Source organism: Streptococcus sp. 2021WUSS126 (assembly GCF_044427255.1).
Classification (GTDB): Bacteria; Bacillota; Bacilli; order Lactobacillales; family Streptococcaceae; genus Streptococcus; species Streptococcus hashimotonensis.
On sequence record NZ_JAOTGI010000016.1, the window covers coordinates 1 to 43,008 of the forward strand.

Annotated in this window: 43 protein-coding genes and 1 tRNA gene; 35 read left to right on the forward strand and 9 right to left on the reverse strand. The window is 40.3% G+C overall.

Annotated elements, in window-relative coordinates; all coding sequences use genetic code 11:
* The first annotated feature begins 448 nt into the window (after positions 1-448).
* The 5 genes from ODU39_RS07115 to ODU39_RS07135 all read left to right on the forward strand — a co-directional run bounded on the left by ODU39_RS07115 (position 449) and on the right by ODU39_RS07135 (position 4,291).
* Entirely contained in the window at positions 449-2,029 is a 1,581-nt protein-coding gene (locus ODU39_RS07115) for a DEAD/DEAH box helicase (protein WP_398580148.1), read from the forward strand.
* Between the two features lie 143 nt (positions 2,030-2,172).
* Positions 2,173-2,451 carry an autorepressor SdpR family transcription factor gene (locus ODU39_RS07120; RefSeq protein WP_398580149.1) on the forward strand — a complete coding sequence of 93 codons (279 nt, stop codon included), beginning with the start codon at positions 2,173-2,175 and terminating at the stop codon, positions 2,449-2,451.
* Complete coding sequence (locus ODU39_RS07125; RefSeq protein WP_398580150.1) at positions 2,438-3,040, forward strand: DUF1648 domain-containing protein; 603 nt, start codon at positions 2,438-2,440, stop codon at positions 3,038-3,040. The genes ODU39_RS07120 and ODU39_RS07125 overlap by 14 nt, the downstream gene beginning before the upstream one ends.
* Before the next feature lie 110 nt (positions 3,041-3,150).
* Entirely contained in the window at positions 3,151-3,561 is a 411-nt protein-coding gene (locus ODU39_RS07130) for a GNAT family N-acetyltransferase (RefSeq protein WP_105257473.1), read from the forward strand.
* A 118-nt stretch (positions 3,562-3,679) separates the two neighbouring features.
* Positions 3,680-4,291 (forward strand): FMN-dependent NADH-azoreductase, encoded by a 612-nt coding sequence (locus ODU39_RS07135; protein WP_105135926.1) that lies wholly within the window; start codon positions 3,680-3,682, stop codon positions 4,289-4,291.
* Between the two features lie 14 nt (positions 4,292-4,305).
* Here the strand turns inward: ODU39_RS07135 and ODU39_RS07140 are convergent, their stop codons facing one another.
* The 4 genes from ODU39_RS07140 to ODU39_RS07155 all read right to left on the reverse strand — a co-directional run bounded on the left by ODU39_RS07140 (position 4,306) and on the right by ODU39_RS07155 (position 5,914).
* Positions 4,306-4,578, reverse strand: a complete 273-nt coding sequence (locus ODU39_RS07140; protein WP_044768123.1) for a GIY-YIG nuclease family protein — start codon at positions 4,576-4,578, stop codon at positions 4,306-4,308.
* Positions 4,568-5,317, reverse strand: a complete 750-nt coding sequence (locus ODU39_RS07145) for a tRNA1(Val) (adenine(37)-N6)-methyltransferase (RefSeq protein ID WP_398580151.1) — start codon at positions 5,315-5,317, stop codon at positions 4,568-4,570. The genes ODU39_RS07140 and ODU39_RS07145 overlap by 11 nt, the downstream gene beginning before the upstream one ends.
* An 80-nt stretch (positions 5,318-5,397) precedes the next feature.
* Complete coding sequence (locus tag ODU39_RS07150) at positions 5,398-5,649, reverse strand: hypothetical protein (RefSeq protein WP_398580152.1); 252 nt, start codon at positions 5,647-5,649, stop codon at positions 5,398-5,400.
* Between the two features lie 40 nt (positions 5,650-5,689).
* Positions 5,690-5,914, reverse strand: coding sequence for a hypothetical protein (locus ODU39_RS07155; protein ID WP_398580153.1), 225 nt, complete (start codon positions 5,912-5,914; stop codon positions 5,690-5,692).
* Positions 5,915-6,388: 474 nt separating this feature from the next.
* Between ODU39_RS07155 and ODU39_RS07160 the strand changes: the two genes are divergently transcribed.
* On the forward strand, positions 6,389-7,480 hold the full coding sequence (locus tag ODU39_RS07160) for a cystathionine gamma-synthase (protein ID WP_398580154.1): 1,092 nt from the start codon (positions 6,389-6,391) through the stop codon (positions 7,478-7,480).
* Positions 7,481-7,483: 3 nt separating this feature from the next.
* On the forward strand, positions 7,484-8,644 hold the full coding sequence (locus ODU39_RS07165) for a MalY/PatB family protein (RefSeq protein ID WP_398580155.1): 1,161 nt from the start codon (positions 7,484-7,486) through the stop codon (positions 8,642-8,644).
* Positions 8,645-8,675: 31 nt separating this feature from the next.
* On the opposite strand, the gene ODU39_RS07170 is transcribed toward ODU39_RS07165, so the two are convergent.
* Positions 8,676-9,515: an AraC family transcriptional regulator gene (locus tag ODU39_RS07170; protein ID WP_002937318.1), complete on the reverse strand. Its 840-nt coding sequence runs from the start codon at positions 9,513-9,515 to the stop codon at positions 8,676-8,678.
* Positions 9,516-9,620: 105 nt separating this feature from the next.
* Here ODU39_RS07170 and ODU39_RS07175 point away from each other — a divergent pair, with 105 nt between their 5' ends.
* The 20 genes from ODU39_RS07175 (at position 9,621) to ODU39_RS07270 (ending at position 31,103) form a co-directional block, all read left to right on the forward strand.
* Positions 9,621-11,795, forward strand: coding sequence for an alpha-galactosidase (locus ODU39_RS07175; RefSeq protein WP_205014755.1), 2,175 nt, complete (start codon positions 9,621-9,623; stop codon positions 11,793-11,795).
* 12 nt (positions 11,796-11,807) lie between these two features.
* A complete protein-coding gene (locus ODU39_RS07180) occupies positions 11,808-13,043 on the forward strand; it encodes an extracellular solute-binding protein (protein ID WP_398580156.1) in 1,236 nt (411 codons plus the stop codon).
* 134 nt (positions 13,044-13,177) lie between these two features.
* Positions 13,178-14,050: a carbohydrate ABC transporter permease gene (locus ODU39_RS07185; RefSeq protein WP_014636472.1), complete on the forward strand. Its 873-nt coding sequence runs from the start codon at positions 13,178-13,180 to the stop codon at positions 14,048-14,050.
* Between the two features lie 10 nt (positions 14,051-14,060).
* Positions 14,061-14,891: a carbohydrate ABC transporter permease gene (locus ODU39_RS07190; RefSeq protein ID WP_002937312.1), complete on the forward strand. Its 831-nt coding sequence runs from the start codon at positions 14,061-14,063 to the stop codon at positions 14,889-14,891.
* 69 nt (positions 14,892-14,960) lie between these two features.
* Entirely contained in the window at positions 14,961-16,409 is a 1,449-nt protein-coding gene (gene gtfA / locus ODU39_RS07195) for a sucrose phosphorylase (protein WP_398580157.1), read from the forward strand.
* A 73-nt stretch (positions 16,410-16,482) separates the two neighbouring features.
* Positions 16,483-18,099 carry an alpha-glucosidase gene (locus tag ODU39_RS07200; RefSeq protein WP_398580158.1) on the forward strand — a complete coding sequence of 539 codons (1,617 nt, stop codon included), beginning with the start codon at positions 16,483-16,485 and terminating at the stop codon, positions 18,097-18,099.
* A gap of 79 nt (positions 18,100-18,178) precedes the next feature.
* The gene (upp, locus tag ODU39_RS07205) at positions 18,179-18,808 is read left to right on the forward strand and encodes a uracil phosphoribosyltransferase (protein ID WP_012027487.1); all 630 of its coding nucleotides are present in this window, start codon (positions 18,179-18,181) and stop codon (positions 18,806-18,808) included.
* A gap of 101 nt (positions 18,809-18,909) precedes the next feature.
* Entirely contained in the window at positions 18,910-19,521 is a 612-nt protein-coding gene (locus ODU39_RS07210; protein ID WP_223375679.1) for an ATP-dependent Clp protease proteolytic subunit, read from the forward strand.
* Positions 19,522-19,647: 126 nt separating this feature from the next.
* Positions 19,648-19,920 (forward strand): YlbG family protein, encoded by a 273-nt coding sequence (locus ODU39_RS07215; protein WP_024381609.1) that lies wholly within the window; start codon positions 19,648-19,650, stop codon positions 19,918-19,920.
* A gap of 131 nt (positions 19,921-20,051) precedes the next feature.
* Positions 20,052-21,221: an ABC transporter substrate-binding protein gene (locus ODU39_RS07220; protein WP_105179311.1), complete on the forward strand. Its 1,170-nt coding sequence runs from the start codon at positions 20,052-20,054 to the stop codon at positions 21,219-21,221.
* A 200-nt stretch (positions 21,222-21,421) separates the two neighbouring features.
* Positions 21,422-22,309, forward strand: coding sequence for a branched-chain amino acid ABC transporter permease (locus tag ODU39_RS07225; RefSeq protein ID WP_012027482.1), 888 nt, complete (start codon positions 21,422-21,424; stop codon positions 22,307-22,309).
* A gap of 2 nt (positions 22,310-22,311) precedes the next feature.
* Positions 22,312-23,259 (forward strand): branched-chain amino acid ABC transporter permease, encoded by a 948-nt coding sequence (locus tag ODU39_RS07230; RefSeq protein WP_002937293.1) that lies wholly within the window; start codon positions 22,312-22,314, stop codon positions 23,257-23,259.
* Positions 23,259-24,023, forward strand: coding sequence for an ABC transporter ATP-binding protein (locus ODU39_RS07235; RefSeq protein ID WP_002937291.1), 765 nt, complete (start codon positions 23,259-23,261; stop codon positions 24,021-24,023). Before ODU39_RS07230 ends, ODU39_RS07235 begins: the two co-directional genes overlap by 1 nt.
* Entirely contained in the window at positions 24,023-24,733 is a 711-nt protein-coding gene (locus tag ODU39_RS07240; protein WP_002937288.1) for an ABC transporter ATP-binding protein, read from the forward strand. Before ODU39_RS07235 ends, ODU39_RS07240 begins: the two co-directional genes overlap by 1 nt.
* A gap of 452 nt (positions 24,734-25,185) precedes the next feature.
* Positions 25,186-25,941 carry an epoxyqueuosine reductase QueH gene (locus ODU39_RS07245; protein WP_024387922.1) on the forward strand — a complete coding sequence of 252 codons (756 nt, stop codon included), beginning with the start codon at positions 25,186-25,188 and terminating at the stop codon, positions 25,939-25,941.
* Between the two features lie 107 nt (positions 25,942-26,048).
* Positions 26,049-26,651: a hypothetical protein gene (locus ODU39_RS07250; protein WP_014638361.1), complete on the forward strand. Its 603-nt coding sequence runs from the start codon at positions 26,049-26,051 to the stop codon at positions 26,649-26,651.
* 149 nt (positions 26,652-26,800) lie between these two features.
* Complete coding sequence (gene holA / locus ODU39_RS07255) at positions 26,801-27,832, forward strand: DNA polymerase III subunit delta (RefSeq protein ID WP_105179308.1); 1,032 nt, start codon at positions 26,801-26,803, stop codon at positions 27,830-27,832.
* A 111-nt stretch (positions 27,833-27,943) separates the two neighbouring features.
* Positions 27,944-28,549 carry a superoxide dismutase SodA gene (gene sodA / locus ODU39_RS07260; RefSeq protein ID WP_029751647.1) on the forward strand — a complete coding sequence of 202 codons (606 nt, stop codon included), beginning with the start codon at positions 27,944-27,946 and terminating at the stop codon, positions 28,547-28,549.
* 261 nt (positions 28,550-28,810) lie between these two features.
* Positions 28,811-30,835 (forward strand): bifunctional UDP-sugar hydrolase/5'-nucleotidase, encoded by a 2,025-nt coding sequence (locus tag ODU39_RS07265; protein WP_136670347.1) that lies wholly within the window; start codon positions 28,811-28,813, stop codon positions 30,833-30,835.
* A 196-nt stretch (positions 30,836-31,031) separates the two neighbouring features.
* Positions 31,032-31,103 (forward strand) — tRNA-Arg (locus ODU39_RS07270).
* 20 nt (positions 31,104-31,123) lie between these two features.
* Here the strand turns inward: ODU39_RS07270 and ODU39_RS07275 are convergent.
* The 4 genes from ODU39_RS07275 to ODU39_RS07290 form a co-directional block, all read right to left on the reverse strand.
* A complete protein-coding gene (locus tag ODU39_RS07275; RefSeq protein ID WP_136670346.1) occupies positions 31,124-32,338 on the reverse strand; it encodes a chloride channel protein in 1,215 nt (404 codons plus the stop codon).
* Entirely contained in the window at positions 32,328-32,606 is a 279-nt protein-coding gene (locus tag ODU39_RS07280) for a chorismate mutase (protein WP_136670345.1), read from the reverse strand. The genes ODU39_RS07275 and ODU39_RS07280 overlap by 11 nt, the downstream gene beginning before the upstream one ends.
* An 81-nt stretch (positions 32,607-32,687) precedes the next feature.
* Positions 32,688-32,957, reverse strand: a complete 270-nt coding sequence (rpsN, locus tag ODU39_RS07285; RefSeq protein ID WP_002940393.1) for a 30S ribosomal protein S14 — start codon at positions 32,955-32,957, stop codon at positions 32,688-32,690.
* A 140-nt stretch (positions 32,958-33,097) separates the two neighbouring features.
* Complete coding sequence (locus ODU39_RS07290) at positions 33,098-33,559, reverse strand: flavodoxin (protein ID WP_012775265.1); 462 nt, start codon at positions 33,557-33,559, stop codon at positions 33,098-33,100.
* Positions 33,560-33,653: 94 nt separating this feature from the next.
* On the opposite strand from ODU39_RS07290, the gene ODU39_RS07295 reads away from it, so the two are divergent.
* The 8 genes from ODU39_RS07295 to serB all read left to right on the forward strand — a co-directional run bounded on the left by ODU39_RS07295 (position 33,654) and on the right by serB (position 42,933).
* The gene (locus tag ODU39_RS07295; RefSeq protein WP_398580159.1) at positions 33,654-34,598 is read left to right on the forward strand and encodes a bifunctional oligoribonuclease/PAP phosphatase NrnA; all 945 of its coding nucleotides are present in this window, start codon (positions 33,654-33,656) and stop codon (positions 34,596-34,598) included.
* Complete coding sequence (locus ODU39_RS07300; RefSeq protein WP_398580160.1) at positions 34,585-35,613, forward strand: FAD:protein FMN transferase; 1,029 nt, start codon at positions 34,585-34,587, stop codon at positions 35,611-35,613. Before ODU39_RS07295 ends, ODU39_RS07300 begins: the two co-directional genes overlap by 14 nt.
* A 118-nt stretch (positions 35,614-35,731) precedes the next feature.
* Entirely contained in the window at positions 35,732-35,974 is a 243-nt protein-coding gene (locus tag ODU39_RS07305; RefSeq protein WP_012027466.1) for a type B 50S ribosomal protein L31, read from the forward strand.
* 502 nt (positions 35,975-36,476) lie between these two features.
* Complete coding sequence (locus ODU39_RS07310) at positions 36,477-37,706, forward strand: FtsW/RodA/SpoVE family cell cycle protein (protein ID WP_044753235.1); 1,230 nt, start codon at positions 36,477-36,479, stop codon at positions 37,704-37,706.
* A 13-nt stretch (positions 37,707-37,719) separates the two neighbouring features.
* A complete protein-coding gene (locus tag ODU39_RS07315; RefSeq protein WP_398580161.1) occupies positions 37,720-38,259 on the forward strand; it encodes a DJ-1 family glyoxalase III in 540 nt (179 codons plus the stop codon).
* 182 nt (positions 38,260-38,441) lie between these two features.
* Positions 38,442-40,394 carry a DNA topoisomerase (ATP-hydrolyzing) subunit B gene (gene gyrB / locus ODU39_RS07320; RefSeq protein ID WP_105122008.1) on the forward strand — a complete coding sequence of 651 codons (1,953 nt, stop codon included), beginning with the start codon at positions 38,442-38,444 and terminating at the stop codon, positions 40,392-40,394.
* An 88-nt stretch (positions 40,395-40,482) separates the two neighbouring features.
* Positions 40,483-42,207 (forward strand): septation ring formation regulator EzrA, encoded by a 1,725-nt coding sequence (ezrA, locus tag ODU39_RS07325; RefSeq protein ID WP_398580162.1) that lies wholly within the window; start codon positions 40,483-40,485, stop codon positions 42,205-42,207.
* Between the two features lie 51 nt (positions 42,208-42,258).
* Complete coding sequence (serB, locus tag ODU39_RS07330) at positions 42,259-42,933, forward strand: phosphoserine phosphatase SerB (RefSeq protein WP_398580163.1); 675 nt, start codon at positions 42,259-42,261, stop codon at positions 42,931-42,933.
* Positions 42,934-43,008 lie beyond the last annotated feature (75 nt).

Genomic DNA, 43,008 nt, shown 5'->3' on the forward strand with positions numbered 1-43,008 from the left:
GTAAAATGAAACATATAAGACCTCCAATTGAGTGTGGTAATTCCTGTTAGAAGTTGATTGTTTTTTTATTCTAGTGTACAGGTAAATCCACGAATTCTCAACTGGGGGTCTTTACATATTGTCTATAAAAATGATGGACTCCTCATGAAAACGTATTATTGAGTTTTTAAAGGTAAATACTAACTATTATTGTTAGATTGTGTTATACTTGGTAAGTTGCAAATCCAATATCAGTGGTTCGACCCTGATATCTTGTTACAAAAAAAGTTAGATAAGGTAGCTTCGCACTGCCTTGTAAAAGAAAGGAAATGCGTTAGGAAACTAGTTCGGGAAGAGCATTCGAACCCGTGCTAAAAACTTCGTGAAAAAGATAGACTTCCTAGTGTGTTGTCACACTGCGTCAGTCTCCTATTTTCACCTTGTTTTCTTAACGCACTTGGTATCATAATTGAAATTTACTGAATTAAATCTGTCAGAAGACATTTTGCTTGCCGTTGAGAAGGCTGGTTTTGAAACGCCGTCACCTATCCAGGAGCAGACAATTCCGCTTGCTCTGGAAGGAAAAGATGTGATTGGTCAAGCCCAAACGGGTACAGGAAAAACTGCAGCCTTTGGTCTGCCAACCCTCAACAAAATTGACACCAACAATCAAGCTGTACAAGCCCTGATTATTGCCCCAACGCGTGAGTTGGCGGTGCAGAGTCAGGAAGAGCTTTTCAAATTTGGTCGTGAAAAGGGTGTGAAAGTCCGCTCTGTTTACGGTGGCTCAAGCATTGAAAAACAAATCAAGGCTCTTCGCTCAGGTGCCCACATTGTTGTTGGTACGCCAGGGCGTTTGTTGGATCTAATCAAACGCAAGGCCCTCAAACTTGACGGCGTTGAAACCCTCATTCTTGACGAGGCTGATGAAATGCTCAACATGGGCTTCTTGGACGATATTGAAGCGATTATTGAGCGTGTTCCTGAAAGTCGCCAGACCCTTCTATTTTCTGCGACCATGCCAGAGCCAATCAAACGTATTGGTGTCAAATTCATGAAAGAGCCTGAGCACGTTAAGATTGCGGCTAAGGAATTGACCAATGTGAACGTGGACCAATACTATGTCCGTGTCAAAGAACATGAAAAATTTGACACCATGACACGCCTCATGGACGTTGACCAGCCTGAATTGTCTATCGTCTTCGGTCGTACTAAGCGCCGTGTCGATGAATTGACTCGTGGTTTGAAACTGCGTGGCTTCCGTGCAGAAGGTATTCACGGAGATTTGGACCAGAACAAACGTCTACGTGTTATTCGTGACTTTAAAAACGATCAGATTGATGTCCTTGTTGCGACGGACGTTGCGGCGCGTGGATTGGATATTTCAGGTGTAACGCATGTCTATAACTACGATATTCCACAGGACCCAGAAAGCTATGTTCACCGTATCGGTCGTACAGGTCGTGCGGGTCAATCAGGTCAGTCCATTACCTTTGTTTCGCCAAACGAAATGGGCTACTTAGCAATCATCGAAGATTTGACCAAGAAACGTATGAAAGGTCTCAAGCCTGCAACTGCTCAGGAAGCATTTGAAGCCAAGAAGAAAGTTGCTTTGAAAAAGATTGAGCGCGAAATGGCGGATGAAACTATCCGTAGCAATTTCGATAAGTTCAAGAAAGATGCTATTCAGTTAGCTGCTGAATTTACCCCTGAAGAGTTAGCGCTTTATGTATTGACCTTGACTGTTCAGGATCCAGAAAGCCTGCCAGAGGTAGAAATTGCACGTGAAAAACCACTGCCATTCAAGTTTGCACCTGGTCAAGCCAAGGGTAAAGGTGGCCGTGGTGGTCGCGACCGTGATCGTGGTGGCCGTCGTGACGGTGACCGCAACCGAGACCGTGGAGGACGCCGTGGCGACCGCAATGACCGCAACCGTCGTGATGACAAGTTCAAGCGTGACAACCGCCGTCAGGACAACAAAAAACCACATCAACGCACATCAAGTGAAAAGAAAACAGGCTTTGTTATCCGCAATAAAGGGGAGAGATAAGCAGTATTTGACAGACCATAAAGAGTGGTCTGTTTTTTTGAAATCTATTTAGAAAATAATCGAAATAGTTCTTGACAAACAATAAAAACAGAGTATAATTCTATTTAGAAATATTTCTAAATAGATGAGCAAGGAGGCTTATTATGGGATTGTCTGAAACATTGAAGGCAATTTCTGCTCCTATTCGTAGGCAAATTCTAGATAGTCTTAAGTTGGGGCCGAAGTCTGCTGGGGAAATTGTAGAACAATTTCATTTAACAGGAGCAACAGTTTCTCATCATTTATCCACTTTGAAAAAAGCTGGATTAATTTTGGAGGAAAAGCAAAAAAATTTTATTTATTATCGTCTAAATTACACGGTTTTTGAAGAAGTCTTGGTTTGGATTGCAAGTTTAGGAGGGCAACAAGATGAAGAAAATTGACATAAAAACCTTATTAGCAACTTCGAGTATATTTCTACTGATTGCTGTATTGATGATTTGTTACTATGGAGCATTGCCAGACACCATGGTGACACATTTTGGCGTAAATGGTAAGCCAAATGGCTCTATGTCCAAGTATATGGTGACAATTTTGACACCGCTACTATTCTTTTGTGTTCACCTATACATTTGTGTACTTTATGATGTGAAAGGGATAGGAAAAACACCAGTCATTCGAGTGGTCAAATGGCTTTTTCCGTTGCTGGCTCTCATCATTCAACTTGCTTTGCTCAGGTTTTACTTGGGAGGAGAACTGGATTATCGGAGGCTTGTCATTGGACTGCTAGCTATCGGCTATATGGTAATAGGGAATTATTTACCGAAGGAAGAATTGGATAGCAAGACCAATGAAATAGAAAGAAGGGGAAGAAAGCAGGCAGGCTATCTCTTCATCATTGGTGGGCTATTGCTACTAGTTAGTCTGTTAGGCTCACCAACCCTATCTATCCTTGTACTGATTTTGTTTGGTATATCTGTCATAACCTTGAGTCTCTATTATTTTTATCGTCGTTACAAAACCGCTTCATAATTGGAGCGGTTTTTGTTATACTAGAAGTAGCAAAACAGAAGGAAAGTCCATGGGTGTTTTAACAATGGATAGAGCCTTTGTATTCTAAAAAACAATACAAAGGAGAAGACATGATTACTTACAAACAAGATCCTCAACTTGATTTTCAAGCTGTCCTTAACCTCTATGATTCAGTTGGTTGGATAAATTATACTGACCGGCCTGCCATGTTACAGAAGGCTTTGGAACATAGCCTGTTTGTTCTTGCGGCCGTTGACGGTGATCGTCTCGTGGGTCTCTTGCGAGCAGTTGGTGACGGCCATTCAATCGTTTTTATTCAGGACATCTTGGTCCTGCCAACCTATCAGCGTCAGGGAATTGGTCGTCAGCTTTTGGAGCAGGCCATTACCCACTTTTCAGGGATTTATCAGCTGCATCTCTTGACGGACAATACTGAGAAAACGCGGTCTTTCTATGAGGCAATTGGCTTTACAGCCGTTGATAGCCTGGACTGTGTCGCCTACACCTATTTAAAAAAATGATAACAGTTTTGAATGCAGAGGCTGGGAGACCAGCCTTTTGCTTCGAGCAAATGATTTGAATTTCAAATCAAAAAGAGTAGAATAGAACTATCAATAATTAGTGATAAGGAGAGAAACAATGGCAACTGTATTAATTGTAAAGGCCCACCCCCTCGACGCACAAAAGTCCTACGCCTTGCGGGCTTTGGAAGAGTTTCAAACTCGGTACGCCAGTTTGCACCCAGAAGATCGGATTGAACTAGTAGATGTTTTTGAAGACCAGATTCCCGCCTTAGACAAGTCCTTGTTAGAGGCTATGGGAGCAGCAAAAAAAGGTATAGAAATCAGTCCTGAACAAGCGGAGCAGTTAGACCGCTACAATGCCTTGACCCAACAATTTCTTGCAGCAGATAAGATTGTCGTGGTCAATCCCCTTTGGAACCTCAATGTGCCAAGCCAGCTGGTATCCTGGATTAACACTATTAACGTTGCAGGTCTGACCTTCAAGTATGGACCAGAAGGCTCTATCGGTCTGGTCAAGGGCAAAAAATTGTTGCATATCCAGTCCAATGGTGGAGTTTACGCAGGTCAAGATCCAGCAGCCCAATACATCAAGTCTATCTTTGAGTTTCTGGGCTTTGAAGACATCCATCAGGTCTTCATCGAAGGGCAATCGGCTGATCCAAGCCAGGCTCAAGCGATATTTGAAGAAGCTATGGGGAAAATTGATACAATTTTGGAAGTCTTTTAAATAAAAGCCTCGTACTATTTTGTACGAGGTTTTTTTGTCATTTCTGCAATATAGTCTAACTTGCTCTGCCGGCTACGTTTCTTAAAGAGTGCCTCAGCGGACATAGCTTCCTGCTTACTAGCAAAGGCTTCTTGATAGAGCAGGCTGACAGGCAAGCGTCCGCGGGTGTACTTGGCCCCTTTCCCAAGATTATGGGTAGCAAGCCGCTTCTCCACATCAGTCGTATAACCAGTATAAAGACTCCCGTCGGCACATTCCAAGACATAAAAGTAGGCCTTATTTTCCATAATAAATCTCACGAATAGCCGGAGTATAGTCGCCGTTTTCCTCATGGACAACCAGAGGTGACAGGATGTGCAGCCCGTCCACCGAGCCGTCCTTGATAGCCTCAATCAGCAACATATTGGCCTCCTTGCTGGCCTTGGGATAGACAAACTGGATACGTTTGGGAGCCAGCTTGTAGGTCCTTAGCGTGTCCAAAATATCTAAAAATCGGTCGGGTCTGTGGACCATGGCCAAGCGACCATTGGATTTGAGCACCTGTTGGGCCACCTGGCAAATGCTGTCTAGGTTGGTTGCAATCTCGTGTCTAGCTAGGAGATAATGCTCGCTTTCATTGAGGTTTGAGTCTTTATCTACCTTGAAGTAGGGAGGATTGCAGAGCATCAAATCAACCTTGGAGCGTAAATCATACTGGGGCAGATTTGCCAAGTCATCATTGATAACCGAGACCTGTTCCTCCAAACCATTGAGGGCAATGGAGCGACGGTTCATATCCGCCAAGCGCTCCTGCAACTCGACCTGAATAATCTGAGCCTTGGTGCGTGTGGAGGCAAAGAGGCCCACCGCCCCATTTCCACTACAAAGGTCAACAATCAGCCCCTTCTGAGCAGGCATTTTTGGAAAACGCGAAAGGAGGACACTGTCGATCGAGTAGCTAAAAACCTCTCGATTTTGAATAATCTGAACATTTGTCGAGAAGAGCTGGTCAATCCGCTCTCCGTCTAATAACTCAATTTTTTGCATGGTTTTATTATACCATCTTTAGCAGAAAATCTCAGTCCATTTTGGAAGAAAAAAGGAGCGCATTCACCGCTCCTTTCAATCTAACTAAAAAATTCAATCCAAGCCCCAACCAGTAAGAAAGCGATACAGAGATAGATTTGCCAATTTGCTTTCAAGGTCCATTCTTTTGACCAAAAGGCACTACGGGCAGTACCGACAGTCGCAAAGAGCAAGAGTGCAAGCCAGAGGGTAGGCCCTTTGTCCAACCATTCTCCAATGCTACCAAGCAACAACAATATCATCAAATAAAAATTCAAACTCCGATAAAATTCTTTATTAAATTCCTTAAACATATAAAATTCTCACAATACAAAGAAGGAAATGATTATCCAACTAGCAATCAATCCAATCGTCAGATAAATCTGCCATGTTTTTTTTAATCCAGCTACGTGACTTAAAGAAAGCTAGATAACCAGCATAAAGTCCGACTCCAAGCTTGAGAAAATGGATAAACCAAAACGGTCCATTTACAGCAGCATAAATCACTTGTAGGATACAAAGAATGGAGAAGTAAAATTCCCAAGTTCGATAAAATGCTGAATTGAAGTTTTTAAACATAGTGGACTCCAATCTACTTACCCAGTACGAATCTAAGATATATAATCAGCACAATCATTCCGATATAGAAGATATAACCTATGCGAGTGAGCTCCTTTTCTTCGTTTAGGAAAAAAGCTCTGAAAATATGAATAGGAATGATTATTAGAATTAGGCTTGTATACCAGAGTGGCCACTGATCAAAGCTATCATTGGCAGTTGGTAGCAGAAAGCAAATCCAAAATACCATAGAATAAAAATTACTGAAACGGTAGAAGTATTTGTTGAATCTGATTTTCATAATGACCACCTCATTGTCATTATATCAAATTAATAATGTATAATCCAGCAAGTATATGTAAGGGGGGAGATGTTGTTATAAAGAAAAACTATAGCAAAGCTTGCTGTTTTTCTATAAGTATTTTTGGATATTTTTCACACCAAATCTCCTATTTCATGCTAGACTAGTTAATAAGTTAGAATGGAGTAGATGTTATGACAGATTATAAGATTGATACGATTTTGGCACATACTGGCATCAATAACGATGAAAAAACTGGGGCATTGATTTCCCCTATTCACCTTTCGACCACCTATCAACACCCTGAGTTTGGTCAATCGACAGGTTATGACTACACGAGAACAAAAAATCCGACACGTGCCAGTCTAGAGACGACTTTGGCAGCTATTGAAAAGGCCGACTATGCCCTAGCAACGAGCTCAGGTATGGCTGCCCTGGTCTTGCTCTTTAACGGTTTTCCTGTTGGAAGCAAGGTAGTTGCGGCGCGTGATTTGTACGGTGGTTCCTTCCGTTGGTTTAATGAGCAGGAGCAGTTGGGGCGTTTTAGCTTCACCTATGCAAACACCGAGGAAGAGCTACTAGCAGCCATCACAGACCAGACAGATTATGTTTTCCTTGAAACACCGACCAATCCACTCATGGTAGAGTTTGACATTGCTAAGGTTTCGGCTGTCGCCCATGCCAAAGGTGCCAAGGTGATTGTCGATAACACCTTTTACAGCCCTATTTATCAAAATCCACTTGTTCTAGGAGCGGACGTTGTCCTACATTCAGCGACCAAGTACCTGTCAGGGCATAATGATGTACTAGCTGGCGCTTTGATGACCAATGATCAAGCCCTATATGATAAGCTCTTTTATGACCAAAATACATCGGGGCCAACCCTATCTCTACTAGATTCTTACTTACTCATGCGTGGACTCAAAACCCTCTCGCTTCGAATGGAGCGAGCGACACAAAATGCTCAGAAAATTGTTGCCTATTTGGAGAAGAGTCCAGCAGTCAAGCAAGTTTACTACACAGGAAAAGGTGGGATGATTTCGGTTAAGGTGGTAGATGAAAGTCGGATTCCCCATATTCTCAACACCCTGAAAGTCTTTACCTTTGCTGAAAGTCTGGGTGGAGTAGAGAGTCTGATTACTTATCCAGCCACTCAGACCCACGCAGACATTCCAGCTGGGACCCGTCATTCTTATGGTTTGACAGATGATTTGCTTCGTTTATCTATTGGTATAGAGGATGCGGAAGACTTGATTGTAGATTTAAAAACAGCCTTGGAGGGATAAGATATGACACAGTATAATTTTATAGATAGTCCGAATCGCCTATCCCAGCATGCGGAAAAATGGAGAAAAGTAGAGACGGATAAAGAACTCTTACCCTTGTGGATAGCAGATATGGACTTTGAGCCTCTACCAGAAATTCGCCAAGTTATCCGTGACTACGCAGATCATCATGTTTTTGGTTATCCTTATGCTAGTGACAGCCTCTATCAGTCTATTATTGACTGGGAAGATAGACAGCATGGCTATAAGATTGAAAGAGAGTCCATCCTACTCATAGAAGGAGTTGTTCCTGCTTTATCTGTGGCTATTCAATCTTTGACAGAAGAAGGGGATGCAATCCTAATTAATACACCTGTCTATCCACCCTTTGCGCGGACTGTAAAATTAAACAATCGTCAGCTAGTCACCAATTCACTAGTTGATGTGGATGGTATTTTTAGGCTTGATCTTGACCGGCTTGAAAGGGACATTGTAGAGAATCAAGTGAAACTCTATATTTTCTGTAATCCACACAATCCAGGTGGTAGGGTTTGGACAAGAGAGGAAGTTTTGGCGATTGGACGTCTTTGTCAGAAACATGGTGTTATCCTTGTCTCAGATGAAATCCATCAAGATTTAACCTTGTATGGTCACAAGCATTATTCCTTTAACACAGTGGATGAAAGTTTTAAAGAGTTTTCAATCATCTTATCATCTGCGACCAAGACCTTCAATATTGCTGGTACAAAAAATAGCTTTGCAATCATTGAAAATCCAAGCATTCGCAAGACTTTCGCTAAGCGTCAATTGATAAATAATCAGCACGGGATTCCAACGATTGGCTTGTTAACCACAGAAGCTGCTTTCACTTATGGAGATGAGTGGTTGAAGGAGTTGAAGGTTATTTTGGAGAGAAATATAGACTTTGTTGAGGAGTATTTGACAACCCATACAAGGATCAAGGTCATGAAGCCCCAGGGAACCTACCTCATCTGGCTTGATTTTTCTGCTTATGAGTTAGAGCATGCGGAGCTCTTTGATATTCTTCATTGTAAAGCGAAGTTGATTTTGAATGATGGTTTGACCTTTGGTAAGGAAGGTAAGCACCATGCACGTCTGAATGTGGCAGCTTCATTTGATGTCATTGAAGAAGCTTGTCAGCGACTTGGTAAGGTTTTTGGATAAAGAAATAAGGACTAGGTGTAAGTATAATCACCTAATCCTTATTTTTTTGTGTTTTTCGAAATTCTGTCGGGCTCATATGGAAATAATTTTTGAAGGCCGCGCTGAAGGTGAGAGGGTCTTGGTAGCCGACAGAATAGGCGATTTCAGTGATACTCCGAGAAGCATCTTCTAATAGTTGACAAGAACGATTCATTTTTACTTGTAAAATATAATCTTTGATAGAATAGCCAGTTTCCTGCTTAAAAATTTTATAGAGATAGCTTCGGCTTAGAGCTAGAAAATCTGCTATTTCAGAAACTTTAATTGGGTGAGCATAGTGGTTATGGATCATCTTGATGGCTTGCTGAACATAATGCTTGGTTTGTGTTTCAGGCTTAATTAATGTTTCACTTGGAAATTCCTCGATGAGTGCTGCTAAGAGTTGATTGAGATAGCCAATTAAGACCAATTCTGTGATAGAGGGGATGGGATGCATCTGAACATGGTTAATCTGATGCATGTAGCCTAGAATTGGTGACTCTAGATTGGAGTGGAGGTAGTAGTTTTCTAGCAGTTGACTTTGATTCAGTAGGTCTTTTGCTCGTGAACCACTAAAACCAACCCATATATAGGTCCAAGGATCTATATCATCAGCTTGATAGAAAATGGAAACATCCTTTGGAAGAATAAATAAATCGCCTGCAGCAAGATAGCTTGTTTTTCCATCAACAAGAATTTTTCCTCGTCCTTTTGTAATAAAATGCAGGACAAAATTATCACGGATAGTAGGACCGAAGGAATAGCCCTTGTCACATTGTTCGGCACCGTAATGGTCTACATTTAGGTCAAAGTTGTGACTATCAAGCTCGTTATAGATGTTCAGAATATTCATCTTACTCCTCCTTAGGAAACATTATAACATGTTTTAAATACAAAAGGCTATTAAATAAAGCGTTTTCATTTTGTAAAATAATAGCATAAAGAAGAGATGGGAGAGATGAATGTGATTGAGATTTATAATGAAAAACAGATTTTTCACCTGAAAACAAGAGAATTCTCTTATATCATCCAAGTGTTGGAAACAGGAGATCTGGTTCATCGTTATTTTGGGAAAAAAATCGAAAAATTTAGCGATGGAAACAAAATAACATATTTAGATCGATCGTTTTCTCCGAGTCCAATTACTGGGGATAGGACATACTCATTGGATGTCCTCCCACTCGAATATTCTAGCAATGGTCTGGGAGATTTTAGAACCTCAGCAATAGATGTTCGGAACGAATTTGGAGTTACTCTTGACCTAAAATACAAAGAGTATCGATTATACAAGGGGAAAAAAGAACTGAGGGGATTACCAGCAAGTTTTGGAAATCAAGAAGAGGTAGAGAGTCTTGAAATTGATCTTTATGATCAGTTGACAGATGTTACCGTAACACTTCAGTATTCTGTTTTTGAAGAAGCTTCTTATCTCGCACGGTCAGCTACAATTCAAACTGGCAAATATCCATGCAAACTAGAGAAGGTCTTGTCTGCAACTCTTGATTTTCCGCATCAAGATTTCATTGTTCACAGCTTGACAGGACGCTATGCTTATGAAAAAGAGTGGACACAGACCCCATTGACAAAAGGTCAGTATTCGATTGGTAGCATTCGAGGTGCTTCAAGTCACTCAAGAACACCCTTCTTAGCACTAGCCTCACCCGATGCAAGTGAGGACAAGGGCGATGTTTATGCGGCCCACCTTGTCTATAGTGGCAACTTTACAGCATTTGTCGAAACGACAGCCATGGAAACCAGTCGATTGGGATTAGGATTGGAAAGTCACTATTTCTCATGGCAATTGGATAAGGATGACCGGTTTCAAACTCCAGAAGTTCTCTTATCATATACTGATAAAGGATTTACTGGCATGACACAAAATAGTCATCACTTTATCACAAAACACCTTATTCGATCATCGTTTGTAAACAAACCAAGGCCCATTTTAATCAACAACTGGGAAGCGACCTATTTTGAATTTACAGAAGAAAAGATTTTACAGTTAGCTCAGGTCGCAAGTCGAGCTGGTATTGAATTATTTGTTCTGGATGATGGTTGGTTTGGTAAACGAAACAATGATGAAAGTTCATTGGGCGATTGGAAAGTCAATTTGGATAAGTTGCCAAATGGTTTGAATGGCTTAGCAGAGCGAATAAATGAGCTTGGCATGAAATTCGGACTATGGTTTGAACCAGAGATGATTTCTATTGATAGCGATCTTTATCGTGAACATCCTGATTGGGCAATTCGCACAGAAGGACGCTTACCAATTTACAGCCGAGAACAATTAGTGTTGGATTTGACCAAGCAGGAAGTCTGTGACTACATCATTGATAGCGTCTCTTCAATATTAGAATCAGCCAATATTTCTTATGTAAAATGGGATATGAACCGTAATATCACCAATATCCCTGAAGGTTTAGCAAATGACCAGCGCTTTGAGTTCCACCATCGTTACATGCTAGGTCTCTACCGTGTATTAGACCACCTTACCAAGCGATTCCCAGATATTCTTTTCGAATCCTGCGCAGGCGGTGGAGGTCGTAATGATTTGGGAATCATGTATTACATGCCGCAAGCTTGGGCAAGTGATGATACAGATGCGATTGAGCGCTTATCTATTCAAGAAGGTACTAGTTTGATTTATCCCCCTTCCTCAATTGGCTCACACGTCTCTGCCGTTCCAAACCATCAGGTTGGTCGTATCACACCTCTTGCTACACGAGGCAATGTGGCTATGATGGGAGGAGCATTTGGTTACGAGCTGGATTTAACGAAACTTTCGGAAAAGGAATTGGATGAAATCAGTCAGCAAATCGAAACCTATCATTCCATTCGTGAAACTATACAATTCGGTCAGCTCTACCGTCTGAAAAAGACGACCAATACCTGGGCTGCCAATTATGTTAGTCAAGATAAGAATCAAGCGGTCTTTACATTTGTAAAAATTCTTGCCAAGCCAGAAGCGCCTTTGCTTCATGTTCGGTTGAAGGGGCTAGACCCAGATGCCTTGTATGGATGCCCACAATTAGGAGAGACATTCTACGGGGATGAATTGATGAACATTGGGCTTACAATGCCACATGTTCAAAAAGATTATTTTAGTGTGCAATATATTTTTAACAAAATCTAGGAGGATTTTATAATGAAAATGAAAACATTTTTAAAATGTGCATCGGTTTGTGCTTTTGCCAGCTTTTTGGTTGCTTGTGGGAATGCAAGTAGTAGCGATAAGGTAGAAATTGAATATTTCTCACAAAAACCTGAAATGCAAGCAACTCTGCAGGAAATTATTGATGATTTTGAAAAAGAAAATCCTACGATTGATGTTAAATTTTCAAATGTACCAGATGCAGGAACTGTTTTGAAAACCCGTATGGCAAATAACGAAGCGCCAGATGTCATCAACATTTATCCACAAAATGCGGACTTCAAAGCATATGCAGCGGATGGTCGTTTCCTAGAAATTGGTGATGATGCAGGTCTTAGTCATCTAAAAGATGGTGCTGTAACGCCTTATCTTGTTAATGAAAAAAATTACACCCTTCCTTTGACAGCTAATGCTTATGGTATTTACTATAATAAAGATAAGTTCAAAGAGTTGGGACTGGAAGTTCCGACTACCTATGCAGAATTTGTAGCTTTGGTAGACAAAATCAAGGCTGATGGCAGTGCAGCACCATTTGCCCTTTCATTGAATGACGCTTGGTCATTGAACGGCTACCATCAGTTAGCTTGGGTAACTGTTGCGGGTGGTTTTGATGGTGCTGAAGATATTCTAATCCGCAGTGCAAAGGGAGCGATTCAAGATGATGCTACAACAAAAGCTGTCTTAGAACGCTTGCAACTACTGACTGATAACGGACAAAAAGGTGCGACAGGCGCGCTCTATGCAGATGCAGTGGCAGCTTTTGCGGCAGGAGATGCTCTCATGCTTCCACAAGGTACATGGGCAGCTACAGCTGTTAACCAACAAGAACCAGAATTTGAATATGGTATGTTTACATTCCCTGGTGATAAAGAAGGGGGCGACTATACCATCGGTGCAGCTGACCTTGCTCTATCTATTTCCGCAGATACAGAGCACCCAGAAGAGTCTAAAAAATTCCTAGAATACCTCTCACGTCCAGAAGTTATCCAGAAATACTATGATGTAGATGGCTCACCAACTTCAGTTGAAGGTGTAAATACAGAAGGTAAGTTTGAAGAAACTGCTGGAGTTACACAATATGCCTTCGCTGACAAACATGTAGTTTGGTTGCAATCTGAATGGGAATCAGAAGAAGAGTTCTGGAATATCACTGTTGAAATGGTTAAAAATCCAAACTCAGCAGAATTAGTGAAAAAACTGAATGCGTTCTTTGACCCAATGAAAAAATAATCCAGGAAAACTATAAGCAGAGGCTAGTTGTAGCCTAGCCTCCTTATAGTTGCCTAGTGTCAGTTTTAGTAACCCTATGGGATTCCTTGAACTGAGACTAAGCAACTATAACTTTATCAAAAAGGAGTACCATGATGAATCAAAAAGGATTTATTGCTAAATATTGGCCCTATCTATTTGTTGCCATACCAATTGGCTTACAGTTAATCTTTTTCTTCTATCCTCTATTTACAGGTATCTATTATAGCTTGACGGATTGGAATGGATTGACATCTGATTTCAAACTAATCGGTATTCAGAATTACTTAGATATTTTAAAAAATCCTGATTTTTATACTTCCATGACTTTTACCATTATCTTCACCATTGGTTTGGTCATCGGAGAAATTGTTATAGGGATTTGGTTGGCTAGTCTCCTCAATCGTAAGATTAAAGCAGTTGGTTTCTTTAGAACCTGGTATTTCTTCCCTGCGGTTCTTTCAACAGTTACTTTGGGTTTGATTTTCGTTCAGCTGTTCAACTACGGTTTTACACAGATTGGTGAGATTCTGCATATCGATTGGTTGATGGAAAACTTATTGGTACAAGAAAATACTGTCATTCCAGCCGTACTTTTTGTGGCTCTCTGGCAAGGGTTGGCGATGCCAGTCATCATCTTTCTGTCTGGTTTACAGAGTATCCCAGAAGATGTGAAAGAAGCAGCTGCAATCGATGGCGCAAGTCGTTCTCAACAGTTCTTCAACATTGAGCTTCCATTCTTATTGCCATCTATCAGTATGGTTTTCATCTTGGCAATGAAGTCAGGTTTGACAGCATTTGACCTTATCTTTGCACTGACAAGTGGTGGCCCAGATGGCAAAACAGAATCCTTGGGTTTACTCGTTTACAACTATGCCTTTGTAGACAACAAATTCTCTTATGCCAATGCTTTGGCTGTAGTACTCTTCATCTTCATTATTGTCATCTCATTGATTCAGATGAGAATTTCGAAGAAATTTGAAATTTAGGAGGACTGTCATGAATACTCAAAAACAGAAAAATTGGTGGGTCTATCTCGTGCTCTTCAGCGGTATTCTCTTCATGTTTATCCCGCTACTCGTGACCATTATCAGCTCATTCAAACCAACCAAGGAAATTACCAGTAATTTCTTTGGTCTTCCTGAAAATTTTACTTTAAACAACTACGAACGCTTGTTTAATGATGGGATTGTACAATATTTTGGCAATTCTGCCTTGATTACGATTGTTGCTGTTGGTTTGATTTTACTTGTTATTCCAATGGCAGCTTTCGCCGTAGCCCGTCAAATGAAACGCCAGACAGTATTTAATTTTATCTACTTTTTCTTGATTATTGGGATTTTTGTACCTTTCCAGGTGATTATGCTCCCAATGACCAAATTGATGTCTAGCCTTGGTTTGAACAATATTGTCGGTTTGATTATTCTATATTTGACCTATGCAGTTCCTCAGGCCCTCTTCCTCTATGTCGGCTATATTAAGACCATCGTTCCTGAAGAAATGGATGAGGCTGCAGCTATTGATGGCTGTGATAAATTTACTATGTATTGGAAAATCATTTTCCCACTCATGAAACCTATGCATGCAACTGTTTTGATTATCAATGCCCTCTGGGTCTGGAACGATTTCCTCTTGCCTTTACTAGTATTGAACCGTGATCAAAGCATGTGGACTTTACCTCTTTTCCAATACAACTATCAAGGCATGTATTTCAGTGATTATGGACCATCATTTGCTTCCTATGTTGTAGGAATTATCCCAATCCTACTTGTCTACCTCATCTTCCAAAAACATATTATTTCAGGTATGACGAGTGGTTCTGTCAAATAAATCTAAAGGTTGACTTGTTCAACCTTTTCTAACAAAGAAAAAAGAAAAGGCTTACAAAGGAGAAAATCTATGAAAATTAAAAATCAAGCGATGTTGATTACTTATTCGGATAGTTTAGGCAAGAATCTTAAGGATTTGAAAAAAGTTCTTGAGGGGCCATTAAAGGATGTTGTGGGAGGTATCCATATTCTGCCGTTTTTCCCATCATCAGGGGACCGTGGGTTTGCACCAATGGATTATACAAGGGTAGATCCTGCATTTGGAGATTGGTCAGATATTGAAGCATTGAGCAAGGACTATTATCTGATGTTTGACTTTATGATCAATCATATTTCTGCAAAATCTCCTTATTTCCTTGATTTTCTTGAAAAGAAAGACGATTCAGCTTATGCGGATTTGTTTATTCGCTATAAAAACTTTTGGCCAAATGGTGAACCAACGCAAGAAGATGTTGATTTGATATACAAACGCAAACCTCGTGCTCCATATAGAATTGCAACATTTGCTGATGGTAGCGAGGAGAAGGTATGGTGTACCTTTGATGAGCAACAGATTGACTTGGATGTGACTACAGAGACAACACGCCGGTTCATCCAAGAAAATCTGGAACAGTTGGCAGAACATGGTGCTTCGATTATTCGTTTGGACGCCTTTGCTTATGCCAATAAAAAAATAGGAACCAACTGTTTCTTTGTGGAGCCTGATATTTGGGAAATGCTCCATTTTCCACGTCAGTTATTGGCACCAAAAGATGTAGAAATCTTACCAGAAATTCATGAACACTATACCATTCAGCAAAAAATTGCGGAACAGGATTATTATGTTTATGACTTTGCCTTGCCAATGCTGGTTCTCCATGCCTTGTATTCTGGTCATGTCAATCGCCTGGTTCACTGGATGGAGATTTGCCCTCGCAAGCAATTTACAACTCTTGATACACATGATGGAATCGGTGTTGTGGACGTTAAGGATTTGCTGACGGATGAAGAGACAGAGGAAACGCGTGAAGCCTTATATGCACAAGGTGCCAATGTAAAGAAAATTTATAGTACAGAAGCCTATAATAATTTGGATATTTATCAGATTAACTGTACATATTATTCTGCCCTTGGCAATAACGATCAAGCTTACCTATTAGCGCGTGTTCTTCAATGTTTTGCACCAGGTATTCCACAGATTTACTATGTTGGTTTACTTGCAGGCGAAAATGATATTGAACTTTTAGAATCAAGTAAGGAAGGCCGCAATATCAATCGCCATTACTATGATTTGGAAGAAATTGAGCACGAAGTACAACGGCCAGTTGTACAATCCTTGTTCAAACTCCTTAAATTCCGCAATACAAGTCCAGCTTTCGACGGAGAGTTCTCTGTTAAGATGCTGGATGAAACAAGTATGGAAATTTTCTGGAATAATCAAGATGCAGGGGTATCTGCCCGCCTAACAGCAAACCTAAAAGAAAAAAAATTTGAAATTGTTGAAATAGAAGAGGGAAAAATTACCACAATTGAGTTATAATATGATTATATAGAAAGAGGGGGGATACCTCTTTTTCTTGACTAAATAAGATTGTGCAGAAAGGATCAATCAAATGTCAGAAATACAAAAGACAGATTGGTGGAAGAAGTCCGTCATTTACCAAATTTATCCTCGTAGTTTTCAAGATTCAAATGGAGATGGAGTAGGAGATATTCGAGGGATTATCAGCCGATTAGATTATCTCCATGAGCTTGGAATTGATGCTATTTGGCTCAGTCCTGTTTATCAGTCCCCCATGGATGACAATGGTTACGACATCAGCGATTACCAAGGAATTGCTCCAGAATTTGGGACCATGGAAGATATGGAAGAGCTGATTGCAGAAGGCCATAAGCGCAATATCAAAATAATCATGGATTTAGTGCTCAATCATACCTCGGATGAACATTTCTGGTTTCAAGAAGCCCTCAAAGGACCAGATAATCCCTATTATGATTATTATGTTTGGGCTGATGAGCCGAATGAATTACGCTCGACCTTCTCAGGCTCTGCTTGGGAATACGTTCCACATCTGAACAAATACTATCTCCACCAATTCTCTGTTAAGCAACCGGATTTGAACTGGAAAAATCCTGCTCTGAAACAAGAAATCTGGGATATGATCAATTTTTGGATTGAAAAAGGTGTCGGTGGTTTCAGGCTAGATGTGATTGATTTGATTGGAAAAGAACCGGAAAAATTAATTACAGCCGATGGACCGACTCTCCATCCTCTTATTCAGGAATTAAATGAGAAAACCTTTGGTGCATACGACTTAGTGACTGTTGGGGAAACCTGGAGTGCCAATCCAGAAAATGCTCAGTTATATTCGCATCCTGATCGAAAAGAATTTTCGATGATTTTCCAATTTGAACATGTAGGACTTGATCAGCAGGAAGGGAAAGAAAAGTGGGATTTGGCACCGCTTGATCCAGCTCGTCTGCATAAGATTCTATCCAAATGGCAGACTGAACTGGTTGGTAAAGGCTGGAACTCGCTTTTCTGGAATAACCACGATTTACCTCGTGCCATTTCTCGCTTCGGTGATGATCGACCTGCATTTCGTGAGCTAAGTGGTAAAATGTTGGCTATTTATCTTCATTTTATGTCAGGGACACCTTATATCTACCAAGGTGAGGAAATCGGTATGATTAATACACCGATTACGGATATTAACCAAGCGGACGATATCGAAACACGTCGCATGTATGCGGAACGGATTGAAAATGGCTTTACCAAGGAGGAATTGATTACTTCTATAAATGCCAAAGGTCGTGATAATGCTCGCCGTCCAATGCAATGGACAGGAGCAGAAGGAGCGGGCTTCAGTACAGGTCAAGCCTGGCTGGCTTTGGGAGATACTGTCAAAGACATCAACGTTGAAAAAGCACTTGCAGACAAACAATCGCTTTTCTATACCTATAAAAAATTAATCGCTCTTCGGAAAGAGTATCCTTGTATGTCTGAAGGAAAATATGAAGTGATTGAGACTGGAAATAGCTCGGTAATGGCCTACCGTAAATATGATGAACAGGATGATTTCATCATATTAGTAAACTTTTCAAGCCAGGAGCAGGCTTATACTATAGCTGTGGAAGAATATTCTATTTTCATGAACAATTATGAAAACGAAGAGGCGATTAATAAAGGGATGTTGAGACCTTTTGAAGCTATCGTTTTCAAAAAATAAATAAATTTGCCATATTCTCAAGCATTTTTTCAATTTTTTTGGTAAAATAGAAAAAACAAAAAAGAGAGGTTTTATCATCATGGGGAAATTCCAAGTCATTTCACACCCACTCATTCAGCATAAGTTGTCTATCCTTCGTCGTACATCTACTTCAACAAAGGATTTTCGTGAGTTGGTTAATGAAATCGCGATGCTGATGGGTTACGAAGTTTTGCGTGACTTGCCACTTGAAGATGTGGAGATTGAAACGCCAATCACTAAAACAGTTCAGAAACAAATTGCAGGTAAAAAATTAGCTATCGTACCAATTCTTCGTGCAGGTGTTGGTATGGTTGATGGTTTGCTAAGCTTGGTACCAGCAGCTAAAGTTGGTCACATCGGTATGTACCGCGATGAAGAAACCCTTCAACCCGTTGAGTATCTTGTGAAATTACCAGAAGATATTGATCAACGTCATATTTTTGTAGTTGACCCAATGCTTGCTACAGGTGGTTCAGCTATTCTTGCAGTTGATTCATTGAAAAAACGTGGTGCTTCAAATATCAAATTTGTTGCTCTTGTTTCAGCTCCAGAAGGTGTAAAAGCTCTTCAAGATGCACATCCAGACATTGATATTTACACAGCAGCTTTGGATGAAAAACTCAATGAAAAAGGCTACATCGTACCAGGTTTGGGAGATGCAGGTGACCGCTTGTTCGGTACAAAATAATTGATTAAAAGGAATCAGCTCTGCTGGTTTCTTTTTCATTTCCTGAAATCGTGTTTTTTATTTGACCAATTTTGACTATTCATATATAATGGGTACAGAAAATCTCGAAAAGGAGTAATTTTATGATTCCAGTAGTTATTGAACAAACTAGCCGTGGTGAGCGCTCGTATGATATTTATTCCCGTTTGCTCAAGGATCGCATTATCATGTTGACAGGACCAGTTGAGGACAACATGGCTAATTCGATTATTGCACAATTGCTTTTCCTTGATGCCCAAGATCCTACAAAGGATATTTACCTCTATGTTAATACGCCAGGAGGCTCGGTGTCAGCAGGTCTTGCCATTGTAGACACGATGAATTTCATTAAAGCTGATGTTCAAACCATCGTTATGGGAACAGCTGCGAGCATGGGAACCATCATTGCATCCAGCGGTGCCAAGGGCAAACGTTTCATGTTGCCAAATGCAGAGTACATGATTCACCAACCGATGGGTGGAACAGGTGGTGGCACTCAGCAAACAGACATGGCTATTGCAGCAGAACACCTATTAAAAACACGTAATAAGCTAGAAAAAATCTTGGCAGATAATTCAGGTAAGACAGTCAAGCAAATCCATAAGGATGCAGAACGGGATTACTGGATGTCAGCAGAAGAAACCTTGGCTTACGGATTTATTGACCAGATTATGGACAATACAAAAGTCAAATAAGCAGTGACAAATATGTAATAACACTGACTATTCCTATTAGCTCCAACTCTTTTACAGGTAGTTGGAGCTTTTCATTTGTCATTGAAAACGGTATAATATAGAAAGAGAATTTTTAGAGGAGAAGACATGTTTGAGAAGAAAAATCGCACTTGCTTAACTGTCTATTTACACTACAATCGTGATGCACGTAAACTCAGCCAATATGGAGATATTGTTTACCATTCCAAACGATTGCGATATGTTTTGGTGTATATGGATCAAGAACTAGTAGAAGCTACCATATTAAAATTGAAAAAGGAACGTTTTGTAAAAAAAGTGGTTCCTTCGTACATTAAGGAACTAGACCAAAACTTTGTAGGTAATCTATGGAGAGATGAGGAACAATCAGTCGTAGGATAGTCGGAATTAGCAGGGGATACATACCTGCTAATTTTTTATTTTAAAAATTTTTTCTTTTTTTGTTGACAATTTTCAGATAATTCAGTATATTAGATACATCGTAAAATTTAAGAAAGATTTAAGGAGTTTTCATGAAAACAAGAAAATTTGCAGTAGCGCTTGCTACATTTGCCTCTGCAGCTCTACTTGCTGCATGTGGTAATGTTTCGACAACCAATACTTCAGCCGCAGGTTCTTCTGTAGGTGATACATTTAAAATCGGCTACAACTTGGAGTTGTCAGGTGCTGTTTCGTCTTACGGTCAAACAGAGGAAAAAGGTGCCAACCTTGCCGTGAAAGAAATCAATGCTGCGGGTGGTATTGACGGCAAAAAAATCGAAGTAATCACAAAAGACAACAAGTCTGAAACAGCAGAGGCAGCTACTGTTGCAACAAGCTTGGCAAGTGAAGGGGCGAATGTTGTGATTGGCCCTGCTACATCAGGAGCTTCAGCAGCCTCTGTTCCAGCATTGACATCTGCTGGGGTTCCTATGATTACTCCTTCAGGAACTCAAACAAACTTGGTTGTGAACGATAAAGGTGAGGTCCAAGAATACTTCTTCCGTACAACCTTTACAGATGGGTATCAAGGTCAAATTATGGCTAAATACGCTACTGAGAACTTGTCAGCTAAGAAAGTTGTTCTTTACTTTGACAACTCTTCTGATTATGGTAAGGGTGTAGCAGAGGCTTTCAAGAAGGCTTACAAAGGAGAAATCGTTTCAGAAATCACATTTGCTTCTGGCGATAAGGATTTCCAAGCTGCTTTGACAAAATTGAAAGATAAAGAATTTGATGCCATCATCATGCCTGGTTACTACAATGAAACAGGTACAATTGTGAAGCAAGCACGCGGTTTGGGTATTGACAAGCCAATTCTTGGTTCAGATGGTTTTGACTCACCACAATTTACTGAATTGGCAACTGCATCAGCAGCATCAAATGTTTACTACCTTTCTGGATTTGTAACATCAGCAAGTGAAAAAGCAAAAGCATTCTATGATGCCTATGTGAAAGAATACAATGAAGAGCCATCAATGTTCTCAGCTCTAGCTTACGACTCGGTTTACATGGCAGCAGAAGCAGCAAAAGGTGCAGCTGATTCAGCAGCAGTGAAAGCTAATCTTGCAGCTCTGAAAGACTTTGAAGGTGTGACTGGTACAATGTCTGTTGACAAAGAGCACAATGTCGTTAAATCAGTTTATGTTGTTAGTTTAACAAACGGAGAAGAATCGTCTGTAGATACTATCTCTATTGACTAATAGTGGACGAAAAGAGGGAAATCCCTCTTTTTCACTTGCCAGAATGTATAGAATAGTATACATGTTGCTTTAAAATTTGGTTAAATTTTCGGTAATTTTAATGATTAAACTCTCTATCTAACTTGCTTATTTTCAGAAAATTTTGTATAATGTAACAATGCTATTGAGCTCGAAAAATATTTAGAAAGATTGGTGAACCTATGCTTCAACAACTTGTCAATGGTTTGATTCTTGGTTCTGTTTATGCCCTTTTGGCCCTTGGTTATACCATGGTGTACGGAATTATCAAACTCATTAACTTCGCACATGGTGATTTGTATATGATGGGTGCTTTTATGGGGTACTTCCTATTAAATAATTTAACTTTTATTGCAGATGGTGGAACGCGTTTCTTTGTTGCTCTCATTCTAGCGATGGTAGGGACGGCTATTCTCGGTGTCGTTATAGAGTTTTTAGCCTATCGTCCTTTGCGTAATTCAACGCGTATAGCAGCTTTGATTACGGCTATCGGTGTATCCTTCTTCTTGGAATACACTATGATTAAATTCTTTACTGCAGACGTAAAAGCCTTTCCACAAGCAATCGAAGCTGTGACTTTTAACCTTGGTCCAGTTTCTGTTACCAATATCCAGTTGATTATTCTTGGTGTATCGCTTGCGTTGATGGTCGCTCTTCAATTAATTGTCAAACGTACAAAAATGGGGAAGGCCATGCGTGCGGTTTCTGTAGATAGCGATGCAGCTCAGCTTATGGGGATCAATGTAAACCGTACAATCAGCTTTACTTTTGCTCTTGGGTCAGCTCTTGCGGGGGCTGCGGGTGTTCTCCTAGGTCTCTACTACAACCAGATTGAGCCTTTGATGGGGATGACCCCAGGTTTGAAAGCCTTTGTAGCGGCAGTATTGGGCGGTATCGGTATTATTCCAGGTGCTGCGCTTGGTGGCTTCGTTATCGGTATCATCGAAACATTCACCTATGTGATTGAATTCGATACTTTCCGTGATGCGATTGTATATACTGTTTTGATCATCATCCTCTTGGTGCGTCCAAGTGGTATTCTTGGTAAAAATGTGAAAGAGAAGGTGTAACCATGAAGCAAAATTTAAAAGTTAATGCGATTTGGTTGGCTATCTTATTGGCTGGTTTTGGACTTATTCAAGGTCTTGTATCAGCAGGGATTCTGAATTTTTACTACATCCAGATTGTTCAGCAAATCGGTATTCAAATTATCTTGGCAGTTGGTTTAAACTTGATTGTTGGTTTCTCAGGTCAATTTTCACTTGGTCATGCTGGTTTTATGGCTATTGGTGCTTATGCAGTAGGTATTCTTGGGAAAATGATGCCAACTTATGGTGGATTTGCTATCGCCTTGATTGTTGGGATGTTAATCTCAGGTGCAGTGGCTCTTTTAGTTGGTATTCCAACCCTTCGTTTGAAAGGGGACTACCTTGCAATTGCGACTCTTGGTGTTGCAGAGATTATTCGTATTTTAATTATCAATGGTGGTAGTGTAACGAATGGTGCAGCAGGTATTATGTCTATTCCACTCTTTACAAGCTGGCCTTTAGTTTATATTTTTGTAATCATCACAACCTTGGTGACAGTTAACTTTTTGCGCAGTCCGATGGGACGTGCTACAATTTCTGTTCGTGAGGATGAAATTGCGGCAGAATCTGTAGGTGTCAATCCAACATTTGTGAAAGTTTCAGCCTTTGTATTTGGTGCCATGACGGCAGCCATTGCAGGTGGTCTCCATGCAGGATACGTTGGGACAATTGTTCCGAAAGACTTTGCCTTTATGACCTCCGTTAACGTTTTGATTATCATTGTATTGGGTGGTTTGGGCTCTATCACAGGTACCTTTGTAGCAGCCATTGTACTTGGTATTTTGAACGTATTCCTCAAGAGTTACTCTGATATTTCAATGATTATCTATTCATTAGCTCTTATTCTCTTGATGATATTCCGTCCAGGAGGTCTTTTGGGAACTAAGGAATTCAGCGTAGCAGCTCTACTCAAGAAGAAGGAGGTTAAGTAATGGCATTACTTGAAGTAAAAGATTTAACCAAGAACTTCGGTGGCCTAACTGCCGTTGGTGACGTGACCATGGAACTTCATGAAGGGGAATTGGTTGGTCTTATCGGTCCAAATGGTGCTGGTAAAACGACTCTTTTCAACCTCTTGACAGGTGTTTATGAGCCAAGCGAGGGGACAATTTCTCTTGCAGGGACTATTTTGAACGGTAAAGCACCATCAAAAATTGCTTCGCTTGGTCTTGGTCGTACTTTCCAGAACATTCGTTTGTTCAAAAATATGACCGTTTTGGAAAATGTTTTGATTGGTCTTGGCAACCATGGTAAATCAGAAGTATTTGCAAGTTTCTTCCGTCTTCCAGCATTCTATAAGAATGAAGAAGCGTTGAAAACAAAAGCGATTGAACTTTTGAAAATCTTTGATTTGGATGGCGATGCAGATACATTAGCTAAAAACCTTCCTTACGGTCAACAACGACGTTTGGAAATCGTTCGTGCCCTTGCGACTGAACCAAAAATTCTTTTCTTGGATGAACCAGCGGCTGGTATGAACCCACAAGAAACGGCAGAATTGACCCAACTTATCCGTAAAATCAAAGAAGAATTTGGCATTACTATCATCTTGATCGAACACGATATGAGCTTGGTTATGGAAGTGACGGAGCGTATATACGTATTGGAGTACGGTCGTTTGATTGCCCATGGTACACCAGAAGAAATTCGTAATAACAAGCGTGTAATTGAAGCCTACCTTGGAGGTGAAGCTTAATGGCAATGTTAGAAGTAAAAAATCTTTCCGTTAACTACGGTGTTATCGAAGCTGTTAAAGATGTTAGCTTTGAGGTTAATGAAGGTGAAGTTGTAACACTTATCGGCGCTAATGGTGCTGGTAAAACCTCTATCCTTCGTACTATTTCAGGACTTGTTCGTCCATCAGCTGGAACAATTTCTTTCCTTGGAAATGAGATTCAAAAAGTCCCTGCTCGTAAAATCGTAGCAGACGGTTTATCACAAGTTCCAGAAGGTCGTCATGTTTTTGCAGGCTTGACTGTTATGGAAAACTTGGAAATGGGTGCCTTCCTTCGTAACAATCGTGAAGAAAACCAAGCAAACTTGAAAAAAATCTTTGCTCGTTTTCCACGTTTGGAAGAACGTAAAAACCAGGATGCAGCTACCCTTTCAGGTGGTGAGCAACAGATGTTGGCAATGGGACGTGCCCTAATGAGCCAACCAAAGCTCTTGCTCCTTGATGAACCATCAATGGGCTTGGCTCCAATCTTTATCCAAGAAATTTTTGATATTATCCAAGATATTCAAAAACAAGGAACAACTGTCCTCTTGATTGAGCAAAATGCCAACAAAGCTCTCGCTATTGCAGATCGTGGCTATGTTCTAGAAACAGGAAAAGTTGTCCTATCAGGAACAGGAAAAGAACTCCTCGCCTCAGAAGAAGTCAAAAAAGCATATCTGGGTGGTTAAAACGTGGGTTACCCCACGTTTTAAGTTGGAAATAGGAAACGCCGGCAGGCGTTTTTCTTTATATCAGGGTCCGGGGGACCTTTTTAGGTTGGAGATAGGAAAACCAGCAATGTACGTTGCTGGTTTGTCTCCCACCCTGACAGGTTGTTTTAGGTCGGAAATAGGGACCGTCGGCAGACGGTCTTTCTTTATGTTGAAAATTAAAAACTCTCAGAAACGCCGAAATATCAATGTTTCTAAGAGTTTAATGACTTGCTATCTTTCGCAAACTTCTTCAATTTTTTATATTTTTAGGGGGTTGTCTACGTTCCGAACCGCTGGCAATCGGTTTTCTTCATCACGAGTAGGTTGTTTAAAGTTGGAAATGGGGATTCCAAGCGCTCTCCCTCGTTATTACTATCTATGCAGTAAGCTTCAAATATAGTATAATGAATGTATATTTGGAGGTTTGTATGATTAAAGTTGAAGAGATTTTATCGACTCTATCACCGAATCAAAAGGTTAACTATGATAAAGTGTTTCAAAAAATGGCGAGCACGTGGCAGGAAGCGGGGCTTCGACCGAAAATTCTCATGCATGTCTGTTGTGCACCATGCTCGACCTATACATTGGAGTACTTGACTCAATATGCAGATGTAACCATCTATTTTGCGAATTCCAATATTCATCCAAAGGCGGAGTACCAGCGGCGGGCAGCCGTGACGGCCCAGTTTGTCAAAGAATTTAATCAGAAAACTGGACAGTCGGTAGGCTACCTAGAAGCTGACTATAGCCCTCAGGAATTTTTCAAGAAAACTCAGCATCTCGCCAATGAGCCAGAGGGAGGAGATCGGTGTAAGGTTTGCTATGATTATCGGTTGGATAAGACAGCGGAGAAGGCAGTTGAGCTTGGTTTTGACTATTTTGGTTCGGCTTTGACAATCAGTCCACATAAGAATTCGCAGACCATCAATGCTGTTGGGATTGAGGTGCAGAAATTATACGATACACAGTATCTTCCGAGTGACTTTAAGAAAAATGGAGGCTATCAGCGTTCAGTTCAAATGTGTGAAGAGTATGACATTTATCGCCAGTGCTATTGTGGCTGTGTCTATGGGGCCAATGCCCAAGGTGTCAATCTCGTACAGGTAAAAAAAGAAGCCTTGGAATTTTTAAAAACGCACAGAGATTATTCCCACATTCCTTTCAAGGTGCTGGATAAGAATTGAGTTTTTGAGTTTAGTTTTTACTTAAGGAGCGTTTTTTCTTGCTTTCTCTATGAAATTGGTATATACTAATTATCGTTAATATATTGTACTACTAGGAGAAAAGCAAAATGAAATTGAGAAAAGTATCATTTATTTTAGTTACCTTTGTCATCGGTTTACTATCGTTATCAAGTGTGAAGGCGGAGACTTCGATGTTTGTACCAGTAGGTCAACAGAATGTTCCGGGGGTAAAAGTAGCTCCTTTTAGAACGGGTTCAGATTCTATTCATGTCCATGTTGGCTCATTTGGTTATGTCACTGCATATATAAACGGGAAAAAGATAGATGTTCCTACAGTTAAGCATAAGTCAAAGTGTCCTAAAGAAGGGGAGGTTAATTATTTTCCACAATGCTATGAGAGAGAATGGGAAGTAAGTGGTCATCGTGCGGACGGCAGTGGAGATTATGTTGTAAAATTGAATAAGAAACTCGAAGAGGGTGATGTTGTTACATTAAAATTTGCAGACGATGGGAATTTGTATTTTGGTCAATTAGTATATAAAAGTGAAAAGAAACGAGTTGAACAGAATCAAAAGGAACAAGAGGATGAGTACGCAGATGCCTTGTTCAAACGTTCTATTGAGGAAGAAGAAAATAAGACTTGGAGAGATCGGATAAAGGATACTTTTCAAGATGCTTGGTGGAATTTCAAAGGGTGGTGGAATAGCTAACAAAGGAACTGCTATTTGGAAAATAGGCCATTTGGAGTGATTATCAATTAATTTTTTCTACCTTCCTGATATAAACTTCAATGAAAGAGTCCAGACTTTATGTCTAGGCTCTTTTTGTGGTACAATGAGAAAGGAATTTTGAGGTTTTTATGACAGTAATTGAACAGATTGAAAAATTAAAAAAAGAGAAATTAGAGCTTCTGACCGTTTTATGCGGTGAAGACATCGGACAATACCAAATAGCGAAAGACTTACTTCTGAGGAAGCTTGATTTTGATGCGGCAGATTTAGGTTTTGCCTATTTTGATATGTCGGAGGCTGATTATCATCAGGTAGACTTGGACTTAGTTTCTCTTCCCTTCTTTTCAGACGAAAAAGTAGTGATTCTTGATTATTTTGCAGATTTAACGACAGATAAAAAACGGCATTTGACGGATGATGAACTCAAACAGTTTGAGGCCTATTTGGAAAATCCTGTCGAAACAACACGTTTGGTCATTCTAGCACCAGGTAAGTTGGACAGTAAGCGTCGTCTGGTCAAGCTCCTCAAACGAGATGGACTAGTATTAGAAGCCAATCCCCTGAAGGAGCTGGATTTGGAAAATCATTTCCAAAAGGAGATAATGCGTCTTGGATTGCAGATGGGAGGAGAGGTTTTTCAATATCTTTTAGAAAAGTCCAATTTTGATTTTGCAGAAATCAGTAAGAACCTAGCCTTTCTTCAATCTTATAAGGGAAAAGAGACGATTGAAATTTCAGATATTGATGCGGCTATCCCAAAAACACTACAAGATAATATCTTTGATTTAACACAGTTAATTCTACAATCCAAGGTAGACGAGGCTCGCAACTTAGTTCGTGACTTGCGGTTGCAAGGTGAGGAAGAGGTTAAGTTGATTGCCATCATGTTAACCCAATTTCGAACCTATCTACAAGTGCAAATACTACTAGAGCAAGGCCGAGGGGAACAGCAGATAGTAGCTGAGTTATCAACTATTATGGGGCGTAAGGTGAATCCATACCAAGTAAAGTATGTTTTGCGTGATTCACGCCATCTGTCCATTGGATTTTTGAAAAAAGTCGTCAAGCTCCTAATTGATACAGATTTTCAAATTAAAACAGGCCAATTTGATAAGGATTATTTATTTGATTTGGTATTATTAAAAATCGCGATTGCATAGTAAAAAGAGTATTTTAGATTTAGGGGCAACCATGGTTTCAGACAAATAAATTGAAAAGGCTCTCACATTGGAGTAGAATAGAACTATCACTTAGTATAGGAGAAAACGAAAATGACAATTATTTTACCAGACCTTCCATACGCATACGATGCTTTGGAACCACATATTGATGCAGAAACAATGACCCTTCACCATGGTAAGCACCATGCGACTTATGTCGCAAATGCTAATGCAGCACTTGAAAAACATCCTGAAATTGGCGAAGACCTTGAAGCTCTTCTTTCAAATGTTGACCAAATTCCTTCAGACATCCGCCAAGCTTTGATCAACAACGGTGGTGGTCATTTGAACCATGCTCTTTTCTGGGAATTACTTTCACCTGAAAAAACAGAAATTTCAGCAGAATTGGCAGCAGATATTGATGCAACTTTTGGCTCATTTGATGCTTTCAAAGAAGTCTTCACTACAGCAGCAACAACTCGTTTCGGTTCAGGTTGGGCTTTCTTGGTTGTTAATAAAGAAGGCAAGTTGGAAGTTATCTCAACTGCTAACCAAGACACACCAATCATGCAAGGTTTGAAACCAATTTTGGCATTGGATGTTTGGGAACATGCTTACTACCTTAACTACCGCAATGTCCGTCCGAACTACATCAAAGCCTTCTTTGAAGTAATCAACTGGGACAAGGTTAACGAACTTTATAAAGCAGCTAAATAAGAACAGTTCTCTTCCTTTGGGAAGAGATTTTTTAGTTGCTAGGATTATTTTTGAGAGAATTGTGTAAGGGAAGAAGGGGAATTTTCGTATTATAGATAAAAATGACAAGATATTTTCAGAAAAACGATGTAAAAGTAAGAATAAACGAATATTTTTATAATTTTTTGTTATAAATGACTGATTTAATATTGAAAAGCTGTAAAAAAAGGATTATTATAGATATGTCAATATGAAAAAAATAGAAGGAGCATTGTTTTGCTTATGAAAAAGAATATTCGGTTGAAAAGCAGTATACTAGCTCTTGTAGCTGGTTTTAGCGTTATTGCAACACAAACTGTTTTGGCAGATGAATTAGCTGTCCAAATTATGGGAGTTAATGATTTCCATGGTGCGCTTGATATGACGGGGACAGCGCGATTGGAAGGGGAAACAGTTCGGAATGCAGGAACTGCCGCTTTACTTGATGCTTACATGGATGATTCACAAGCAGAATTTGAAGAAACAGCAGCAGAAACAGAGACACCTGCAGAGTCTATCCGTGTTCAAGCTGGGGATATGGTTGGTGCAAGTCCATCGAATTCTGGACTTTTGCAAGATGAACCAACTGTAAAAGTCTTTAATAAAATGGATATTGAATACGGGACTTTGGGGAACCATGAGTTTGATGAGGGACTTGATGAGTATAACCGTATCATGACTGGTGAAGCTCCAAAAAAAGGTCAGTTTAATGAGATTGTAGATAATTATACTCGTGAAGCTGCTAAACAGGAGATTGTTATTGCTAACGTTATTGACAAAGAAACGGGTGAAATTCCGTATGGTTGGAAGCCCTACGCTATTAAGACTATTCCCGTGAATGATAAAGAAGCTAAGATTGGCTTTATTGGTGTAGTTACGACAGAAATTCCTAATCTTGTTTTGAAGAAAAACTATGAGCAGTACACTTTTTTGAATGAGGCAGAGACGATTGCTAAATATGCGCGTGAGTTAGCTGAAAAAGGTGTAAATGCGATAGTTGTACTGGCTCACGTTCCAGCTACAAGCAAGGATGGTGTGGCTGCTGGTGAAGCTGCAGATATGATTGCTAAGCTAAATGAAATCTATCCTGAACACTCAGTTGACCTTGTATTTGCTGGTCATAACCATGTCTATACAAACGGTACAACGGGCAAAACCTTGATTGTTCAAGCTACCTCACAAGGTAAGGCTTACGCAGATGTTAGGGCTGTTTATGATACAGATATTGCCGACTTTAAAGCTGTTCCGACTGCGAAAATTATTGCAGTAGCACCAGGACAGAAAACACCGAGTCCGGAAATTCAGGCAATTGTGGATGAGGCAAATACCATTGTTAAAAAAGTAACAGAGCAAAAAATTGCTACAGCTAGTCAAGCGACAGATATTTCTCGCGAAGTGAATGAATTTAAAGAAAGTGCTGTAGGTAATCTAGTAACATCGGCTCAATTAGCTATCGCTAAGAAATCGGGTTATGATGTCGACTTTGCAATGACAAATGATGGCGGGATTCGGGCAGATTTGAAAGTCCAAGAAGATGGAACAGTTACTTGGGGTGCAGCACAGGCTGTGCAACCATTTGGGAATATCTTGCAAGTTGTTCAGATGACAGGTGAGCAGATTTATACAGCCTTAAATCAACAATATGATGAAGGTGAAAAATATTTCCTTCAAATGTCTGGAATTAAATATATCTACACGAAGGCTGACAATCCAACGGAAGAAAATCCTTATAAGGTTGTTAAAGCCTTCAAAGAAGATGGAACGGAGATTGTTCCGACAGAAACCTATACACTTGTCATCAACGACTTCTTATTTGGTGGTGGGGACGGCTTCTCGATTTTCAAAGAAGCTAAACTGATTGGTGCTATCAATCCAGATACAGAAGTATTTGTGGAGTACTTGACTGATTTAGAAAAAGCAGGTCAAACCATTAGTGCAACAATTCCAGGTAGAAAAGCATTTGTAGAGAAGTACGTAGAAGAACCAAAAGCAGAAGAAAAAGGAGATACTGCTGGGACAACTACCGATACGAAAACACCTGAAAAAGCAAGCGACGGTGGCGATAGTGTAGCAAATCAGAAAGCAAACGAGCAACCGGCACCATCTGGAAGTGTGGCTCCTATTTCAAATAAGAAAGCTGAAAAAGCATCAGGAAATCAAACACTTCCAAATACCGGTCAAGAAGCCCTAGGCTCACTTCTTATTAGCTTGGGTGGCTTAGTCTCACTCGGAATGGCTGTCTCAATGAGACGTAAGGAAGGGGAATAGGAATCAAGCATAAAAACGACAAATTTTCGAAGTATGTTCTAGGAGCGCTTCTTTTAGAGACTATCATGAGAGAAATACATAAAAACAATAGTGTTTCATCTTAGAGTAAGTTCTGCTTTTTTGTAAAAATTTAAAAAAACTTACATAACCTTGCTCTTGCAATCTGCTCTCTTCTGGGGTACAATAGAGAGGCAGACTTCCCTTAGTTAAATGGATATAACAAATTCCTCCTAAGAATTAGTTGCAGGTTCGATTCCTGCAGGGGAGATGGAGAGTATACGAAAAAGCCTAAATGATAGGCTTTTTTGCATTATTGAATTTCCTCACCTGCTGTCCATAAATAGTCTGTTTTCTGTTTATAAGATAAGCTATGGCAAGTACAGGAATAGCATAGGGCAGGATATTAGCTCCGAATACTTCATAACTAATGAAGAGAGGAGCCAGTATGGTATTGGAGGCTGTTCCAAATACGGCACAATACCCAAGGGCTGCAACAAGTTCAGTTGGTAGACCTAGTAATCCTGCTAAAACAGCCCCAGAACTAGCTCCAATCGCAAAGAGTGGAGTAACTTCGCCTCCTTGAAAACCTGCAGCCAAACAAAGGCAGGTTAGTAGGAGTTTTAGTAGCCAATCGTAAGCAAACACCTGTTCTCCAGCTAAACTGGCATCAATCAAGTTGGTTCCTAGACCAGTGTAACGACCTTGATGGAAGAAAAATAGTAGAACGGTTAGCCCGACTCCCATGATAGCTATTTTAATGTAAGGATTTGGAAGCCATCGAGTTGAGATGCTTTTTGCTTGCGCCAGAAACCAAGCAAATAAATTACCGACAAATCCAAAGCAGATGGCAATCAGAAGCCATTTAAAACTATCTGTAAAATGGAATGAGGTAGTCGCGATGGCATGCGAAAATTTCTCCAATCCCAGTAAATGGGAAGTAGTAGAAGCCGTGAAAGCGGCAACTAGACAATAGGGGAGACTAGTCCAAGAATATTGGCCAACGATTAAAACCTCAATGGCAAAGAAACTAGCAGCCAAAGGTGTTTGAAATAGCCCTGCAAAACCTGCGGCCATACCAATCTTTGTTACCATGTCTTTGGGCAAGTGTGTGAAACCATGTTTTTTTAACCAGTGTGAGAGACTGGCTCCAAGTTGGACAGCTACCCCCTCGCGACCAACGGAAGCACCAAAAAGATGACTGAGCCAAGTTGTAGAGATGATGAGCGGAATGAGAACTGGAGAAATTTGCACATTCTCACCTTGTCCAGCTTTGAAGACTAAGCCCATGCCTGCTTGGACTTCCCTCCCCCATTTTTGATAAATGAAAACAATCAACACCCCTACAAGTGGTAGAAAGGGGATTAGAAAAGTAAAATATTCAGATCGTAAGTCTCCAACTCCTAGTAGAATTTTCCCAAAAAGTGTGGTGATTATTCCTGCACCGACTCCAATTAAGCTGGAAAAGAAAAGGAGTTGGATGGCTTGTTTCATCTTATTCCTCATGTTTCGCTAACTTGGAAGATTGATAGGCTCTTGATTGGGCCATCATATCGCTAAAGGTTGCTTGAATGGCAGAGCGGTAATCCTCTTTTTGAACTAATTTTCCAACTCTTTCAAGGACAGCATTTTCTCGGCTGGTATCCAAAACAGGCTTACCTGTTGCTCGTTTGTAGGCTGTGACTTGGTCGACCAACTCCATTCGTTTTTCAAGTAGTTCAACCAATTGGCTATCAATCGTGTTAATCTGTTCGCGGATGCAATCCAAATTCATCTTATAAACCTCCGTATATTGTTTCAGTTGTTTTTTAGTATAGCAAAAAACAAGGCAGAATACTAGCCTTGTTTGAGGAAGTTACCAACTTGCTTTTTTAACCCCAGGAAGTTGACCAAGATGGGCTAATTCACGGAAGGTAATCCGACTCACACCGAATTTTCGCATATAAGCATGCGGACGGCCATCGGTCCTGTCGCGGTATTTCAGTCGATTTGGATTTGAGTCGCGAGGCAATTTTCGAAGTGCTTGATAGTCACCTTTTTCTTTGAGACTTTTTCTCAAATCTGCATAACGTTCGATTAATTCCAATTGCCTCTGATAGCGTGCCATTTTTGATTTTTTAGCCATAAAATTCTCCTTTTTTTAAAAAACTTAACCAGTTAATTATATATCAAAAAAATAAAGATTGCAAACAATAGGTGTACAATCTTAATAAAAGGCTAAAAGAAAACAGACTAGACCTATTGATAAGCCAGTCTGTTTGTCAGTTAATTCATTGTATCTAATTTTGCAACAAGGTCTGTCGCGAATTGCTCAAGGTTAACAATATCCTCATCTTCAGCGGCAAGGTCTACCTTAACATTTTCGGCACCCTTAGTTGCACCACGTGAACCCAACATGACATCAAAGTCATCTACTGCACTACAGAAGTCATCATAGAAGGTATCGCCAGAACCACAAACACCGTAGACCTTACCAGTCAAATCTAAGTCAGCTAGGTCAGCATAGAAATCAACAATTTCATCTGGAAGCTCACCGTCTCCACCGTAAGAATAGGTGTAGCTGGCTACCACGATGAGGTCCGCATCCAAGATTTCTTCTGTTTCAATAGTCGTACATTCGTGAACCTGTACTTCCAAGCCTAACTCTTCTAGCTTACTGGCGACGATGTCAGCAATTTCTTCTGTGTTACCAGTCATACTAGCGTAAACTATTTTTGCTAGTGCCATAATTTCCTCCAAATTACATAGTAATTCCATTATACCACACTCCCATCATTTTCAAAAGGGGAAGTTTATGCTAAAATGATGAAAAGGAGTTGCTATGACAATTTACAGTAAAATTATTGAAAAAATTCACGAATACGACACGATTATTATTCACCGACATAAACGACCAGATCCGGATGCCATTGGTAGTCAAGTTGGCTTGCAGAAACTCTTGCAGAAGAATTTTCCTGAAAAAACCATCAAGGTAACCGGTTTTGAGGAACCAAATCTTGCTTGGATGGCAGGAATGGACGTAGTTGCAGACCAAGACTATCAAGGAGCCTTGGTTATCGTGGCAGACACTGCCAATACGGCGCGTGTGGATGACGACCGCTATGCTCAAGGAGATTTCTTGATTAAAATCGATCATCACCCCAATGAAGAGCCTTATGGCGACCTGCTCTGGGTCAATACGGAAGCCAGCTCGTGCAGTGAAATGATTACGGAACTAGCCATCCAATGCCAACTGGAACTAGATGGAGAGATTGCTCGTCTACTCTATGCAGGAATTGTGGGCGATACAGGCCGCTTTCTCTATCCAGCAACCAGCTCGCGCACCTTTGAGATTGTTGCTCGTCTCCGCCAAGAAGATTTTGACTTTGCAAGGATGTCGCGCCAGATGGACACTATTGATTTCAAGATTGCCAAGTTGACAGGTTACGTCTACGACAACTTGGAAGTGGATGAACATGGTGCGGCGCGTGTCGTTTTGACACAGGATATTCTCAAAAAATACGGGGTGACCGATGCGGATACATCCTTTATCGTAGGTGCACCAGGACGGATTGGAATCGTTCAATCTTGGGGGATTTTTGTGGAACAAACTGACGGAAATTACAGAGTCCGTTTGCGCAGTAAGTATCTTCCAATCAACGAGATTGCCAAACGCCACGATGGCGGTGGCCACCCACTAGCAAGTGGTGCTAACTCTTATTCACTCTCCGAAAATGAGCAAATATACCAAGAAATCCAAGAGGTAGTGAGGAATGCAAGCAAGTAGTCGCTCACTTCGTCTTATGGGCACTGTCATTGAAACCAGAATTTGGCATCCTCAGGCAGAACCAATTTTGGATCAGGTAGAAGAGCTTCTCTATCTCTACAAGGATCGATTTTCTGCCAATGACTTGACCTCTGAATTGATGGAGGTCAACCTCAATGCAGGTGTTCAGGCGGTTCCTGTTGCCGATGACCTGTATGAATTGATTAAGTTGGGCAAAGAGCACAGTCTGGCTCAGGGATCTTTTTTGAATATTACCATTGGCCCCCTTGTGCAAAGCTGGCGGATTGGATTTAGCGATGCAAAACTTCCAACTCAAGAAATGATCAGTGAAAAACTCCAACTCATCAATCCAAGGGACATCGAATTAGATGACCAAGAGCAGACAGTCTATTTGAAAAAAGAAGGCATGGCGATCGATCTAGGTGCTCTTGCTAAAGGATATGTGGCAGATAAGATTGTCGACTTCCTTAAAAGAATAGGTGTGGAAGCTGGACTGATTAACCTGGGTGGCAACGTCCTGACCTTTGGTCAAGCTTCTCACAATGCAGATGGCTATTGGCGAATTGGTATACAGGATCCTCAGAAACCACGTGGTGAAAATGCCCTCGTCCTCAAAATAGGAGAAGAATCGGTAGTCACCTCTGGTATTTACGAAAGAACCCTTACCGTGAATGGAAAGATCTATCATCATATTTTGAGTCCCGAGACCGGCTATCCAATCGAGTCGCAGCTGGCTAGTTTGACCATTGTGTCCAAACAATCCGTTGATGGTGAGATTTGGACGACACGACTGTTTGGTCAGGAAATAACTCGGATTTATAAGATGGTAGAAGAAACTGATGGTATCGAGGCGGTTCTGATTGGGCTGGATGGCAGTATTCTAGTGACCTCAGGGCTTTCTGAGAAAGTTCTTGCTGGTAAAGAAAGGATTTCTGATAGCTTGGGCAGTCCTTCAAGAGGGGGATTTGGCGCCAGAGTCACTTCTGACCTTGCTTCAGGTGCTTCCGTACTATAACTTGAAAAAATATTAAAAAAATAGGTAAAAAGACTTGCCATAAGAACAAACTTTTGGTAAACTTAAATGGTTATAATCTATGGCTCGGAAAGAGTCCATGGCAGAAAGGAATTTTAAAATGAAAAAAGATATCCATCCAGAATATCGCACTGTTGTCTTCATGGACACAACTACCGGCTACAAGTTCCTTAGCGGTTCAACTAAGAAATCTAACGAAACAGTTGAATTCGAAGGTGAAACTTACCCATTGATCCGTGTGGAAATTTCATCAGACTCACACCCATTCTATACTGGACGTCAAAAGTTCACTCAAGCAGATGGACGTGTGGATCGCTTCAACAAAAAATACGGTCTCAAATAATCAGCGTTATAAAAGCGTTAGAAACGTTGATTTTAAGCCATTCCCGAGCTATGGGAATGGTTTTCTTTTTGAAAAAGTAACGGAAATGGTAACGGCTGGGCGTTACATTCCCAAAAATTGGGCAAACTTTTCAGCCGTTTTTTCTTTGCCTCTAGAAATTGGAGAGGGCTTTTTTGGTGCGTGATTGCCAAAATGATTGCCATTGGTTTACATACTCATGAATTAAGCAAACTTATGGGGTGTGTGAAGGTAAAGCATTATATTTCAGCCTGTTCGAAGACGTATTTTATGATTTGTGAACTAGTAATACTCTTCGAAAATCAAAATTATCCGTTGTCAACTTGTCTTGATGAACTCCAGTTCTATCTTCGACTTCGTTTCCTAGGCTACTTTTGATTTTCGTTGAGTATAAATCGTATCCCCTCAGATGTAACTAGATTTTTAGTTTCAATGAGAGATGATTTTTGCTATAATGGAACGAGTAAGAATTTGAAGTGAAAGTATGAGGAAATTGATGAAAAATAAGGGCACAATCGATAGTCGAGTAGACTACTCACTTATTTTACCGGTCTTTTTTTTATTAGTTGTGGGGATTATTTCTCTCTACATTGCGGTTAGTCAAGATTATCCGGATAATGTTGTACAGATGGTTGGTCAACAAATTGCTTGGATAGGAATTGGAACAGTGGCAGCTTTTTTGGTCATGTTCTTTTCCACTAAGTTTCTGTGGCAAATCACACCTTACTTGTACGTACTTGGGCTAGGACTTATGGTATTGCCTTTGTTTTTCTACAGTCCAGACTTAGTAGCATCAACGGGAGCAAAAAACTGGGTAACGATTGGTGGAATGACTCTTTTCCAACCATCCGAATTTATGAAAATAGCCTACATCATTATGTTGTCAAGGGTGATTGTCACCTTTCATAAGTATTATCCAAATCGAAAAATTCGTGAGGATTTTATGTTGATTGGTTATATGACACTGTTTACTATCCCAGTCTTGATTTTATTGGCCTTACAGAAAGATTTAGGAACTTCCTTAGTATTTGTAGCAATCTTTAGCGGAATGCTTCTATTATCAGGAGTTTCTTGGAAAATTCTATTACCGACTGCCTTAACGGGGATCGTTTTGGTTGGTGGATTTATGCTGATTTTTATTTCTCCTGGTGGAACAACATTCCTCCACAATTTGGGGATGGATACTTATAAAATCAATCGTATTGCAGCCTGGCTTGATCCCTTTAAAAATGCCCAATCAACGACCTACCAGCAAGCTCAAAGTTTGATAGCTATCGGAAGTGGTGGCTTAAAAGGACTAGGTTTCAATAAAACAAATCTTCTTATCCCTGTTCGAGAAAGTGATATGATTTTTACGGTGATTGGAGAGGACTTTGGTTTTATTGGAGGGACGGTATTGATTGGACTATACTTGTTGCTCATTTATCGAATGCTGAGGGTAACGTTGAAGTCAAATAATCGATACTACACCTACATATCAACTGGCTATATCATGATGCTGTTGTTCCATGTGTTTGAAAATGTTGGCGCTGCGACTGGTTTGTTACCTCTAACTGGTATTCCTTTGCCGTTTATCTCCCAAGGTGGTTCGTCCATGGTTTCAAATCTAATTGGTGTTGGTCTAGTGCTGTCAATGGGGTATCAGTCACGACTAGCTGATGAGAAGGAAATAAATCGATCACGTCGCTATAGAAAAATTACGATAAAACGTTAGAAAGTTGGTTTATATGACAAGAGTTGCGGTTGTTTTAGCCGATGGTTTTGAAGAAATCGAAGCATTGGCCCCTGTAGATGTATTTCGTCGAGCTCATTTTGACTGTCAGATTGTTGGTTTAGATAGTCATGAAGTGGAGGGATCGCACGGTATTCGTGTTCAAACTGACCAAGTCTTTGATGGAGACCTGTCTTCCTTTGATCTGATTGTTTTACCAGGAGGAATGCCAGGTTCTGTCCACCTTAGAGATTCAGAGTCACTGATTACGGAATTGCAAAGAGCGGTTGCATCAGGAAAATCAGTAGCAGCAATTTGTGCGGCACCAATTGTTCTGGATAAGGCTGGTTTGTTAGATAGTCGTCACTATACATGTTTCCCAGGGAAAGAAAAAGATATTCCGTCAGGTATTCATCTGGAAGAGGATGTGGTCGTTGATGGTCCAGTTATCACTAGCCGAGGCGCTGGAACAAGTTTGGATTTCGCCTATAAATTGGTTGATTTATTTGGTGGAGATGGGGAAGGCCTAGCTCAAACAATGGTTTATCATAGTTAAAGTAATGAAGAAGATGGAGCTAATGTTTCCTCTTCTTTATTTCTATCAAAATATTAGAAAATATGGTATAATAAAGGGTATTCGTTAGAATGATTTTTGCTCTAAAAATATGTCTCGCTTTTATCCAGATGGATTGGCTTTTCTATTTTTAAGGAGCAACAAATAGAAAATAAGGAAAAGAAATGACAGAAGAAATCAAAGATTTACAAGAGAAGGCTCAAGAATATGATGCCAGTCAGATTCAAGTCTTGGAAGGTCTTGAAGCTGTTCGAATGCGTCCAGGGATGTATATCGGCTCAACATCTAAAGAAGGTCTCCATCACTTGGTTTGGGAAATTGTCGACAACTCAATCGATGAGGCGCTGGCTGGTTTTGCGGATAAAATTGAAGTTTATATTGAGCCAGATAACTCTATCACGGTTATTGATAATGGACGTGGTATTCCGGTAGATATTCAGGAAAAAACTGGTCGTCCAGCGGTAGAAACTGTCTTTACAGTGCTCCATGCAGGTGGTAAATTTGGCGGAGGCGGTTATAAGGTCTCAGGTGGATTGCACGGCGTAGGTTCATCAGTCGTAAACGCCCTATCTACTCAGCTAGACGTCCATGTCTACAAAAATGGTCAGGTCTATTTCCAAGAGTATAAACGAGGTGAAGTTGTTGCAGATTTGGAGGTTGTTGGAGAAACAGACCGTTCTGGTACAACTGTACATTTTACACCTGATCCAGAAATTTTTACTGAGACGACTGAGTTCGACTTTGCAAAATTAAATAAGCGGATCCAAGAATTGGCCTTCCTGAATCGTGGTTTAAATCTCTCTATTACGGACAAACGTGAGGGAGTAGAGCAAACAAAGGAATATCACTACGAAGGTGGTATTGCTTCCTACGTTGAGTATCTTAATGAAAACAAGGATGTCATTTTTGAGACTCCTATCTATACAGAAGGTGAAATGGATGATATTACCGTTGAGGTTGCCATGCAATATACGACGAGTTATCATGAAAACGTAGTTAGTTTTGCCAACAATATTCACACGCATGAAGGTGGTACCCATGAGCAGGGATTCCGTACAGCTCTGACACGTGTTATCAACGACTACGCCAAGAAAAATAAAATTCTCAAAGAAAATGAGGATAATTTGACTGGTGAAGATGTGCGTGAAGGCTTGACAGCGGTCATTTCTGTTAAGCACCCAGGGCCTCAATTTGAGGGACAAACTAAGACAAAACTTGGGAATAGTGAAGTGATCAAAATTACCAACCGCCTTTTCTCTGATGCCTTTGCAGAATTTCTTTTGGAAAATCCACAGATTGCTAGACGGATTGTTGAAAAAGGGATCTTGGCGAGCAAGGCTCGTATTGCTGCTAAGCGTGCGCGTGAGGTAACTCGTAAGAAATCGGGTCTTGAAATCTCAAACCTCCCAGGTAAGTTAGCGGACTGTTCCTCAAATGATGCAACGAAGACAGAGCTTTTCATCGTTGAGGGGGACTCAGCCGGTGGTTCAGCTAAATCCGGTCGCGACCGTGAATTTCAGGCTATTTTACCGATTCGTGGTAAAATTTTGAACGTAGAAAAAGCCAGCATGGACAAGATTTTGGCCAACGAAGAAATCCGTAGTCTATTTACAGCTATGGGAACTGGCTTTGGTGCGGATTTCGACGTTAGCAAGGCACGTTATCAAAAATTAGTCATTATGACAGATGCCGATGTCGATGGTGCCCATATTCGGACACTCCTTCTGACATTATTTTACCGCTACATGCGTCCTGTTGTAGAAGCGGGATACGTATATATCGCTCAACCACCTATTTACGGTATCAAGGTTGGAAGTGAGATAAAAGAATATATTCAACCTGGGGTTAATCAAGAGCAAGAATTACAAGATGCCTTAGAAAGACATAGTACGGGACGGTCCAAGCCAACGATTCAACGTTACAAAGGTTTGGGAGAAATGGATGATCATCAGTTGTGGGAAACTACGATGAATCCTGAAAATCGTCTCATGGCACGCGTTTCAGTTGATGATGCGGCAGAAGCCGATAAGATTTTTGACATGCTAATGGGGGATAAGGTTGAACCTCGTCGAGAGTTTATCGAGGAAAATGCTGTTTATTCAACATTGGATGTCTAAAAACTAAAAAAACAAGTGCATATACTAGAGATTTATGGTATAATTAAGCGATATTTTCTAGTAATTACTATGAGCTAAGGAGATTTACATGCCTACAGGAACAATCATCTTAATCGTTTCGATTGTTATTATTTTAATCATTGCCTATGTAGCTTGCCTGATTGTTCGTAAACGAAATGACAACCTTTTGGTTGCATTGGAAGAACGTAAGGAAGAGCTATTTAACCTTCCAGTTAATGAAGAAGTCGAAACTGTCAAAGCACTTCATTTGATTGGTCAAAGTCAGGTATCATTCCGTGAATGGAATCAAAAATGGGTTGATTTGTCGCTCAATTCATTTGCCGATATTGAAAATCATATCTTTGAGGCAGAAGGCTATAACAATGCCTTTCGCTTTGTGAGTGCAAAGAATGCTATCGACAGTATCGACAGCCAAATTGATTTAATTGAAGAAGACATCGCCTCTATCCGTCATGGTTTGATGGAGTTGAAGGAGCAAGAAGAGAAAAACTCTGGTCGCGTAAAGCATGCGTTAAACTTGTTCGATAGTTTACAGGAAGCTGTTCGTGAAAATCCAGATAGCTACGGTGAGACACTACCAGAACTTGAGAAACAATTGAAAAATATTGAAGTTGAGTTTTCTGAATTTGTGATGCTCAATTCCTCAGGTGACCCGATTGAAGCTTCTGAAATCCTTGATAAGACTGAAGAGCATATGATTGCTCTCAATCAAATCATGGATCGCATTCCAAGTTTGATTGAACGAGTTACAAAAGATTTCCCAGAGCAATTGGAAGATTTGGAGTCGGGCTATCGTAAGCTAGTTGAGCAGAATTATTTGTTCACAGAAGCTAACATCGAGTCACAGTTCCAAAATATTCGCGTTTCAATTCGTGAAAATACTGCTTTGATTGTTTCCTTTGATTTGGATGCTGCAGAAGCTGAAAATGAGGGAATTCAAGTAAAAATTGATCATTTGTATAAAGTCTTCAATCGTGAAATCGAAGCGAATAAGGAAGCTGTTAAGATTAGTAAAAACTTGCCAAAATTCTTGGAGCATGTTGTCCAAAATACACAGCTCTTGGATGAGGAAAGCCAACGCCTAAATGCAACTTACTTGCTGGCAGATAGCAAACTTTCACGGATCAATCAGCTTAAAGCTCGTTTGGAATCGATTGAAATTGTTGTTACAGAAAGTGTGGAAGATATTGAAAATCCACAAGTTGCATATTCTATTTTGGAAGAGCGTTTGGACCATTCATTGGCAAGCTTGAAAGAAATCGAAGAGGAGCAGCTTGTTTTAGCTGACTATCTTAAATCACAAGAATTGTCAGAGAACACAGCGCGTAAGAAAGCTACACTTTATATCAACAAATTGCATACCCTTAAGCGTTATATGGAAAAACGCAACCTTCCAGGAATTCCAGCTGAATTTTTAACAAACTTCTTTAGAACGAGCGATCATGTGGAAGCCTTGATTGCCGAGCTAGACTATAAACGAATCAATATCGAAGTTGTTAACCGTTTGTTGGAAAATGCAACGTATGATATGAATCAATTGGAAGAGTTAGCGTATTTGATTGTGCAAAATGCGACTTTAACAGAGCAGTTGCTACAATACTCTAACCGTTATCGTTCATTCGATGAAAGTGTGCAAAAAGCATTTAACCGTTCATTATCAATTTTTGAAAAAGATTTTGATTACCAAGCAGCATTTGAAGAAATTTCATTTGCTTTGGAAACAGTTGAACCTGGTGTTACAGAGCGTTTTGTACGTTCATACGAAAAAACTCGCGAAGCCATTCGCTACTAGATAAAAAGCCATTTGGCTTTTTATTTTTATACTTTGAAAGGAATATCGGAAATGACAACTGGATTATTAGTTATGGATGTTGATTCAACATTAATTTTGGAAGAAGGAATAGATCTACTTGGAGAAGAGGCCGGTTTAGGAGAGCAAGTTGCAGCAATTACCGAACGTGCTATGCGTGGGGAATTGGATTTTGAAGAAGCCTTACGTGAACGTGTGGCGTTGTTAAAGGGACTGCCTGTTTCGGTGTTTGATCGAATTATCAAAAAAATCCACTTTACGCCTGGAGCGGCAGAATTAGTCTTAGAATTAAAAATGCGAGGCTATAAGGTAGCAGTAGTTTCAGGCGGGTTTCATGAAACAGTCGATCGACTAGCTGCACAGTTAGAGTTAGACTATGTTCGGGCTAATCGATTAGAAGTAGTGGATGGAGTATTGACGGGACAAGTATTGGGTGAAATTGTAACGAAAGATACTAAAAAAGCATGTTTAGAAGAATGGGCGACAGAAAATGGGCTGAGTCTATCTCAAACGATTGCCATGGGGGATGGAGCAAATGATCTACCAATGATTCAACGAGCAGGAATTGGAGTAGCTTTCTGTGCAAAGCCGATTGTCCAAGAACAGGCGCCCTACCAAATAAATGAAAAAAATCTCTATAAACTAATAGAGATTTTATACTCAATTAAAATCAAAAATAGCCGATATCCAATCTCTATGTACAATTGATTTGAGTTGATAAACAGTTAAGGTTTGAATAATCTCTTGAAGTTTATCGATTACCTCATTTAAAGTCTTAAATAC

Bases quoted from the DNA above. Each gene is read 5' to 3' on its own strand.
- ODU39_RS07160 (WP_398580154.1), top strand. From the start codon at position 6,389: ATGACAGATTATAAGATTGATACGATTTTGGCACATACTGGCATCAAT.
- sodA (WP_029751647.1), top strand. From the start codon at position 27,944: ATGACAATTATTTTACCAGACCTTCCATACGCATACGATGCTTTGGAA.
- ODU39_RS07145 (WP_398580151.1), bottom strand. From the start codon at position 5,317: ATGCAAAAAATTGAGTTATTAGACGGAGAGCGGATTGACCAGCTCTTC.
- ODU39_RS07290 (WP_012775265.1), bottom strand. From the start codon at position 33,559: ATGGCACTAGCAAAAATAGTTTACGCTAGTATGACTGGTAACACAGAA.
- ODU39_RS07265 (WP_136670347.1), top strand. From the start codon at position 28,811: ATGAAAAAGAATATTCGGTTGAAAAGCAGTATACTAGCTCTTGTAGCT.
- ODU39_RS07220 (WP_105179311.1), top strand. From the start codon at position 20,052: ATGAAAACAAGAAAATTTGCAGTAGCGCTTGCTACATTTGCCTCTGCA.
- ODU39_RS07305 (WP_012027466.1), top strand. From the start codon at position 35,732: ATGAAAAAAGATATCCATCCAGAATATCGCACTGTTGTCTTCATGGAC.
- gyrB (WP_105122008.1), top strand. From the start codon at position 38,442: ATGACAGAAGAAATCAAAGATTTACAAGAGAAGGCTCAAGAATATGAT.
- ODU39_RS07180 (WP_398580156.1), top strand. From the start codon at position 11,808: ATGAAAATGAAAACATTTTTAAAATGTGCATCGGTTTGTGCTTTTGCC.
- ODU39_RS07175 (WP_205014755.1), top strand. From the start codon at position 9,621: ATGAATGTGATTGAGATTTATAATGAAAAACAGATTTTTCACCTGAAA.
- ODU39_RS07310 (WP_044753235.1), top strand. From the start codon at position 36,477: ATGAGGAAATTGATGAAAAATAAGGGCACAATCGATAGTCGAGTAGAC.
- ODU39_RS07315 (WP_398580161.1), top strand. From the start codon at position 37,720: ATGACAAGAGTTGCGGTTGTTTTAGCCGATGGTTTTGAAGAAATCGAA.
- ODU39_RS07135 (WP_105135926.1), top strand. From the start codon at position 3,680: ATGGCAACTGTATTAATTGTAAAGGCCCACCCCCTCGACGCACAAAAG.
- ezrA (WP_398580162.1), top strand. From the start codon at position 40,483: ATGCCTACAGGAACAATCATCTTAATCGTTTCGATTGTTATTATTTTA.
- ODU39_RS07125 (WP_398580150.1), top strand. From the start codon at position 2,438: ATGAAGAAAATTGACATAAAAACCTTATTAGCAACTTCGAGTATATTT.
- rpsN (WP_002940393.1), bottom strand. From the start codon at position 32,957: ATGGCTAAAAAATCAAAAATGGCACGCTATCAGAGGCAATTGGAATTA.
- ODU39_RS07190 (WP_002937312.1), top strand. From the start codon at position 14,061: ATGAATACTCAAAAACAGAAAAATTGGTGGGTCTATCTCGTGCTCTTC.
- ODU39_RS07275 (WP_136670346.1), bottom strand. From the start codon at position 32,338: ATGAGGAATAAGATGAAACAAGCCATCCAACTCCTTTTCTTTTCCAGC.
- ODU39_RS07240 (WP_002937288.1), top strand. From the start codon at position 24,023: ATGGCAATGTTAGAAGTAAAAAATCTTTCCGTTAACTACGGTGTTATC.
- ODU39_RS07185 (WP_014636472.1), top strand. From the start codon at position 13,178: ATGAATCAAAAAGGATTTATTGCTAAATATTGGCCCTATCTATTTGTT.
- ODU39_RS07215 (WP_024381609.1), top strand. From the start codon at position 19,648: ATGTTTGAGAAGAAAAATCGCACTTGCTTAACTGTCTATTTACACTAC.
- upp (WP_012027487.1), top strand. From the start codon at position 18,179: ATGGGGAAATTCCAAGTCATTTCACACCCACTCATTCAGCATAAGTTG.
- ODU39_RS07280 (WP_136670345.1), bottom strand. From the start codon at position 32,606: ATGAATTTGGATTGCATCCGCGAACAGATTAACACGATTGATAGCCAA.
- ODU39_RS07245 (WP_024387922.1), top strand. From the start codon at position 25,186: ATGATTAAAGTTGAAGAGATTTTATCGACTCTATCACCGAATCAAAAG.
- ODU39_RS07130 (WP_105257473.1), top strand. From the start codon at position 3,151: ATGATTACTTACAAACAAGATCCTCAACTTGATTTTCAAGCTGTCCTT.
- ODU39_RS07170 (WP_002937318.1), bottom strand. From the start codon at position 9,515: ATGAATATTCTGAACATCTATAACGAGCTTGATAGTCACAACTTTGAC.
- ODU39_RS07140 (WP_044768123.1), bottom strand. From the start codon at position 4,578: ATGGAAAATAAGGCCTACTTTTATGTCTTGGAATGTGCCGACGGGAGT.
- ODU39_RS07150 (WP_398580152.1), bottom strand. From the start codon at position 5,649: ATGTTTAAGGAATTTAATAAAGAATTTTATCGGAGTTTGAATTTTTAT.
- ODU39_RS07295 (WP_398580159.1), top strand. From the start codon at position 33,654: ATGACAATTTACAGTAAAATTATTGAAAAAATTCACGAATACGACACG.
- ODU39_RS07120 (WP_398580149.1), top strand. From the start codon at position 2,173: ATGGGATTGTCTGAAACATTGAAGGCAATTTCTGCTCCTATTCGTAGG.
- ODU39_RS07230 (WP_002937293.1), top strand. From the start codon at position 22,312: ATGAAGCAAAATTTAAAAGTTAATGCGATTTGGTTGGCTATCTTATTG.
- gtfA (WP_398580157.1), top strand. From the start codon at position 14,961: ATGAAAATTAAAAATCAAGCGATGTTGATTACTTATTCGGATAGTTTA.
- ODU39_RS07165 (WP_398580155.1), top strand. From the start codon at position 7,484: ATGACACAGTATAATTTTATAGATAGTCCGAATCGCCTATCCCAGCAT.
- ODU39_RS07155 (WP_398580153.1), bottom strand. From the start codon at position 5,914: ATGTTTAAAAACTTCAATTCAGCATTTTATCGAACTTGGGAATTTTAC.
- holA (WP_105179308.1), top strand. From the start codon at position 26,801: ATGACAGTAATTGAACAGATTGAAAAATTAAAAAAAGAGAAATTAGAG.
- ODU39_RS07250 (WP_014638361.1), top strand. From the start codon at position 26,049: ATGAAATTGAGAAAAGTATCATTTATTTTAGTTACCTTTGTCATCGGT.
- serB (WP_398580163.1), top strand. From the start codon at position 42,259: ATGACAACTGGATTATTAGTTATGGATGTTGATTCAACATTAATTTTG.
- ODU39_RS07300 (WP_398580160.1), top strand. From the start codon at position 34,585: ATGCAAGCAAGTAGTCGCTCACTTCGTCTTATGGGCACTGTCATTGAA.
- ODU39_RS07235 (WP_002937291.1), top strand. From the start codon at position 23,259: ATGGCATTACTTGAAGTAAAAGATTTAACCAAGAACTTCGGTGGCCTA.
- ODU39_RS07200 (WP_398580158.1), top strand. From the start codon at position 16,483: ATGTCAGAAATACAAAAGACAGATTGGTGGAAGAAGTCCGTCATTTAC.
- ODU39_RS07225 (WP_012027482.1), top strand. From the start codon at position 21,422: ATGCTTCAACAACTTGTCAATGGTTTGATTCTTGGTTCTGTTTATGCC.